The following is a 53,413-nucleotide window of genomic DNA, read 5'->3' as shown; positions in this document are numbered from 1 at the left end:
AGGTTGGTGCCGCGTTTCATGGCTTGGAACTCGAGCCAGCCCTGAAGCATGACGACGGGGCCCGGCTTGCCGTAGTAGCCGGTCCATCCGCCCAGACGCGCGCAGACCCAGGCGGCGCGTGCGAGCGATCCCTTTGGATGGGGGTTCTTCTGCCGGTCCGTCTTGCCTTCGAGGTCGGCGCAGCAGGCCTCGATCAGCGCAATGTCCTCGGGGTCGAACGCATCGCTCAGGGGCCGCAGAGGTCCCGGGCCGCCATCACGGGCGTGCACCAATTGCTGGATGCACACAGCCGCGATCAGCGTCGCGGTTATCAACCGATCACGAGGCGCCTTGTCTTCGATCTGGACATGCTCGATGTCGAAGCCCGCAGTCTTGAGGGTGCGGAACAGCTGTTCAATGGCCCAACGTTGCCGATAAAGGTCGACCGTCTCCCATGCTTCCGTCTCGCTGGCTACTGCGTGTGTCGTCAGAAGTCGCCAGTGGATCGGCGCCTCGCCAGCCGGCGCGCTGATCTCACGGACATCAATGACGTTTACGGCAACGCTCTCCGGCAAATTGGCGCGCAATCCATTCTTGGGGCGGGCAAGCCTCGCTGGCATGAAGCGCATTTCGAGCTGTGCAATACGCCGCTTGCGCCCCGGCTTGGCGGCCAACTCCAGTTCCGCACGTCCCATCACAGGGAGTGCGGCGGCTCGCGCAAACAGGGCATGACCATCGGCAAGCGCGCGGTCATGAGCCGCACGTACCAGCAGTTCAACGCGTTCGGGACGCAACGCAAACGCTTCAAAGATATCGCTCTCGCGATCGGCAATGACCGTGATCGAAGCCGCGCCGGCACACACCGACCCGGCTTGGTCCGCGCCTTCCAGCCACCGGAAGCTCTCTTTTTCTTCAATCGGTGCGGATCGCCGCACGGCCCGCCGGCCGCCCTCCCGCTTCAGGAAGCAACCATCGATCAGTCCAAGGATCGAACCATCCTGCGCATCCAGAGCCAATACGGCATGCAGATACTCACCTCCACCTCCCTCCGAGCGCAGCACAGTCGTGTCCTGGATCGCAAGGACGTGCCGTCCCATGCAGCGGTCCGCCGTCCGCCCGGCGGCCTCCGCCAGCATCTCTTCACAACTGAAGGCCTCATTACGCAAAAGCCGGGTCAGGCGAATCTCTCCCGCCCGACTGCCACCCAATCGACGCACCCGCAGCCTTCTGCCGCCCGACGCCACGAGGCGGTCCAAAAGAAAGGCCCCCCTTTTTCCAGGCGGCGGTCACCAAACCGCCCCAGTCCAAGCTCCATGCACTCCTCCTCTTCAGGAAGACCACATGGAATCAGCCATTTCTTCGCTCTTCAACTGCGATGTGTGAATATCGTAGCCTGGAGGGGGAGGGTCGATCGCGCGAAGCGCGGGCGGGGTGGGGTGATCCCTCCACTCGGGCACTGTTCGTCGTGGAGGGACTTTCACCCCCACCCCGTCTCACATTTCGCTGCGCTCAATGCGAGCCGACCCTCCCCCTCCAGGGGAGGGTGGCAGGCTAATCCTGCGCCTCGCTGAACGTTGCCCGGAACGGATGTCCCGGATACACGCCGACGATACGAAACTCGCGTGAGAAGAATTTCAGCTCCTCGATCGCAAATGCGAGACCCTTGTCATCAGGGTGGCCATCGACATCGGCATAGAACTGCGTGGCGAAGAAATTGCCGTCGACCATATAGCTTTCGAGCTTCGTCATGTTGACGCCGTTGGTGGCAAAGCCGCCGAGCGCCTTGTAGAGCGCCGCAGGCAGGTTGCGCACCCGGAAGACAAAAGTCGTGACCAGCGAGCCCGAGCCTTGCGCGGCCCACTTCGGCTCACGCGCCAGCACCACGAAGCGTGTGGTGTTGTGGGCTTCGTCCTCGATGTCCTCGGCGAGGATGTCGAGGCCGTAGATCTGCGCGGCGAGGCGCGAGGCGATCGCGGCGACGGTCTTGTCCTTGCGCTCGGAAATGTCGCGGGCGCTGCCGGCGGTGTCGGCGTGCACGATGGGCTTGATGCCGAGCTTGCGGATGATCCGCCGGCACTGGCCGAGCGCATGCACATGGCTCTCGACGGATTTGACGTCTTCGAGCCTGGTGCCCTTGATCGCCATCAGCTGATGCCGGACCGGCAAGAACCATTCGCCGATGATGAAGAGGCCGGAGGCCGGAAGCAGATGATGGATGTCGGCGACGCGGCCGGCGACCGAATTCTCGATCGGGATCATGCCGAGATCGGCCTCGCCCGAGGAAATCGCCGACAGCGCGTCCTCGAAGGTGGCGCAGGGCATCGGCTCGGCGTCGGGATAGGCTTCAACGATGGCGATATGGGAATTGGCGCCAGGTTCACCCTGGAATGCGATCTTCATCTTGCTCATGACGGGCCTTGTAGCAGCGGCTCAGGATTTGGAAAGGATGCCGCGGGCGGTCTCCAGATCCGCCGGCGTGTCGACCCCCCTGGGGACGGTGTCGACGATGGTGAAGTCGATCCGCATCCCGGCCTCCAGGGCCCGGAGCTGCTCGAGCTTCTCCTGCAATTCCAGCGGCGAGGGCGGCAGCGAAACGTAGCGCTCCAGAGCGGCGCGGCGATAGGCGTAGAGGCCGATATGGTGGTAACGCGGTCCGTCGCCGGTCGGCGCCGTCGCGCGGGTGAAATAAAGTGCGCGCATGCGCTTGCCGCCGAGCGAGGTTCCGATCGCCTTCACGACGCTCGGGGCGAGATCCTCCTCCTCGGTGTGGATCTGCGAGGCCAGCGTGGCGATGTCGACGGCAGGGTCTTCGAGCGGCGGCAGCACGTCGCGGATGTTGTCGACCGTGATGGTCGGGAAATCGCCCTGGAGATTGACCACGATCTCGGCCTTGCCATCGGGATCGAGCTTCTGCATGGCCTCGTGGATGCGGTCCGAGCCCGAGGGGTGGTCGGTGCGGGTCATCACCGCCTCGCCGCCATGGGCGGTCACGACCGAAGCAATCTCTGCCGTGTCGGTAGCCACCGCAACCCGGCCGATACCGGCGGCCTCGGCGCGCCGCATCACATGCACGATCATCGGCAGGCCCGCGATATCGGCGAGCGGCTTGCCGGGCAGGCGGGTGGCGGCCATGCGGGCCGGGATCAGCACCAGGATGCGGGGATCGATCATGGATTTAAGGGCCTGGAAACGGGACGTTTTCCGCGTCGAGAAATCGGGTGGGGACGGGCCGACAGAAGGGTCGCTTATACGGGTTGCCAGACCCCGGGCAAACCGATATCTCAATGGCAAAACTCGGGGAAACAATAAGGAACGGTTTTGATTCTCCCGAGGCTCGTCCTGGCGGCCGCCCGGCTGCCAATTCCTTCTTGCGGTGTGGGGCCTGGCCGGAAATGGACTCTTTCGAACTCAACAAGATTCTCGGGGCCGTGCTCGGCACCTGTCTCATTCTGCTGGTGACGAGCTTCACCGCTCAGGCTTTGTTCTCGCCCAAGACGCCGGAAAAGCCGGGCTTCGAGATCGCCGTGAAGGAAGAAGCCGGCGACAAGGGTGGCGCAGGCGCTGCCGCAGCTCCGGCCGAGCCGATCGAAAAGCTGCTCCAGACCGCCTCCGTCGAGAAGGGCGCTTCCGCCGCCAAGAAGTGCGGCGCCTGCCACACCTTCGAGAAGGGCGGCCCGAACCGCGTTGGTCCGAACCTCTACGGCATTGTTGGTCGCGCCCGAGCAACGGAAGCCGGTTTCAACTATTCGGCCGCCATCAAGGCAAAGGGGGGCGATTGGAGCGTCGACGAACTCAACAAGTTCATCACCAATCCGAAGGGCTATATCCCCGGTACGGCGATGGGCTTTGCCGGCATCCAGAAGGACAGCGAGCGTGCCGACGTCATCGCTTATCTGAACACCCTCTCCGACAGTCCGAAGCCGCTGCCGACGGCGGCGAAATAAGGCTCTCGAAATAAGGCTTCCGGGTTTCGATCTCGGATATGCGGCCAGGCTCCAAAGCCTGGCCGTTTCCATATCCGGGCCTCGCGGCGTTGTTATCGGGGCGTTTGGCCGCATCTGACGGCCACTTCGGTCATCCAAGATGAGGAAAAAGCAACATATTCCGTCGAAAGCTCGCCTATATTAGGCCCTTAAAGGGGTAACCTCCTTCGAGACCAAGGATGTTGATTTGGCCATTACCCGACGCGATCTTCTGCTCACCGGCGCGGCCGTTGCCGCGCTTCCCGTCCTCGGCTCTGCGGCGGGTGCTCCCGTCGTTGGCACGGCAGAGGCGCAATCGGCCGGTGAGCTGCCCTGGCGCCATGCGCTGTCCCTGTTCGGCGACGTCAAATATCCGGCCGACTTCAAGCGGTTTGACTACGTCAACCCGGACGCGCCCAAGGGCGGCATAGCGCGCCTGATCTCGATCGGCACTTTCGACAACTTCAATATCGCGGTCGCCGGCATCAAGGGCACGATCGCGCCAGCTGTCGGTGTCATCTACGAAACGTTGATGACCCGGGCGCAAGACGAGGTGGCGAGCGAGTACGGTGAACTGGCCGAGGCCGCCCAGCATCCGGAGGATTTTTCCTGGGTGGTCTATCGCCTGCGCAAGGAAGCCCGCTGGCATGACGGCAAGCCGGTGACGCCCGAGGACGTGATTTTCTCGCTCGAGACGTTCAAGCAGCAAAGCCCGATGTACGCGTCCTATTATCGCCACGTGACCAAGGCGGAGAAAGTCGGCGAGCGCGACGTTAAATTCAGCTTCGATGGGCCGGGCAACCGGGAGCTGCCGACCATCGTCGGCGAGTTGGCGGTGCTGCCGAAGCATTGGTGGGAAGGCACCGACGCGCAGGGCCGCAAGCGCGATGTGAGCGCGACCACGCTGGAGATTCCGCTCGGATCCGGGCCATATCGGATCAAGGAATTCGTGCCGGGGCGCTCGGTCAGGCTTGAACGGGTCAAGGATCACTGGGGCGCCGATCTCCCCAGCCGGATCGGCCAGAACAATTTCGACGAGCTGCGCTACGAATTCTTCCGCGACAACCAGGTCGCGCTGGAGGCCTTCAAGGCCGATCAAGCCGATTGGATCGCGGAAAACTCCGCCAAGCAGTGGGCGACGGCCTACAACTTCCCCGCGGTCGCCGAGAAGCGGGTGATCAAGGAAGAGTTTCCGATCAACGATTCTGGCCGCATGCAGGCCTTCGTGGTCAACACCAGGCGCGATCAGTTCAAGGATGCGCGGGTGCGACGAGCCTTCAACTACGCCTTCGACTTCGAGGAGATGAACAAGCAGCTCTTTTTCGGTCAGTACAAGCGCATCAACAGCTACTTCGAAGGGTCCGAACTCGCGGCGACGGGTTTGCCTGAGGGCGAGGAATTGCGGATCCTCGAAACGGTGAAGGACAAGGTACCGCCGGAAGTGTTCACGACGCCGTATCAGAATCCTGTCGGCGGCACTCCGGAAGCCGTGCGCGCCAATCTGCGTGAAGCGGCGAAGCTCCTGAAAGAAGCGGGCTTCGAGGTGAAGGATCACAAGCTGGTCGACGCCGCGGGGAAGGTTCTGACGGTCGAGATCCTGGTCCAGGAACCCTCGTCGGAGCGCATTGCGCTGTTCTTCAAGCCCTCGCTGGAGCGCATCGGTGTCAACACGTCGGTTCGCACGGTCGATGATGCGCAGTACCAGAACCGGCTGCGTAACTTCGACTTCGATATGATTATCGACCAATGGGGCGAGTCGCTTTCGCCCGGCAACGAGCAGCGTGAATTCTGGAGCTCGGCGACCGCCGACGTGCCCGGCGCACGCAACACCATCGGCATCAAGAACCCGGCCGTGGATGCCTTGATCGAGAAGATCATCTTCGCCAAAGACCGCAATGGTCTCGTCGCCGCGACGCGCGCGCTCGATCGCGTGCTGCTGTGGAATTTCTACGTGGTGCCTCAGTTTACCTATCCATTCTCGCGCTATGCCCGCTGGGACCGCTTCAGCCATGCCGAGCCCCTGCCGAAATATGGCCGGTCCGGCCTACCGACGCTCTGGTGGTACGACGCTGAGAAGGCGGCGCGAATCGGAAAACGCTCTTGAGGGAGCAATTGCGCATGACGCAGCTTTCACGCCGGCATGTGCTGGTCCTCGGTGTTGGCGGCGCGTTCAGCGCTGCGGCGCTGCCTGGTGTGGCGGCGTCCGAGGGGCCCGCTGAGGCCCACGGCATCTCGGCCTTCGGCGATCTCAAATATCCAGCCGATTTCCACCATTTCGACTACGTCAATCCCGATGCGCCGAAGGGCGGGGCGTTCTCACTGATTCCTTCGGTGCGTTCTTACAACCAGTCCTATTTCACGTTCTCCTCGCTCAACGCCTACATCCTGAAGGGCGAGGGCGCGCAGGGCATGGACATGACCTTCGCCCCGCTGATGGCGCGCGCCAATGACGAGCCCGACGCGATGTACGGGCTTGTCGCGAAATCGGTGCGAATCTCGCCGGACAAGCTGGCCTACACCTTCACGATCAGGCCCGAGGCTCGTTTCCACGACGGCTCGAAGCTCACCGCTGATGACGTCGCCTTCTCGCTCAACACGCTGAAGGAGAAGGGCCATCCGCTGATCGTCGTGCAGCTGCGCGATTTCGTGAAGGCCGAGGCGCTCGATGACGCCGCCGTGGTCGTCACCTTCGCGCCGAACCGCGCCCGCGACGTGCCGCTCTATGTCGCCAGCCTGCCGATCTTCTCGAAGGCGTATTACGCCACGCGGGCCTTCGACGAATCGACGCTCGATACGCCGCTCGGCTCCGGCCCCTACAAGGTCGGCAGGTTCGAGGTCAATCGCTACATCGAATACGACCGCGTCAAGGACTGGTGGGGTGCCGACCTGCCGGTGTGCCGCGGCAGCTACAATTTCGACACGGTGCGCTACGAATTCTATCGCGACCGCGACGTCGCCTTCGAAGGCTTCACCGGCAAGAACTATCTGTTCCGCGAAGAGCTCACCTCGCGCATCTGGGCCACGCGCTACGATTTCCCGGCGGTGAAGGACGGTCGCGTCAAGCAGGAGCAACTGCCGGACGAGACGCCGTCGGGCGCGCAGGGCTGGTTCATCAATCTGCGCCGCGACAAGTTCAAGGATCCGCGCGTGCGCGAAGCGCTGATCTATGCCTTCGATTTCGAGTGGACCAACAAGTCGATCATGTACGGCGCCTATGCGCGCACGCGCTCGCCGTTCCAGAATTCCGACATGATGGTCTCGGGCCCGCCCTCGCCTGAGGAGCTCGCATTGCTGGAGCCCTTCCGTGGCAAGGTGCCCGACGAGGTGTTCGGCCAGCCTTTCGTTCCGCCGGTGTCGGACGGCTCGGGACAGGACCGCGCCCTGCTGCGCAAGGCGAGCGAGCTGCTCAACGAGGCCGGCTACGTCATCAAGGACCGCAAGCGGGTTCTGCCCAATGGCGAGCCCTTCACGATCGAGTTCCTGAACGACGAGCCGTCGATCCAGCCGCATCATGGGCCTTACCTGAAGAACCTCGCGACGCTCGGCATCGACGCCACGTTCCGCCTGGTCGATGCCGTGCAGTACCGCGCGCGGCTCGAGGATTTCGATTTCGACATGACCATCGAACGCTTCTCGATGTCGGCGACGCCAGGCGATGCCATGCGGGCCTTCTTCTCCTCTCAGGCCGCCAAGACCAAGGGCTCGTACAATCTCGCCGGCATCTCCGATCCGATCATCGACGCCCTCATCGACAAGATCATCGCGGCCCAGACCAGAGCGGAACTGACCACGGCCTGCCGGGCGTTCGATCGCGTGTTCCGCGCCGGGCGCTATTGGGTGCCGCAATGGTATGCGAACTTCCATCGCGTCGCCTATTGGGACCAGTTCAGCCATCCCGCCACGCCGCCGAAATTTGCGCAAGGCGTCGGTGCACCCGAGAACTGGTGGTATGACCGCGCCAAGGCCGCCAAGCTCGAGCAGGCGAAATAGCCATGAGCGCCTACATCGCCCGCCGCATTCTCCTGATGTTTCCGACGCTGCTCGGAATCCTCTTCATCTCCTTCGTCGTCGTCCAGTTCGCGCCGGGCGGTCCGGTCGAGCGCGTGATCGCGCAGCTGTCGGGCGCCGACACCGGCGGCACCTCGCGCATCTCGGGCGGCGGCGATTTTGCGCAGCGTGCGCCGGGCCAGCTGGGCGCCGGTGGCGACGCCATCAATTCCAAATATCGCGGCGCGCAGGGGCTCGACCCCGATTTCATCAAGAAGCTGGAGAAGCAGTTCGGCTTCGACAAGCCGGCGCCGGAGCGCTTCGCGCTGATGGTGTGGAATTTCGCCCGCTTCGATTTCGGCAACAGCTATTTCCGCGATGTCAGCGTGCTCCAGCTGGTCAAGGAAAAGCTGCCGGTCTCGATCTCGCTCGGCATCTGGCTGACGCTGTTGACCTATTTGATCTCGATTCCGCTCGGCATCCGCAAGGCGATGAAGGACGGCACGCGCTTCGACACCTGGACCTCGACCGTGCTCGTGCTCGGCTATGCCATTCCGGGCTTCCTGTTCGCGATCCTCCTGATCATCCTGTTTGCCGGCGGCTCGTTCTTCAACTGGTTCCCGCTGCGCGGCCTGACGTCGGACGGCTGGTCGCAATTCCCCTGGTACTGGAAGATCATCGACTACTTCTGGCATTTGACGCTGCCGCTGATCGCTATGGGGCTCGGCGCATTCACCACCATGACGTTCCTGACCAAGAACTCGTTCCTCGACGAGATTCGCAAGCAATACGTCATGACGGCGCGCGCGAAGGGCTGCAGCGAGAACCGGGTGCTCTATGGCCACGTCTTCCGCAACGCGATGCTGATCGTCATCGCGGGTTTTCCCAGCACCTTCATTCACGCCTTCTTCTCGGGCTCGCTTCTGATCGAGACCATCTTCTCGCTGGACGGCCTCGGGCTGCTCAGTTTCGAGAGCGTCCTCAACCGCGACTATCCCGTGGTGTTCGGTACGCTTTTCATCTTTTCGCTGGTCGGCCTCGTGGTGAACCTGATCTCTGATCTGGCCTATATGTGGATCGATCCGCGGATCGATTTCGAGGCGCGGGAGGTCTGATGACGCTGACCGCTCCCACCCCGATCGAAACCACCGCGAAGTCGCCGCTCGGCGATGCCGGGCCGGTCACGCGCAAGCCGTTCGCGCCGTCGCCGCTCAACCGGCGGCGCTGGCAGAATTTCAGCGCGAACCGCCGCGGTTACTGGTCGTTGTGGATCTTCCTGTTTCTGTTCGTGGTGTCGCTGTTCGCCGAGCTGATCGCCAATGACCGGCCGTTCCTCGTCAAATATGACGGTCATCTCTACTGGCCCGCCTTCGTCACCTATTCGGAGACGACCTTTGGCGGCGACTTCGAGACCGCGGCGGACTATCGCGATCCTTATCTGCAGAAGCTGATCAAGGACAAGGGCGGCAGCATCGTCTGGCCGCTGATCCGCTACTCCTACGACACCCACAATCTCGACCTGCCGACGCCGGCACCGTCGGCACCGACCTGGATGCTGACGGAAGCGCAATGCAAGCCGGTGGTCGAGAAGAAAGGTCTGAAGAGCTGCCGCGACCTCGAATATAACTGGCTCGGCACCGACGATCAGGGCCGCGACGTGGTGGCGCGGTTGATCTATGGCTTCCGCATCTCGGTGCTTTTCGGTCTGTGCCTGACCATCGTCTCGTCCGTCGTTGGCATCGCGGCCGGCGCGGTGCAGGGCTATTTCGGCGGCTGGGTCGACCTGCTGTTCCAGCGTTTCATCGAGATTTGGACCGCGATCCCCTCGCTCTATCTGCTGCTCATTCTGTCGTCGGTGCTGGTGCCCGGCTTCTTCGTGCTGCTCGGCATCCTGCTGCTGTTCTCCTGGGTGTCGCTGGTTGGACTCGTGCGCGCGGAATTCCTGCGCGGACGCAATTTCGAGTACATCCAGGCGGCGCGGGCGCTCGGCGTATCGAACGGCGTCATCATGTTCAAGCATTTGCTGCCGAACGCGATGGTCGCGACCATGACGTTCCTGCCGTTCATCGTCTCCTCGTCGGTGATGACGCTGACGGCCCTCGACTTTCTGGGTTTTGGGCTGCCGCCCGGCTCGCCGTCGCTCGGTGAACTGCTGTCCCAGGGCAAATCCAACGTCCAGGCGCCCTGGCTCGGTTTCTCCGGCTTCTTCTCGGTCGCGATCATGCTGTCGCTGTTGATCTTCATCGGCGAGGCCGTGCGCGACGCCTTCGATCCGCGCAAGACGTTCAAGTGAGGGCGTGATGGACGCGATCAACCAGCCCCTGCTTGCCGTGCGTGATCTCTCGGTGGCTTTCCACCAGGGCGGCACCACCACGCTCGCGGTCGACAAGGTCTCGTTCCAGATCAAGCGCGGCGAGTGCGTCGCGCTGGTCGGCGAGTCCGGCTCCGGCAAGTCGGTCAGCGCGCTTTCGATCCTGAAGCTGCTGCCTTATCCGAACGCCTCGCACCCCTCGGGCAGCATCCGCTTCAAGGGACAGGAGCTGATCGACCGGTCGGAGCGGGAGATGCGGGAGATCCGCGGCAGCGACATCTCGATTATCTTCCAGGAGCCTATGACCTCGCTCAATCCGCTGCACACGATCGAGGCGCAGATCGGCGAGATCATCCAGCTGCACAAGCCGACCAGCAACGCGCAGTCGCGCAAGCGGACGCTTGAATTGCTGACCCAGGTCGGCATTTCCGAGCCGGAGACGCGGCTGAACAGCTACCCGCACCAGCTCTCCGGTGGCCAGCGCCAGCGCGTGATGATCGCGATGGCGCTCGCCAACGAGCCGGATTTGCTGATCGCGGACGAGCCGACCACGGCGCTCGACGTCACCGTGCAGGCGCAGATCCTGGCGCTGCTCGCCGAGATACGCTCGCGGCTCGGCATGAGCCTGCTCTTCATCACCCACGATCTCGGCATCGTGCGCCGCATTGCCGATACGGTCTGCGTCATGAAGGGCGGCAAGATCGTCGAGCAGGGGCCGGTCGAGCAGGTCTTCAAGACCCCGAAACATCCCTATACGCGCGATCTGCTGGCGGCCGAGCCGAAGCCGGATCCGGCGCCGCCGCAGCCGGATGCACCGTTGGTGATGTCGGCCGATGATCTGAAGGTCTGGTTTCCGATCAAGCGCGGTCTGCTGCGCAAGACCGTCGGTCACATCAAGGCGGTCGACGGCGTCAGCGTCGCCGTGCGCAAAGGCGAGACGCTCGGTGTCGTCGGCGAATCCGGCTCGGGCAAGACCACGCTCGGGCTGGCGCTGCTGCGCTTGATCTCCTCGAATGGCCGGATCGTGTTTCTGGGCAAGGACATCCAGGGTCTGCGTTTCAAGGAGATGCGCCCGTTCAGGCGCGACATGCAGATCGTGTTCCAGGATCCGTTCGGCTCGCTCTCACCGCGCATGTCGGTTTCCGACATCATCGCCGAGGGCCTCACTGTGCATCAGCCGAAACTCTCGCGCGACGAGCGCGAGGCGCGCGTCGTCAAGGCGCTCGAGGATGTCGGGCTGAAGCCGGATACGCGCTACCGCTATCCGCATGAATTCTCCGGCGGCCAGCGCCAGCGCATCAGCATCGCGCGCGCGGTGGTGCTGGAGCCCGATTTCGTCGTGCTGGACGAGCCGACCAGCGCGCTCGACATGCTGTTCCAGGCGCAGATGGTCGACCTGCTGCGCGAGCTCCAGCGCAAGCGCGACCTCACCTACATGTTCATCTCGCATGACCTGCGCGTCGTCGCCTCCCTCGCCAGCCATCTGATTGTGATGCGCGGCGGCAAGGTGGTCGAGGAAGGCCAGGCCGCCGAGTTGTTCAAGAATCCGAAAACGGATTACACGCGCGCGCTGTTTGCCGCCGCGTTCCGGCTGGAGACGGCAGGCGACCGTTCGGCCTGACCGGATGATCGCGATAGCCGCGAAAGCGAAAAGGCCGCCCGTGGGCGGCCTCTTGTCCTTCCGGTCGACCCGGCCTCTCGGCCTCAGTAGCGCGCGATCCCCGGACCGCCGAAGCGGTAGTTGATCCGGGCCGTGACCATGTCGACGTCTTGGCCGATGCTGTTGGTGCTGGCAGCGCCGCCGGGCGCGGCGGCAAAGCCGAGCGTCCTGCGATCCATGAAGATATGATCGTATTCGACGCCGAACGACCAGTTGGGCGTGAAGCCGTATTCGAAGCCTGCCCCCACGGTGGCGCCCCAGCGCGTATCAGTGGTGGAGTTGATCAGGGCGTTGGTCGCCGTGAAGGTGTGGAAGTAGCGGTTGTCGACCACCGCCGCGCCGCCCTTGGCGTAGAGCAGCACGTTGTTCCAGGCCCAGCCGACCTGTCCGGTGAACAGGCCGAATGCGCGCAGCCGCGAGTTGATCGTCAGGTCGCCCGGTGCGAGGACGAAGGCCGGCGAAGAGACGCGCGATCCGCGAAGATCGGCCCAGTCGCCTTGGGCTTCCAGGCCGAACACCCAGGCGGCCGATTGCCAGCGATAGCCGATCTGGCCGCCCGCGACGGCGCCGTCGGAATTGTGGCAGCCCTCGCCGGCGGTGAGCGGTACACCGGCCAAGCTCACGAAGTCCCAGCAATTGCGGGTGGTGCCGTAGCCGCCGTTGCCGCCGATATAAAAGCCGCTCCAGTCGTACACCGCGGCGACCGCGGGCGGCGGCGCCTTGACGTAGGGCCGAGCCGCCAGATCGGCAGCTTGGGCGCCCGTGGCAAGTCCGATTGTTGCGAACGCCGCAACGGCCAAATTCCGTGTCTTCATCAGGTCGTCCCCTCTGTCGCTAAAGTATGGTCTTGCACTAGACACGGTTCGCGCCCGCATGGCTGTCCCCGCAAAACCACGGGGCGGCGATGTCTTTGCAGCGGGGGTTCCGCGTATCGGCACGGCGCGAGGAAAAATAGTTCAACCTTTCCAACGACCGAGCCTCAGCTCAAGCTTCGGAATCGGGGAACCCTACTTGCGCTTGCGGCTCGGCAGTCTGGTTTTTCGCTGCTCGAAGGCGAGATAGGTATCGATGGTCGCGCGAATTTCCTCGGCCAGCTCAAGCCGTCGCTGCGGCGAATTGAGGCCGCGTTTGAGTTCCAAGACCCGGCTTGCGAGCTCATGGCAGAGTTTCTCCAGCGCTTGGCTCATTTGGCCTAATCCTCCTCAAAGAGGACAAACGGCGAAAGAGGTTCATCGGATCATTGCGAAACGCGGCCAAAATGGGCATCAGACCGGTTCGCCCGAGTTCCCAGCGACCGCGCGGCTCGATCTTCCGCAAGGCGGGCCGGACGTAGGAGGTCCGGTCATTCACCGGGCAACGGCTTGGCCATGACCACGCCTGGAGAACGCCAGCGCTGCAAGACGTGCGGCGCTCGTCGAGACCCGCCGCATCCTCGATCCCCAAACGCCATTACGGTCACAGTGCACTTAACTCCCGGCCCATGCGCGGTGGCCTCCATCGCTGTTCGAAGCCAATTTCGTGTCGCCGTAAATGAAGAAAAACGCGACTGCACCCTCCGCATGGCGGCCTGCATCATTCGTCCAGGATCGGCGAATCCGCGCCATATCTCGGACTCTACTAGTAGAGAATACGACTTCCGCTTCTGGCGGATGGGACACATCTTCGACGACGCGCCCTACAGCCGCTTGATTGCCACGATCTCGGCGCCGGCCGTCTTGATCCGCGCCATGTCCGGCACGATCACCGCCGTCACGTGATGTGCGTTGGCGTGAACCATGGGCCACGCGGGCGACTGGCTTCACTCGGTGCGCTTGAACAACTCCGTCTTGTTAGCACTGACGACGGTCAGTTCGGACGGTCTTGCCGCATCGCCACCCACGAATCGCAATCGCAGATTAATCGCTCTTGCGACGAATTCCCCAACTGCTGCCGGATATACCGGAAGCGGCTGCTGAGGCGCGAACTCGACGAGGGGCGGTGGCGACCTGATTCCGGCGCGACCGCGATCACGGCGGCGACGCTTTCGCTGCCACATCCTGTATGAACAGTCGCGGGGCAGTCTCGCGACGGCGGCAGGAGTTGAACAATGACATCGACTGGCAATGACGCGCAGGTCCGCCTCAACCAGCGCCGAGCTGATTGGATCAGCCGCCGCATTTCTTCCGCCGCGGACGAGCCGCAGTGGAGAGATACGAGACGAGCGCGCCCAAACAAATGGCAGTCAGGATTCGGGCAGAGACCCCACCTGGTTCGCTCGAGTCGAACGGATCAACAACGGCATTGATCCGGTCTGTGTGCAGGGCAATCGCATATGGTTGCATGATGCGGCGGCATCGGGCACTGGGCTCCCTCTCCCGCTTGCGGGAGCGGGTTGGGGAGAGGGTGTCTCCGCAACGGGACAATCCCCAAGAGGAAAGAACCCTCACCCGCCCCGCTCTGCGAGCGTGGCGGCCTCTCCCGCAAGCGGGAGAGGCGGAGCAAGCCAGCAGACAAACACAGTTAAATCCATATGCGATTGCCCTGGGTTTGTGTGGGCGAACCGGTCCGACCCACAGCACATGTCGGGGTGTGTTCACCCCTCTGGCAAAAGCACGCCCGCCATGCTCTGATACACCAACACTGCAATTGGGAGGCGGTCCGACCTCTGTGTAACTCCGGAACATTGCTGTGATTGAAAAGCGTGCCGAGGATCCCCAGCAGGTTATCGATGAACTGCAACGCAGGCTCGACGAATCGATCGCGCAGCAGGCCGCAACCGCCGACGTACTCAGGGTCATCAGCCGCTCGAACTTCGATCTGCAGACGGCTCTCGAAACGCTCATCACGTCCGCGGCGACATTGTGCGGCGCCAACAGGGGATCGATCTTCCTTCGTGAAGGCGACGTGTTTCCGCTGAAAGCGGCGTCCAGCACGACCCCTGAATTCCTTGCCTATTGGGCGGCAAACCCGCCAAGGGCAGGGCGCGGCTCGGCTACGTCACGCGTCATCGCTTCGGGCAAGATCGAATTGATCCCCGATGTCCAGGCGGATCCGGACGTGCAAATGCCGCCGAGCTCGCTGAACAGGATTCGTGCCGTCCTCGGCGTGCCCTTGCTCCGGGACGACAAGGTCGAAGGCGTGATGGTGTTGACGCGGCCCGAACCCGGCCCCTTCACCAAGGGTCAGATTGATCTGGTGCAGACGTTTGCCGATCAGGCGATGATTGCGATCGAGAACGCCCGGCTGTTCAATGAGGTGCAGACCAAGAGTCGCGATCTGCAGGAAGCGCTCCGATACCAGACGGGCAGTGCCAACATCCTCAACGTGATTGCCTCGTCGCCGACCGATGTCGAACCGGTGCTGAAGGCCATCGTCGAAAGCGCCTGCGAGCTTTGCGAGGCACGTGACGCCGTTGTCCTGCTGAAGGATGGCGACGACCTCTGCTTCAGTGCGCACCATGGCCCGATTCCGATCAAGACGGACAGATGGCCGATCGGCCGGGGTTGGGCTTCCGGCCGCGCCGTCGTTGACCGGGCAACCGTGCATGTGCACGACCTCGATGCCGAGCAGGACTTCGCCGACGGCCGCGAACTGTCGCGACGTGCGGGCTCGACCGCGGTCAGGAGCATTCTTGCCGCACCTTTGCTCCGGGAGGGCGAAAGCATCGGCGCCATCCTGCTGCGTCGTCAGGAAGTGCGTCCGTTCAACGACCAGCAGATCGCCATGCTGCAGACCTTTGCCGACCAGGCCGTGATCGCCATCGAGAATGCGCGGCTGTTCAACGAGTTGCAGGCCAGGACACGCGATCTTGCCGAGTCGCTTCAGCAGCAGACAGCGACGGCGGACGTGCTCAAGGTGATCAGCCGCTCGGCGTTCGATCTGCAGGGCGTCTTCGACACGCTGACCGCGTCAGCCGCGCAACTCTGCGAGGCGGATCACGGAGAAATTTTTCTCCGCGAGGGAGATACGTTCCACGCCCACGCCACCTCGGGCGCCGGGCCTGCCCTGCTCGATTTTCTCAGGGCGAACCCGCGGCGGCTCAGCGACAAGTCGACGGTGCCGCGCGTGGCCCGCACCGGGGCCGTTGTCCACATCCCGGACAGGCTGCTCGATCCGGACTACGAATTTGCCGGCGTCGACGGTGCGGTGGGCCAAATGTCGCGCGCCCTGCTCGGCGTGCCGCTGCTGCGAAATGGCAACGTCGACGGCGTTTTCGTCCTCGCGCGCCACGAGCCCAAGCCGTTCACGCAACGCCAGATCGAGCTTGTCGAAAGCTTCTCCGACCAGGCCGTGATCGCCATCGAGAATGTGCGATTGTTCAACGAAGTGCAGACGCGTACCAGGGAGCTCGCGGCCTCGCTCGACGATTTGCGAACCGCGCAGGATCGCCTGATCCAGACAGAAAAGCTCGCATCGCTCGGTCAGCTCACCGCCGGCATCGCCCACGAGATCAAGAACCCGCTCAACTTCGTCAACAACTTCTCCGCGCTCTCGGCCGAACTGGTCGACGAGATGACCGACATATTTGAAAATCCCGCACTCGACGAGGCCGGGAGGCGAAAGGAACTAGATGAAATTCGCGAGCTCCTGAAAAGCAATCTGGAAAAGGTCGTCCAACACGGCAAGCGCGCCGACTCCATCGTCAAGAACATGCTGCTGCATTCGCGCGAGGGCTCCGGCGAACAGCGGCCTGCAGACATCAATGCGCTTCTTGATGAGAGCCTCAATCTCGCCTATCACGGCGCTCGTGCGGAAAAGCCGGACTTCAGTATCACGCTAGAACGCGATTTCGATCCGGCTGCCGGTGCGATCGACGCCTTTCCTCAGGAAATGACCCGCGCGTTCATCAATTTGATTTCGAACGGGTTTTATGCGGCGAGCAAGCACAAAGCCGAGAATGGGGCCGATTTCGAGCCGGTGCTCACTGCGGCGACAAGAAATCTCGGCAGCCAGGTTGAGATACGGATACGCGACAACGGGACCGGTATTCTGCCCGAGGTAAAGGAAAAGATATTCAACCCGTTCTTCACGACCAAGCCCCCGGGCGAGGGTACCGGGCTTGGTCTTTCAATGAGTCACGACATCATCGTCAAACAACACGGCGGTCGAATCGACGTGGAGACGGAGCCTGGGCGGTTCACCGAGTTCAGGATCGTGTTACCGCGCGCGGGCCAGGCATAATTCGTAGGCGCATGATTCATGAAGCGGCGCGAGTTCATCACCGTTGTAAGCGCCGCTATCGCCATGCCACTCGCAGTCTACGCTCAGAACGGAACGGGCATTCCGAGGTAAATATGTCTTCCAACTTTATTTCAAAAGGCGCTGAAGGATACGACCAATTCATGGGGAGATGGAGCAAGCGTCTGGCCCCAGTGTTTTTAGAGTTCGCTGGCGCCGCGGACGGAGAACGCATTATAGATGTTGGCTGCGGGACCGGCAGTTTGACGTTCTTGATCCCGGATCGAGCAAATATCTCAACCATCGAGGCCATCGATTACGAAGAGCAATTTGTTGAGGCGCTGAGGCAGCGGAGCTCCGACCCTCGGATAACCGCAAGGCTCGGCGATGCTTGTGCATTACCTTTTGGTGAAAACCAATTTGATCGCGCTCTGTCTATGCTGGTCCTGCATTTTGTGTCTGACCCTCGTAAGGCGGTAGCTGAGATGTTTCGCGTGGTACGGCCGGGTGGTGTCGTCGCTGCCACGGTCTGGGACACTTTTGGCGGGATGCCCAGCCAGCGCATTTTCTGGGATACTATTGCCGCAATCGAGCCAAGCGCGGTGGCTCGGCGTTGCGCTGCTTTGGTCAGGCCGATGACATTCCCCGGCGAGATGATGGACGCATTTGCTGGTGCTGGCCTCCAACACGTTACCGAAGCGATGCTAACCATCCGAATGGAATTCGCGGAGTTCGATGATTACTGGCTGCCACTTATCAATGGCCAAGGCACATTGGCTGCATTCTTATCGACACTGCCAAACGGCATCCCAGAACAAGTGAAGGCTAGTGTTCGTCAAGCCTATCTGTGCGGTCAACCGGATGGCCCACGCAGCTTTGCGAGTGTGGCTTGGGCGGTCAAAGGTACTGTGCCAATGCAATAGCGGAAGAGGCTTGCACCAACCATCAGGCTGGTCCGCTGTTGCGTCCGACGCAGACATGGAACCACGACCGCTCAGATGCGCCTTCCGAGCGTAAAGCAGACGCGACGCATTTTCGAAGATGCACGCTACAACCGCTTGATCGCGACGACCTCGCTGCCGGCCGCCTTGATCCGTGCGATCGCCGGCTCGATCGGCTCGACCACGGTCGCCATGTGATGCGCGTTGGTGTGAACCATGGTGCTGCCGTCGCGCACGATGGCGACGTGGCCTCTCCAGAAGATCAGATCACCGCGCAGCAAGCTGTTCCGCTCATGCGGCTCGAGCGCGCGGCCGAGGCCGGCCTGCTGCATGTCACTGTCGCGCGGACAGCCGGTGCCTGACGACGTCAGCGAGACCTGGACGAGGCCCGAGCAGTCGATACCAAGGCTGCTCTTGCCGCCCCATAGATAGGGCGTGCCGACGAATCGCTCGGCGACCGCGACGAAATCTGGCTCGCGATGGTCGAGCGGCACGAGATGCGTCTTCGGCACGAACGTGCCCTCACGCGTGATGGCGAAACTGCCGTCCTCGCGCGTGATTGTGAGCTTCGATCCGAGCACCAGCGTGTCGGGGTGCGGCAGCTTGATCGAGGGCCCCGTGAAGGCGAGCGTGCGCAATGCGCCGACCCTGTGCGTCGGCGCGGCCGACGGCTTCATCAACGCAGCGTCGGGCAGCCAGCCGACATAGCCGTCGCTCCCGAGCTGACCCCAGGCCCAGCCCTCGCCGTTGCGATCGTAGACGGTGACGCGCTCGCCGCGCAGCGCTTCCGTCATCTGCATCGCGTTCGATGACGGTTGCTCGCGGACCGGTGCGATTGGCGCGATCACCTCGAATTCCTCACCCGCGACGAAGCGATCCGCTTGCACCTTGCCTTCGAGATATTTCGCGGCGAGGTCGCCGCGCGCCGGTGTCAGCCTTGGATCGTATTGGGGATCATGCATAGCGCTGGCTCAGCACCTTGTAGATGGCGCGGGCGGCCTGGCACTCGCCGCCCTCGGGTCGCGCCGGCTTGGCCGACGGGGTCCAGCCGTAAATATCCACGTGAAGCCAGCTCCTGGCCTGTTCGACGAAGCGTTGCAGGAACAGGGCGCAGGTGATCGAGCCGGCGAAGCCGCCTGATGGCGCGTTGGTGATGGTGGCCGTCTTGGAGTCCAGCCAACTATCGTAAGGCGGCCACAGCGGCATGCGCCACAAGGGATCGTTCTCCGTCACCGCGCAGCGCGCGACGTCGGCGGCAAGGGTCTCATCATTGGTGTAAAAGGGAGGTAAATCCGGCCCCAGCGCGACGCGTGCGGCGCCGGTCAGTGTGCCCAAATCAATCAGCAGGTCGGGCTTTTCCTCGTCGGCCAGTGCCAGCGCGTCGGCAAGGACCAGCCGGCCCTCCGCGTCGGTGTTGCCGATCTCGACCGTGATGCCCTTGCGGGAGGTGAAGATGTCGAGGGGGCGGAAGGCGTTGCCGGCGACCGCATTCTCCACCGCTGGAATCAGCACGCGCAGCCGGACTTTCAGCTTCGCATCCATCACCATGCGCGCCAGCGCCAGCACGTTGGCCGCGCCCCCCATGTCCTTTTTCATGATCAGCATGCCGCTCGACGGCTTCAGGTCGAGTCCGCCGGTGTCGAAGCAGACGCCCTTGCCGACCAGCGTCACCTTGGGATGGGCGAGGTCGCCCCAGCCGATGTCGATCAGCCGTGGCGCGCGATCCGAGGCCATGCCGACGGCGTGGATCAGCGGAAAGTTCTTTTCCAGCTCTTCGCCGATGGTGCAGGCGTAGCTCGCGCCGAATTCGGCCGCGAGGTCCTGTGCGGCGGCGGCCAGTTCCCCGGGCCCCATGTCGTTGGACGGCGTGTTGATGAGATCGCGCGCCAGCATCGCGGCGTCAGCCATGCGTTCGATCTCGGCGGCGTCGACGCCTTCAGGAGGCACCAGTCGGACGTTGGGCCTGTCGGCCTTGCGGTAGCGGTCGAAGCGATAGCACCCCAACGCGAAGGCCAGCGCCGCCAGCCGTGTATCCTGCGGTGCATTGGCAAAGCGATAGGTGCCCGGCGGCAGCAGGCCGGGCAGGGCGCCCGGCCGGAACGGATCGCGCGATCTGGCGCCGTCGTCGTCGAGGCCGAACAGCACTTGCGCGATCGCGCCGTCAGGCGCGGGCAGCGCGAGATAGCCGCCCGGCTTGGCGGTGAAGGCGCTGGCCACGGCGAACTGGCGTTGCGCCGGCGGCAGTGCCTCGCGCACGGCCTCCCAGCTCGATTTGGTGACGAAGGTGATCGGGATGGCGGTCGTGGACGTCTCGAAGACGGAAGGCATTGGCAAGTCCGCGAAGGTCATTCGGATGGAGGAGACTTCGCAGAGTTTTGCCGTGGCCGCAATCGGCTTTGCGGTCACCGTTCAGCGAGCCGCAGAGTGATCGCAATTGGGGACGGATCCCTGTGACGCATCCTTCGAGACGCCCGCCTTCGGCGGGCCCTCAGGATGAGGGTGGCGCGCGTGGCAGCAGTTCGAGCGAGCGCAGAGGCCATTCAGCCTCATCCTGAGGAGACCGCGGAAGCGGTCGTATCGAAGGACAAGGCGTGCGCGCGGGTCGCTCAAAAAACCCAGGCTGCTACTCGCAGGGAAGCAGCCATGCTAGGTTCCGGCAGCGGTTGCCCGATGCGCAGAGAACGCCGGCAACCGGAGACGATGCGTGCCGGGAGGAATTGCGATGGAATTTGTTTGGAGCGGGATCACATTCATCGGCCAGGCCATCGAGGCGGCCTTTGGCTATGTCGAGCATCACCACTGGGTCTTCGCGTTCCTCGCCGGCGGCTACGTCTTCTATCTTCACGACCGTTCGGTTCACGCGCGCTTCGATGCGCTCGACAAGCGCATCGATGAAATTCGCAAGCGCCTCGCCATCGAGTATTGACCGGGCCGGCAGACCCCCTTGTGGTTCGTGCGCGTATCCCCGCCGAGAACGGCCGTTCACGCATACGGGGCTTTACTAGCGTTTCGGTTGTGGCATTATTGACGGATATTTTCAGGTTGTGCTGCGCGCCTCTGCACGTATCGGGCGCAAAGCGGCTCAATCTCCGATGCCCATCCGGATTGGTTCCGGACCGATTCCTCGACGCAGACATTTTTATCACTCGTTTGGGCGACGCGGCATTCGCATTGAGCGGCGCAGTATGGATAGATCGTTTGTCATTGCGCACATATCCGACCTGCACCTGGACGGGTCAGGACGGCTGCTTGCGACGATCGAGGCTCTTGCCGGTGCCTTGCGCGAGCGGATGGCGGGCTTTGCGGATGTGCCCGACCGGATTCTTCTGATCACGGGTGACCTCGTGAACGACCCGACGCCGCAGGCCCTTGACGAAGCGCTCGCGGCGATCGCGTCCTTCCGTCGGACCGGATTGTTCACCGACATCCAGGCGGTCGCCGGCAATCACGATGTCAGGCGTCCGAGCCAGCGCGGCGGCCGGCACGATGCCTACGACTATCTGCATCTGCCGCGCACCTCGAAGAGCGTTTATTATCGTCAGGCCGGCCTTGATCTGGTGCTGCTCGACTCCAACAGGGCAAGCCTGACGCTCGCCAGCGGCGACATCGACGCGCGGACCTACCAGGCAACGGTCGGTCATTCGGCGCGATTGAGCGTCGAACTCGCGGGCAGCATGGGCTCGGCCGGGCGCGCCCACTATTCCGAGCCCGCGGAAAATCTGGTGCGCGTTCTTGCGCTTCACCATCATCCGCTGCCGCAGGCCACCGGCGAGGGTAAGCGGTTTCTCGGCGTGCCCGACGAGCCTCTGATGTATCTCGCCGCACCCGCGACCTTCCTCGAAGCGGCCACCTCGCTCAATGTCAGTCTGGTGCTGCACGGCCACCGGCATGTCGAGGGACTGTGCGGCTATTCGATCCCCAACCCGCGCGCAACCCGGAGCGGAGGCGAAGATTTCTGGCACACGGTCCATGTGCTGTGCTGTCCGTCCTCGACCGGGCAGGGCGGCGATGATGCCGGCTTCAACATCATCCATTTCGGCCCGTCATCCGAGGCCGGGCCATCGGGCCATAGGTTCACGATCGCCCGCTATTCGCGGCTGCGCAACCACGGCGATTTCAGAACGCTCGATTCGAATCTGCCGGATGGCCTCGTCAGGATTCCGGCGGGGCGGGACCTGTCCCGCGATCCCGCCATCCAGGTGGCGATCGAGATTGCCTCGTCCACATCGCTGAAGCGGGATCAGGTCCTGCGCATTGCAAGCCGGCTGCTGTCGCGCCGCGCCTTCTATCACGACGGCGGGCAGAGCTGGGCGGACGATCTCTACATCTATCTCGTCACCTCGCATGCCTGGGCCGATATCGAGGGCAAGTTCGCAAGGTCGGCGCCGAAGCGCGACGTTGCGGTGCTGGCCGCAGTCGCCGGCCTGCTTCGCCGGCTGATCGAACAATCCGCCGAGATGCTCGGCATCGACCGCATGACGCTCGACGAACTCCGCGGCGGCAGCCTGATCAGGCGTGACGACCTCGAACATCGATGGCCGACGCCGCCGCGCGACGCTGCCGATGTCGAAGGCAGGGCGCAGAGGCGGCTGCGATTGCTGCGGGACCTGAATGATCAGGTGGAGCTGCTGGGTCTCGAACTCGGCCTCGGCGGCGCACTGCCGCGGGACTTGCCGCAGGACTTGCCGCCGGTGTGAGGTGGCCTGCCGTGTTAACCGGCCATTAGGGTTAACAGTCTATTGCTGGCGCGTTCGGCTCGATCATCAGGCTCGAGAGTCAAAGCGTCATGCGTCAACGGTTTCGTCCTGTCCGGCTTCTCGCCTCCGCCTCGCTGATCGTGCTGGTGGCCGCGAGCCTCGGCGGCTGCGCGGCGGGGCCTAGATTCTCCGACGTGACCGGCTCGATCGGGTCCAAGGCAGAAGCCGCGCCGGCCGACCCGGCACGCGCGGCCGAAGTCTATGGCGAGCGCTATCGTGCCAATCCGAAGGATGCCGACGCGGCGCTGGCCTATGGCCAGGCCTTGCGCGCCAACGGCCAGCATTCCCAGGCCGCCGCCGTGCTCGAACAGGCGACCATCGCCAATCCCGGCAACAGGCAGCTGCTGGCCCAATATGGCCGCGCGCTCGCCGACGTCGGTAATTTCCAGCAGGCGTTCGACGTGCTGTCCAAGGCGCATTCGCCCGACAATCCGGACTGGCGCCTGCTCTCGGTGCAGGGCACCGCGCTCGACCAGATGGGCCGCCACGAAGAGGCGCGCAGCTATTATGCGAGTGCGCTGAAGATTGCGCCCGGCGATCCCGGCGTGCTGTCAAATCTCGGCCTGTCCTACATGCTCACGAAGGAGCTGCCGAAGGCCGAGGAAGTGCTGCGGCAGGCTTACGCTTCGCCGCATGCGAGCGCCCGCGTGCGGCAGAATCTCGCGTTGGTGGTCGGTCTCCAGGGCCGCTTCGCCGAAGCCGAGACCATCGTGAAGGCGGACCTTCCGCCCGACCAGGCCGCGGCCAATGTCGCGTATCTGAAGGATATGCTGAACCGCAATGTCGCCCCGCGCGGCGGACCGAAGCGCACGCCGGTCGCTTCCCTCAGCCAATCGGGCTGATCGCCGGCCGCTTGCGCCGCGGCGCGGATTTCCGCTGGTGCTTCAGATGGTTTCGACGTTCCACATCGCAGCGAGCCGGCCACTTCCGGCTACTGTGCATGGGGTTGTTTTTCGCGGTTTTTGTCGCGGGGGTGGATCGAGGCAGGCCTGATCCCGCCTCGCGTCAATGCAGCTCGGAGATCTTGATGCCGGTCGGCCCGAGAATCACGACGAACAGCACCGGCAGGAAGAACAGGATCATCGGCACCGTCAGCTTCGGCGGCAGCGCGGCGGCTTTCTTCTCGGCCTCGTTCATGCGCATGTCGCGGTTTTCCTGTGCCATGACGCGCAGGGATTGGCCGAGCGGGGTGCCATAGCGTTCGGCCTGCTGCAGCGCCAGACAGACCGATTTGACGCCTTCGAGGCCGGTGCGCCTGGCGAGGTTCTCGTACGCCACCTTGCGGTCCTGCAGATAGGACAGTTCGGCGGTGGTCAGCGTGAACTCCTCCGACAGCGCGATCGACTGGCCGACGATTTCGGTGGCGACCTTGCGGAACGCCATTTCCACCGACATGCCGGATTCGATACAGATCAGCAGCAGGTCGAGCGCATCGGGAAAGGCGCGCTTGATCGAGAGCTGGCGCTTGGAGATCGCGTTCTTCAGAAACAGCATCGGCGCCTGAAGGCCGAGATAGGCGGCGCCGACGCAGATGCCGATCTTGATCGGCATCGGACGGTCCATATGGGCGATCAGGAACACGTAGACGATCGAGCCGACGAACAGCACGAGCGGCGCCACCATGCGGGCGAACAGGAACGTGACGTAGGGCGCCTGACCGCGATAGCCCGCCATGATCAGCTTGTCGCGCGCAGCCTCCTGCGCCAGCCATTTGGTGAGGTTGAAGTCCTCGACGACCTTGGAGACGAGCTGCTTCGGCGTCTGGCGCAGCGAGACCTTCTCGCTCTTGTTGAGGCGATCGCGCTCGCGCTGCCGGATCCGCTCCCGCTCGCTCGCGACCGCCTTCATGCGCTTGGAGAGGCCTTCGCCGGCGAACATCGGACTGACCAGCGTATAGACGGTGGCGCTGGCGGCGATGGCCGCCAGCAGCATCGTCATGAAGTGGACGTCATGCAGTTTCGTAACGAGGAACTCGACCATGCATCACCGTCAGAAATCGAAATTGATCATCTTCTTCATCACCAGGATGCCGATCGACATCCAGACGACGCAGCCGACCAGCATCAGCTGGCCGGTGGGATGGGTCCACAGCAGCGAGATGTAGCCGGGCGTCGAGAGATAGACGAGGAACATCACGATCGGCGGCAGTGAGCCGATGATGCCGGCCGAGGCCTTGGCCTCCATCGACATCGCCTGGATCTTTTCCTTCATCTTCTTGCGATCGCGCAGCACTTTCGAAAGGTTGCCCAGCGCCTCGGACAGATTGCCGCCCGATTTCTGCTGGATCGACACCACGATGCCGAAGAAATTGGCCTCCGGCAGCGGCATGCGATCGTAGAGCCGCGAGCACGCCTCGCCGAGCGGCATGCCGATCGCCTGTGTTTCGATGATGGCCAGGAACTCGCTGCGCAGCGGCTCAGGCGCGTCGGCGGCGACGACCTTGATGGATTCGAACAGCGGCAGGCCGGCCTTGATGCCGCGGACAATGACGTCGACGGCGTCGGGCAGTGCTTTCAGGAATTGGTTCTCGCGCCGCTTCTTCAGGAAGCCGAGCGCCCAGCGCGGCAGGCCGAAGCCGCCGGCAAAGGCAAGACCGGCCGCGCCGAGCAGGCCGCCGCCGCCGAACAGGGCGCCGAAGAAGAACACGCCGGCCACGACGCCGGACACGATCCAGAATTTCTGTGTCGTCCAGTCGAGCCCGGCTTGCGACAGGCGAATGTTGAGCGGAACGCTTTTTTCCTGCGCCCGCCTCGCCTCGAGATCCTTGAGCGAGCTCTCGACCTGCTCGCGGCGCGAGCGCTGGCTCTTCTCGGCCTGCTTGGCCGCGGGCGCATCGGCGCGCGCGATCGAAGCGCGGCGGCCTTCGGCCTTCCGTTCGCCCGACAGCAACGGATAGACGAAGACCCAGGCGACGCCGCCGACGGCGGCGGTGGCGAGGAAGGAGAGGGCGAGGACCTGAGTGTTCATGATTGCGCCGACCTGCTCACGTCTTCGGTGCCTTTTCCGCGGCGTCGAGGGCCGCGGCAAGGCGTTTCTCTTCACCGTAATAGCGGGCGCGTTCCCAGAATTTCGGGCGACCGATGCCGGTCGAGCGGTGCTGGCCGATGATCTTGCCGTTGGCGTCCTCGCCGACCAGGTCGTAGAGGAAGATGTCCTGGGTGATGATGGTGTCGCCTTCCATGCCCATCACCTCGGTGATGTGGGTGATGCGGCGCGAACCGTCGCGCAGACGCGCGGCCTGGACGATGACGTCGATCGAGGCGCAGATCATCTCGCGGATGGTGCGGGAGGGCAGGGAGAAGCCGCCCATCGTGATCATGGATTCGCAGCGCGACAGCGCTTCGCGGGGATTGTTGGCGTGAAGCGTTCCCATCGAGCCGTCGTGGCCGGTGTTCATGGCCTGGAGGAGGTCGAAGGCCTCCGGGCCGCGGACTTCGCCGACGATGATGCGTTCGGGACGCATACGAAGACAGTTGCGCACCAGCTCGCGCATGGTGACCTGGCCTTCGCCTTCGATATTGGGCGGGCGCGTTTCGAGCCGCACCACGTGGGGCTGCTGCAGCTGGAGTTCGGCCGCGTCCTCGCAGGTGATGACGCGCTCGTCGTGCTCGATATAGTTGGTCAGGCAGTTGAGCAGCGTGGTCTTGCCCGAGCCGGTACCGCCGGAGATCAGCACGTTGCAGCGCACGCGTCCGATGATCTGCAGGATCTCAGCGCCCTCGGGCGAGATCGCGCCGAACTTGACCAGCTGATCGAGCGTCAGCTTGTCCTTCTTGAACTTACGAATGGTGAGCGCAGGGCCGTCGATCGCCAGCGGCGGCACGATGGCGTTGACGCGGGAGCCGTCGGCGAGGCGGGCGTCGCAGATCGGCGAGGATTCGTCGACGCGCCGGCCGACCTGGCTGACGATGCGCTGACAGATGTTGAGGAGCTGCTGGTTGTCGCGGAAGCGGATCCCGGTTCGCTGGATCTTGCCGCTGACTTCGATGAAGACCGTACCGGCGCCGTTCACCATGATGTCGGCGATGTCGTCGCGGGCAAGCAACGGCTCGAGCGGACCATAACCGAGCACGTCGTTGCAGATATCGTCGAGCAGCTCTTCCTGCTCGGCGATCGACATCACGATGTTCTTGATCGCGATGATCTCGTTGACGATGTCGCGGATTTCCTCGCGCGCGGACTCCGAATCGAGCTTGGCGAGCTGCGCGAGGTCGATGGCCTCGATCAGCGCGCCGAAGATGGTGGCCTTGACCTCGTAGTAGTTGTCCGAGCGACGGCTTTCCATCGCCGGCGGCGGCCGGGACGGCGCGAGCGGCGGCGAGGCGACGGCCGGCGGGGGCGGCGCGCGCGACACCGTCGGCGCCGGGGCCTGGACAGGCTCTGGCGACACGGCGCCGGGCTTGGGAGCCCGAAGGTCGGTGTCTGTTCCGCTACGCTTACCGAACACTTAACAACTCCATGCGGCGGCTTATTTTCCCCGCAACTTCTCAATCAGCGGTGAAAGCAAGGACGACTTTTGTTTCTTCGTCTCGCTGCGGCCGGTCAGGCGCTGGGCGATCTGGAGGAACATCTCGATCGATTTGTGATTGGCGGAGATCTCCGCGATCATCTGGCCGTTGTTGGCGGCCGCGCCGAAGATCTGGGGCTCGAACGGGATCGAGACGACCGGCTGGCTCTCGATCGCCTTGGCGAACTCGGTCGCCGCGATCTCCGGCCGCTTGGGAACGCCGACCTGGTTCAGGCAGTAGAGCGGCGGGCGGTCGTTCGGACGCCCGGCCTTCAAGAGGTCGAACAGGTTCTTGGTATTGCGCAGGTTGGCGAGATCGGGTGCGGCGACGATCAGGATGTCGTCGGCGCCGATCAAGGCGCGCTTGGTCCAACCCGACCATTGATGCGGGACGTCGAGCACGATGCAGGGCATGGTCGCGCGCAGCGTGTCGAACACCGCGTCGAAGGCGTCGGTGCCGAAATCATAGACCCGGTCGAGCGTTGCCGGCGCCGCCAGCAGGCTGAGATGGTCCGTGCATTTCGACAGCAAACGGTCAATGAAGGCGGTATCGACCCGGTCCGGAGAGAACACGGCGTCCGCGATGCCCTGCGGCGGGTCCTGGTTGTAGTCGAGCCCCGCAGTGCCGAAGGCCAGATCGAGATCGGCGACCACGGCGTCCATCGCGAGGTCCCGCGCGATCGCCCAGGCCACGTTGTGGGAAATGGTGGAGGCGCCGACGCCGCCCTTGGCGCCGACCACGGCAATGATGCGGCCGACCGCCTTGGCTTCCGGCGCCGAGAACAGGTTGCAGATCGAGCGCACGACGTCGATCGGGCCGACCGGCGCGAGCACGTAGTCGCTGACGCCGCGGCGCACCAGCTCGCGATAGAGCATGACGTCGTTGATGCGGCCGATCACGACCACGCGGGTGCCGGCGTCGCAAACGGTGGCGAGCTGGTCGAGCCCCGCGAGCAGATCGTTGCGCGCGTCGCTCTCGAGCACGATCACGTTGGGGGTGGGCGCAGACCGATAAGCCTCGATCGCTGCCGCCATGCCGCCCATCTGGATTTTCAGATGCGCCTTGCCGAGACGGCGATCCTCGCCGGCCGATTGCACGGCGGCGGCGGTCTCCACGGTTTCGCAGAAGGCCTGGACCGAGACACGCGGCGCGGGCGCAATATGCTCCTCGACCGGCGGCGATGCGGCCTCCGGCTGCTGTTCCTGAGTCTGACGCGCGTAGCTGATCATTTGCCGGTGTCGCTGAGTTTGGCCTTTTCGGCCTCGGGATAGGTGATCGCCGTCGGAGTCCCCTTGCGGTATTTCTCGAACTGGGTGATGCGCCGCGCCGTGTAGCCCGGAGTTTCAGCCCGCGGCTGCTCGAAGTCCGACGGATTGTCGATCATGGCCGCCATGTTGCGCTGGTAGGCGCAGCCGTAATTGTAATAGTCCTTGTTCTCGAACCAGCTCTTGTTCTTCATCGAGGGGCCGAGATCCTCCGGCCACAGGCCGCAGGGGCCCGCCACCGCGGCGATCTTCGAATAGGTCAGCCGGATCGGCGGCAGGAATCGCTTGTCTTCCGGCTGATAGGGACGCGCGATGATGCCGCGCGGGGGAACGCCAGCTGCCGCCAGCATTGCCTGAATCTCGCGCATGGATTCCGCCACCGGACGCGCATTGGGCGTTCCGGAGGGCACGTCGATGTGGATGGCGCCGGTGCCCTCGTGCATCCAGGCCGACGCGAGCCCCATCACGTCGGCGCGCTGGGCTGCGGTGAGGCCGCCACGGGCGTGTCCGACGAACACGACGATCGAGCGGTTCTGCTCCTCGATCGCAATCGGGTGACGTTGCTTGTAGTCGTCGGGAATGGACGCGGTGGTCACCTCGTCGTGCTGGCAGCCGCCGAGCGCGACTGCGATACCGACGAGCACGCCACTGAGGCCTGCGGCGCGGTGGCGGGTCTGGGGTCGTGTTGTGATCATGACTTAAGTCCCCGTTCCGCGTCAGTCGGTGATGAAGCCGTAGGTGCCACGGTAGTTTCTTGCCGGTTCGGTCCGGCCCGGCACGCCGTAGATGCGGTTGATGTTGCCGATCAGCTCGGCCTGCGGATCGGCAGGCGCGGCGAAGCCGTCATCCGGTCGCGACAGGTCCTTTGGCGCCGCTGCGCGAACGACATAAGGCGTGACGATCACGACCAGCTCGGTCGTGTTGTTGACGAAGTCGCGGCTGCGGAACAGCGTGCCGAGAATCGGCAGCTGCATCAGCCCGGGCAATCCGCTGATCGCCTGCTTGGTCTGTTGCTGGATCAGGCCGGCCATTGCCATCGCGCCGCCGGAGGGAATTTCGAGCGAGGTCTCGGCGCGCCGGGTCTTGATCGAGGGCACGGTCAGCGAGTTGACCGAGCTTGAGGTCACGGCCTGCGACAGCGTGATCGAATTGTCGTTGGAAAGCTCCGAGACCTCGGTCATCACCCGCAAGCTGATCTTGCCCTCGGTGAGCACCACGGGCGTGAAGTTGAGCGAGATGCCGAACTTCTTGAAGCTGATCTGGGTGGTACAGACATGGGTGGTGGGATCGCAGGCATAGCCTGCCGGCACCGGGAATTCACCGCCGGCGATGAAGGTCGCGGATTCACCCGAAATCGCGGTCAGGTTCGGCTCGGCCAGCGTGCGTACCACGCCCGCGGTCTCCATCGCGCGCAGGGTCGCCTGCACGGAAGGCGCCGCGCCGAACCTGGTGGTCAGATTGTTGCCGTCGACGAGGTTGCGGCCGTAGGCGTTGAACGGATTCGAGTTGGTGAAGCTTACCACCGAGGTGCCGTAGTTGAGGTTCGCCGAGAGGTCGATGCCGAGCTGCTTGACGATGTTGCGCGCGACTTCCGCGACCGTCACCTTCAGCATGACCTGGTCGCGGCCGCGGACCACGATCGAGTTCACCACCTTGTCGGCGCCGCCGGCAAGGCGTGCAGCGAGATCGTTGGCCTGCTGCGCTTCGATCGGGGTGGCCGCCGTTCCGGTCAGGACGACGCCGTCGCCGAGGCCGTCGATCTGGATGTCGGAATTGGGCAGGATCTGCTTCAGCGCGGCGCGAGCGCCGTTGAGATCACGCTTGACCGCAATGTCATAGGCGGCGATCTGCTGGCCGGCGGAATCGAAGAACACGATGTTGGTCTGGCCGACCGAGGCGCCGATGATGTAGGCGCGCTGCGACGAGCGGACCACCGCATTGGCGATCTTGGGATCCGCGACGAGCACGTCCTTGATGTCGCGCGGCAGGTCGATCACGATCGACTTGCCGACGCCGAGCGAGAGGAACCGCGCGTTCATCTGGCCGTCGGCCGCAGCCGGAGCCGCGGGACGATAGTCCGCGGCGATCACGGGCGTCAGCGCGGGATTCAGCGTCAGCGCGACGGCGGCCGAGAACGACAGGGCGCGAACCATCGAGGTTCGCAGCGTTGCCGGATTTGCCCTGCACTTCATATCGACTGTCCTCATCGTGCCTTCGTCGCCTGGGTCGGGACGCCGTAGCGAATGATCGAAATGCCGTCGCGCTTCTGCGCGGTCTCATCGAGCGTGATCTCGGTCGTCTTGCCGTCGGCAATGCTGCGCAACGCCAGTGAGAGCGTTCCGGCCTGGCGGGACGAGGCAAGCACCTGGGTCTGCGCAGAATTGAGTTCCAGCGTCACGGTCTTGCCGAGCACCGTATTCTGTCCATCCTTCTCCTTGGGAGCCTGGTCGATGGCGAGCACGCGGACATTGACCAGGATGACTTCGGTGCTGACGATGTCCGGCGCGCCGGCGCTCTGGTCGGGGTTCTTGAGGCGGCGCGTGAGCAGCACGTCGACGTGGTCGTTCGGCAGGATGAAGCCGCCGGCGCCGGTCTCCGGCGAGATTTCGGTCGAGATGGCGCGCATGCCGGTCGGCAGGATCGCAGCCATGAAGCCTGAGCCGTCGGCCTTCACCAGCTTCTGGTCGCGGATCGGTTCACCTTGGATGAAGGGGGCGCGCGCGATCGACCCGGTGACCTGGGTCGCGCCTTCGGGGCGCTCGCTGCGGCGGATGAAGGTGGAGCTTGCGGTCGCGGTCGGCCAGGTCTGCCACTGCACGTCGTCCGGCTTCACCGTCTGGCCGAGGCCGATGTCGTTCTTGGCGACCAGAACGTCGGTGGTGGGAAGCTGCGCGACCGGAGCCACTGGAGGCGGCGCAGAGTCCGAGCCGCTCGCCAGATACGCAGCGACGCCGCCGGCGCAGATGGCGGCCGTCAGGACGACTATGCGTGCCCTATTCATACGCTTCACTTTCCACAGAACGCTGCGACGCTGCCGCCGCCGTAATCGGCAGTTGACCAGCTATTCGTCAAAGCATGGTTAATGAGGCGTATCTAAATCGCCTTAACGCCGGGTTATCGCGGCGTTCAGCGCAGTGCGAGGTGAGCGAGGTCGATCGCCTTCACCCATTCGGTCTCGGGGTAGATCATCAACGCGCCAAGCGCGAGCGCAATGCCGTAGGGAATGCCCGTCTGCTTGTCGTGCAGCCGCGCCAGCCAAGCCTGACCCGCGAGCCCGTAAGGCAACGGCCATTGCCGGAACTGGAGCAGGAGCAGCGTCAGCGCGCCACCGAACAGCGACGCGTAAAGCAGGAAGTCCATCAACTGCGCGAAGCCGAACCAAAGCGCGACGGAAGCTGCGACCTTGGCGTCGCCGCCTCCCATCCAGCCCATCGCAAAGCAGGTGAAGGCCACGATGAGGATCAACGCGCCGGCGCCGACATGGCTCAGCACCTCGTAAGGTGCCATGCCACCGGCAACAGCAAGCATGAAGAAGCCCGCGACCAGCACCAGCGAGACGCGGTTCGAGATCGTCATCGTGAAGAGATCGCTCGCGGCTGCGAAAGCCATCAGGGCCGGGAAGAGCAGAAGGCGCGCTAGGTCGAGGATCATGGGCTGCGTCTTGGGCCAGGATAAATTGCCGGATGGAGGCGTCGGCGCATGCTACAGCGCAGTGCTAAACAAACCGACAACGGTTGCAGCAGTCGCGGAGCCGGGCTCACCACAGACTGGCGATGCGCATTGCGAGCGTGGCCATGGCCAGCAGCAGCGCAAGGCAGACCCAATAAGTCGACGCGTCGTTGCGCGCCGTGTCCGCCTCGTTCGCCGCAACCGCGGCATCGGTGCTGTGCCTACGCAACGCCACTGGAACTCGCACGATCCAAAAAAACAAAGGCCCCGGAGGTCCGGGGCTTTTGCCGTCGTTTGTCGTCCGGCTTACTTCAGCGAGGAGCTGATCGAGCCGAACTTGGTGTTCAGCGTGGTGCCGAGGTTGTTGACGACGGTGATGATGGCCAGCGCGATGCCGGCGGCGATCAGACCGTATTCGATAGCGGTGGCGCCGGATTCATCCTTGGCGAAACGCGCAATCAGGTTCTTCATGAACTAAACTCCATCTGGGTGTGGTCGCCTCGTTCGGCGCTGTATTGACGTTACGACCATGTGTGCCGAGCTCTTTCGGTAGAGTTAATTCAATCGGTCAAACCCGCGTCCTGCGCGAAGCTTTTGGCCAAAGTGAATTTCGCCTTAAGGGTGTTGTCGCAATTCGTTCGAGTTGCGAACGCGGCGTCAACTTCACCCTCCCTTAAATCTAGCGGAGTAGGGGTTAAGTCAGATCAGCAGCCTGAAAGAGACGACGATGATGTCGAGCCTGCCCATGCAAGTTGCCCTGATGCTCGGCGAGACCATCGAGAAGGTGATACCGGTCACTTTCGCGCTCGCGGTAATCTTCACGGTGCTCGAACATTTCTGGGCCTGCAACCCCGGTCCGGCGTGGTGGCGCAAGCGCGAGATCATCACCGACATCTGCTACTGGTTCTTCGTTCCCGTGTTCGCCCGCACGATGCGGATCGGACTCCTGATCGTCACTGCCGGCTTCTTCTTCAACATCCATGATGCCGACGAACTGATCGCCTTCTACGACAACGGCCATGGCCCGCTCGCGCAGCTGCCGCTCTGGGTGCAGGGCATGCTGTTCCTGGTCGCCGCCGACTTCATGCTGTACTGGCTGCACCGCCTGTTCCACGGCGGCGAGTTCTGGAAATACCACGCGATCCATCACTCTTCGGAGGAGATCAGCTGGATCTCGGCGGCCCGTTTCCATCCGGTCAATCTGATGATCGGCACGATCAGCGTCGACGTCGTGCTGTTGATGGCCGGCATTTCGCCGAACGTCATGATCTGGGTCGGCCCGTTCACGACTTTCCATTCGGCATTCGTGCACGCCAACCTGAACTGGACCTTCGGTCCTTTCAGATATGTGCTGGCAACGCCCGTGTTCCACCGTTGGCACCACACGCCGCTCGAAGAGGGTGGCAACACCAATTTCGCCGGCACTTTCCCGATCTGGGACGTGTTGTTCGGGACCTTCCGCATGCCGATGGGTGAGCTGCCGCAGGATTTCGGCAAGGACGAAGCGGCCATGCCGAAGGAGATCGCCGGCCAGCTTGCTTATCCGTTCCGGCACTAGGCGGGTGATAAAACGCCAGTCCGTTAGAACAATAGTGGGCGAATTTGCGGAACGTTCACGAATTACAGGCAGGTTAACCGCGTCGGGCGCCGGCTCCGCTTCCTGATCGATTCTGCCGGTTTGTGACGTCCCGGGGTAAAAGTATGCGTAAAGAGTTCCTGCGCCGTCATGCGCGCATCTGTCTGCTGGCCACCGTCGCTGCGCTGGCCTCGCCTGCGATTGGCCTTGCCGAGCCCACGGTCGATACCATCGCGGTCAATGTCGACCAGGCCAAGCTGGTGCGGCTGCCTGGCAAGGTGGCGACGATCGTTGTCGGCAATCCGCTGATCGCCGACGTCACGCTTCAACCGGGCGGGATGATCGTTGTGACGGGCAAAGGCTACGGCGCTACCAACTTCATTGCGCTCGATCGCGGCGGCGAGATCCTGGTCGATCGGCAGATCCAGGTCGAGGGTCCGAGCGACCGCCTCGTCACCGTCTATCGCGGGATCGAGCGCGAGTCCTATAGCTGTATGCCGGTCTGCCAGCGCCGGGTCACGCTCGGCGACAGCGACACCTACTTCACCACCACGATGAACCAGGCTGGTGCGCTGAACAGCAATGCCAGCGGCACCGCCGGCGCCGGCGCCAAGACGAATTAGCGTCAAGATAAACTGGCGAAGACAAACCAGCGCGAAGACGAACCAGCGCGGCAATGTCATCGGGAGCGGCTGCCGAGCGGGACTCTGGGCCGCGCCGGAGCCGCAAAGTGTCCGTGCGCGGCGTGGTTAACCCGATCTTAACGATCCGGTCCGGCCGGAGCGGACGGCCTGAAACACTTAAACAATCAGTTTCCGGTACTGATCGGGGCAGATGATCGCTGCCGCTGGGGAATTTGACGCGATGCCATCGCCCGCACCTTCGAGGTTCACGCTCAAGACCGCCCTGAGCCGGTTTCGCGGCAATCGGCGCGGATCCGCGGCGGTCGAGTTTGCGCTGGTCGCGCCGGTCTTCTTTGCGTTGTTGTTTGCCATCATCGAGACGGCGATCATATTCTTCGCGAGCCAGGTGCTCGAGACCGTCACGCAGGACTCCGCGCGCGTGGTGCTGACCGGCCAGGCGCAGTCGGGTTCGGTGGGGTCCTGCGCAGTGGGCGGCGTGGCCACGGCCTGCACGCAGGCGACGTTCAAGACCTATGTCTGTAGCCAGATTCCGGCGTTGTTCGACTGCAACAGCCTCTATGTCGATGTCGAGAGCTACTCGTCTTTTTCGTCGGTCACGCTGTCGAGCCACATCGATGCGGCCGGCAATTTCGACACCAATATGCTCTACAGCCCGGGCAATGCCGGCGACATCGTGGTGGTGCGGTTGTTCTATCAGTGGCCGCTGTTCGTGACCGGGCTCGGCTACAACGTCTCCAACCTTGCGGGCCACAAGCGGCTGCTCGTGGCGACGGCTGCTTTCAAGAACGAGCCTTATTGAGATCGACGGATCGGGCAGAACGATGCAGGCGATTACGAAATTCTGGCGGACGAGCCGTCTCACCGCGCACGAATTCCTGGCAGACGGAACAGCACTCGCGGCCACCGAGTTCGCGGTGGTCGTGCCGCTGATGCTGGTGATGTTCTTCGGTACGGTCGAATTCTCGTCGGCCGTGGCGATCGATCGCAAGGTGACGCTGATGGCGCGAACGCTGTCGGACCTCACCTCGCAGTCGACCTCGGTCGCCGACAGCGACATGACAAATTTCTTTGCGGCCTCGACCGGCATCTTGACGCCCTATGACGCCACGCCGGTATCCTCGACGATCAGCGAGCTTTATGTGGATTCGACGCAGACGGCGCACGTCCAGTGGAGCAAAGGATCGGCGCCGCGGACCCAGAAGTCGGTGGTCACGATTCCCACGACGCTCGCGATCGCCGGCACCTATCTGATCTTCAGCGAAGTCAGCTACATCTACACGCCGTCGGTCGGCTATGCGCTCAAGGGTTCAATCACGCTGAGCGATGTGGCTTACACCCGCCCTCGGCAGTCGACTTGCGTCTATTACAGCCCGGCGACGGCCTGCACCAACTACTGAGCGCATCCGCCCCGCGGACATGAAAAAGGCCGTGCATCCTGCACGGCCTTTTCCGTTGTTTAGTGCCTTGGCGCTGATGCTTGCGCGCGCTCGGCGGAGCGCGACGTCGATATCAGCCTGCGTCGCGAAGGTTGTCGGCAGCCGACTTGCCGGACCGGCGGTCGGCGACGATCTCGTAGGAGACCTTCTGGCCTTCGCGCAGCGAGCCGAGGCCGGCACGCTCGACAGCGCTGATGTGAACGAACACGTCCTTGCCGCCATCGTCGGGCTGGATGAAGCCGTAGCCCTTGGTCGCGTTAAACCACTTTACGGTTCCCATGCTCATGGGGGTAGTCCCTTCTCGCATACAATGTCAGTGCCCGCTCGCGCAGGCCGGTTAGATCGAATTTTTGGAAGGGTCGTCAGCGTGTCTGAACCGGCTGTACCGGTGGATGCTAATGTCGTCCGGCCGAAAATCGATGTGTTCATTTTATTGGAATTAAGGCGCCAAAACAATGCTGACGTGCACGATTTTTTGATCCGCCGTGATGCCACGGCGGATCAGCATACAGTCAGCATTTTAGTGCCGCGCCTTAGGCGCGGGCAGGCGAATTAACGGCGACGGAATTGGCCGCCGCGCTGCGGGCCGCCTCGTGGCGGTCCACCGGCGGTCGCGGGACGTTCGTCCTTGTGGCGGAAAATCAGTCGGCCCTTTTCGAGGTCATAGGGCGACATCTCAACCGTCACGCGGTCGCCCGCCAGCGTCTTGATGCGGTTCTTCTTCATCTTGCCGGCGGTGTAGGCGACGATCTCGTGACCGGCGTCGAGCTGCACGCGGTAGCGCGCGTCGGGGAGGATTTCGGTGACCAGTCCTTCGAACTGGATCAGCTCTTCCTTAGCCATGAATTTCTCCAGGTCGTGGACGGCTAGTGCGAATAGGGTTTGCGGGTCGGTTGGCCCATCGGCCGACTCTCGCGGCGTAAAAAGGCCACGCCTTGTATCCCATCAGACGCTCCGGCGCTATGCGTGGAACGCTGTTCTGAACGGTCGTTTTGCGAGGAATGCACCTTCCCGCCGGAGCGAGGGCGACGAGGTCCCTTCGAGGTCTTCGGGCTGTTGCCGGGCCTTCCCTCATGCCGTCCGTCAGCGCGCCGGCCTTCACCGGGCCGTCCTTCGCCCTGCTTTCCGGCGCTGTGGTGGCGTCCGTCCGAATGCCGCTCGTCGCTGCGCCGTCCGTCCCCGTGGCGTCCCTCTCCATGCCTTGCGCCTTGCGGACGCTGGCCCGGGCGACCGCCCGGCCGGCCCTGCCGTTGTTGCGGCGGAGGCGCGCCGGCGTCGCGGCGGCCGGCATCGGTGCGGAGGTCTTCGCGCGGCAGCGCGACCTTGATCAGCCGCTCGATGTCGCGGAGATAGCTGAGTTCCTCGCCGCCTGCGACCAGCGAGATCGCGGTGCCTTCGGCGCCGGCGCGCGCGGTGCGGCCGATGCGGTGCACGTAGGTCTCGGGCACGTTGGGCAGGTCGTAGTTGATGACGTGGGTGATGCCGTCGACGTCGATGCCGCGGGCGGCGATGTCGGTGGCGACCAGGGTACGGATTTCCCCGGAGCGGAACTGAGCGAGCGTGCGCTCGCGATGGTTCTGCGACTTGTTGCCGTGGATGGCGCTGGCGGGGACGCCGGCCCTCTCGAGCGTCTTCACCACCTTGTCGGCGCCGTGCTTGGTGCGGGTGAAGACCAGCGCGCGGTTGATCGGCTCCTCCTTCAGCAGCTTGGTCAGGAAGTTGGCTTTGGCCGAGAAATCGACCTGGATGATGCGCTGGTTGATGCGCTCGGCGGTCGAGGAGACCGGGGTCACCGCGACGCGGGCGGGATCACGCAGCATGGAATCGGCGAGCTCGGCGATGTCCTTCGGCATGGTGGCGGAGAAGAACAGTGTCTGCCGCTTGATCGGCAGCTTGGCGACGATTTTGCGGATGTCGTTGATGAAGCCCATGTCCAGCATGCGGTCAGCCTCGTCGAGCACGAGGAACTCGACGCTGCCAAGCTTCAGCCCGTTGCTCTGCACGAGATCGAGCAGGCGGCCGGGGGTCGCAACCAGCACATCGACCCCAGGCATCAGAGCGCGGACCTGGCGGCCCATCGGCACGCCGCCAATGGCGAGCGTCGAGGCCAGGCGGATGTGGCGGCCATAGGCGTTGAAGCTGTCGAGGATCTGCCCCGAAAGCTCGCGGGTCGGCGACAGCACCAGCACGCGGGCCGTCTTGGGCTGCGGCTTGATGCGGTTCTCGAGCAGGCGGTGAAGGATCGGCAGTGCGAAGGCGGCGGTCTTGCCGGTGCCGGTCTGGGCGATGCCGACGACGTCGCGGCCGGTCAGCGCCGTGGGGATCGTCTGGGCCTGGATGGGAGTGGGGGTGACGTAATTCTCTTCGGCGAGAGCACGTGCGATGGGTTCGGCGAGGCCGAAGTCCTGAAACGAAGTCAAAAGATGGGTTCTTTCCATGTCAAATGCCGGCGCCCGGCGCAATCAGCGGGGCGCGTGCATAAGGGTGTCGAGAAGACACCTGCGTGTTTGGGGTGTCGGATGGCTTGGGAGATGTGGGGCAAGCCAGAGGCCCGTTAGGGCTTAAGAACACGCGGCTCGCAACGATCGCTCGATTCGCGAGCGATCTCCTCCTTCATATGGAACATCGGCGCGGCGCTTTCAAGGCAGGCGTTCGACCGGCGTCGATTGCAGTGCAAAAATCGTTATGCCGGATTTTTAGCCAGCCGCGACGATTTGCTCAAAAAATAAACTGATTGCCGCGTGAGCATACATTTTATTCGCCCAAGAATTAAGCAGTCAGACTGCGGCGAAATTTTGATTGCGCGAGAATTACCTTGATTGACCAATCACTTGGCGGGTGCCCAGGCCATGGCATGGTTCTTGCGATTCCGTTAATCGCAGGCGGCCGTGGGGCCGTTTCGCAGCGTCTTTTCACGTCTGCGTCAGGGAGATGATACATCCATGCTTAACAAATCGACTCACGATATAGCGGCGTCATTTAGCCGCCGTGGCGTTCTCGCCGCGACCGCCGGACTGATGCTCGGTCTGGCTTCCATTTCCGGCGCGAAGGCTGCTGACGACACCATCAAGGTCGGCGTGCTTCACTCTCTGTCGGGCACCATGGCGATCAGCGAAACCACGCTGAAGGACACCATCCTCTTCCTGATCGACGAGCAGAACAAGAAGGGCGGCGTGCTCGGCAAGAAGCTCGAAGCCGTCGTCGTCGACCCCGCATCGAATTGGCCGCTGTTCGCCGAAAAGGCGCGCGAGCTGATCACCAAGGACAAGGTCTCGGTCGTGTTCGGCTGCTGGACCTCGGTGTCCCGCAAGTCGGTGCTCCCGGTGTTCAAGGAGCTCAACAACATCCTGTTCTACCCCGTGCAGTATGAGGGTGAAGAGTCCGAGCGCAACGTGTTCTACACCGGCGCGGCGCCGAACCAGCAGGCGATCCCGGCCGTCGATTATCTGATGAAAGACGAGAAAGTGAAGCGCTGGGTGCTCGCCGGCACCGACTACGTCTATCCGCGCACCACCAACAAGATCCTGGAAGCCTATCTGAAGTCCAAGGGTGTCGCCCAGGAAGACATCATGATCAACTACACGCCGTTCGGTCACTCCGACTGGCAGACGATCGTGGCCGATATCAAGAAGTTCGGCTCGGCCGGCAAGAAGACGGCGGTGGTCTCGACCATCAACGGCGACGCCAACGTCCCCTTCTACAAGGAACTCGGCAACCAGGGCATCAAGGCGAAGGACATCCCGGTGGTCGCGTTCTCGGTGGGTGAGGAAGAACTCGCCGGCCTCGATACCAAGCCGCTGGTCGGCCATCTCGCCGCATGGAACTACTTCGAGTCGATCAAGACCCCGGCGAACGAGAAGTTCATCAAGGACTGGCAGGCCTACACCAAGAACCCGAAGCGTACGACCAACGACCCGATGGAAGCCCACGTGATCGGCTTCAACATGTGGGTGAAGGCCGTCGAGAAGGTGAAGTCGACCGATCCGGACAAGGTGATCGACGCGCTTCCCGGCATCGAAGCACCGAACCTGACCGGTGGCGTGTCGAAGATGCTGCCGAACCACCACATCACCAAGCCGGTGTTCATCGGAGAGATCAAGGCGAACGGTCAGTTCGACGTGGTCTGGAAGACCCCGGGTCTCGTCGCTGGCGACGCCTGGTCGAAGGAGCTTGATGGCTCCAAGGACCTGATCGGCGACTGGGTCGGCAAGAAGTGCGGCAACTTCAACACCAAGACCAACAAGTGCCTCGGCTCCGGCTCCTGATCCGGATCTGACATTGATTGTACGACGGGAGAGGGCGGCTATTCCGCCGCCTTCTCCCCACTTCTGCCGGGGTGATCCACAGTGCCAACCAAATTGTCCGCTCGTTTTGGTACCTTTGTCCTCTCGCTATTTCTGATCGCGTTCGCGTTGCCGGCCTTCGCCGGTCCGTTTGAAGATGCGGTCGCCAAATTCGCCAACGATGATTATTCCGATACGGAAGAAGCGATTGGTGTGGTCGCAAGCAGCGGCAACAAGCTTGCTTTTCCGATCATCAGCGCACTCCAGGACGGTCGCCTCATGGCCGATCCTGACAGCAAGAAGGTTTACGTCACCGGTACCGACGGCAAGTCGATCGATGCCGCAACCGGTGAGGCCGTGGCCAGCGTGCCCGACAGCGCCAGCGCGGTCCGCCTCAACAATCGCCTGCGCCGCAGCGTCGACGCCGCGCTCGGCGGCCTGACGCTGCAGTCGCCTGACCTTGCGACGCGCCTCCAGGCCGCGCAATCCGTCTTCAAGTCGCACGAGGAGACTTTGCTCGAGCCAGTCGAAAGCGCGCTTGCCAAGGAAAGCAACAAGGCGGTCAAGACGGCGCTGGGTGAAGCGCGCGCGGCCATCCTGCTGTTCAAGTCCGACGCCACCGAAGTGCAGAAGCTCGAGGCCGTGGCCACCATCAAGGCGCGCGGCGATCAGGATGCGCTGGCGCTGCTCTCTGACCTGGGCTCCGACCAGCCGGCCTCCGTCGCGAAGGCCGCGACGAGCGCGATCGGCTCGATCCAGGGCTCGCTGGCGATCTGGTCTTCGGTGCAGAACGCCTGGTATGGCCTGTCGCTGGGTTCGGTGCTGCTGCTCGCCGCGATCGGGCTTGCCATCACCTTCGGCGTCATGGGCGTCATCAACATGGCCCATGGTGAGATGGTGATGATAGGCGCCTACACCACCTTCGTGGTGCAGGAGGTGATCCGCACCCGCTATCCCGCTTTGTTCGAATATTCGCTGCTGATCGCCGTGCCGCTCGCATTCCTCGTCGCCGGCGGCATCGGCGTGCTGATCGAGCGCAGTATCATCCGCTTCCTCTATGGCCGGCCGCTGGAGACGCTGCTCGCGACCTGGGGCCTGTCGCTGGTGCTGCAGCAGGCGGTGCGCACCATGTTCGGGCCGACCAACCGCGAGGTCGGCAACCCCTCCTGGATGAGCGGCGCGTTCGAGCTCGGCCAGATCACCATCACCTATAACCGGCTCTGGATCCTCGTTTTCACGCTCGCCGTGTTTCTGATCCTGCTCGCGATGCTGCGCTACACCGCGCTTGGCCTCGAGATGCGCGCGGTGACGCAGAACCGGCGCATGGCGGCATCGATGGGCATCGCCACCTCGCGCGTTGACGCGCTGACCTTCGGGCTCGGCTCGGGCATTGCCGGCATCGCCGGCGTGGCGCTGTCGCAGATCGACAATGTAAGTCCCAATCTCGGCCAGAGCTACATCATCGACAGCTTCATGGTCGTGGTGTTCGGCGGGGTCGGCAATCTCTGGGGTACGCTGGTCGGCGCCTTCACGCTCGGCATCGCCAACAAGTTCCTCGAGCCGGTCGCTGGCGCCGTGCTCGGCAAGATCGCGATCCTGGTCCTGATCATCCTGTTCATTCAAAAGCGGCCGCGCGGCCTGTTCGCGCTCAAGGGCCGTGCGGTGGAAGCATGACGTCTCACATGCTGACGCGATCGCTCGACCGCGGCGCGGCCATGTTCCTGATGGTCGTCGCGGCCTGCGGCATCCTCATCCCGCTCTCCAACCTCCTGCTGCCGGCGGGTTCGGTGCTGCAGGTGCCGACCTATCTGGTCGCGCTCTGGGGCAAGTATGTCTGCTACGCCATCCTGGCGCTGTCGATCGACCTGATCTGGGGCTACTGCGGCATCCTCTCGCTCGGCCACGGCGCCTTCTTCGCGCTCGGCGGCTACGCCATGGGCATGTATTTGATGCGCCAGATCGGCACGCGCGGTGTCTACGGCAATCCAATCCTGCCCGACTTCATGGTGTTCCTGAACTACTCGAAGCTGCCCTGGACCTGGTACGGCTTCGACATGTTCTGGTTCGCCGCGCTGATGGTCTTGCTGGTGCCCGGCCTGCTCGCGTTCTGCTTCGGCTGGCTCGCCTTCCGTTCGCGCGTCACCGGCGTGTATCTGTCGATCATCACGCAGGCCATGACCTATGCGCTGCTGCTGGCTTTCTTCCGCAACGATTTCGGCTTTGGCGGTAACAACGGCCTGACCGACTTCAAGGACATCCTGGGCTTCAATGTGCAGGCCGAGGGCACGCGTGCCGCGCTGTTTGCGCTGAGCTGCCTGGCGCTGATCGTCGCCTTCCTGATCTGCCGCTCCGTCGTGTCTTCCAAGCTCGGCAAAGTGCTGATAGCGATCCGCGATGCGGAATCGCGCAGCCGCTTCCTCGGCTACCGCGTCGAATCCTACAAGCTGTTCGTGTTCACGCTGTCGGCGTGCATGGCCGGCGTCGCCGGCGCGCTCTATGTGCCACAAGTCGGTATCATCAATCCGGGCGAATTTGCGCCGGGCAATTCGATCGAGGCGGTGATCTGGGTCGCGGTCGGCGGCCGCGGCACGCTGGTCGGTGCCGCGCTCGGCGCCATCGTGGTCAATTACGCCAAGACGTTCTTCACATCAGGCGTGCTGGCGCCGTACTGGTTGTTCATGCTGGGTGCGCTGTTCATCCTGGTGACGCTGCTGCTGCCGAAGGGCATCGTCGGAGCCTTCAACGCCTGGCGGGAGTCGGCGAGAGAGAGGCGCCCGGCTGCGGCGGCCGCGAGCGCGGCGGCCGAAGACGGCATCACCGAACCCGACATGGCGGAGGAGCGGTCATGAACGTCATGGATAACCGCGCCACCTCCGCGATGCTCTATCTCGACGGCGTGCACGTCTCGTTCGACGGTTTCCACGCCATCAACAATCTGTCGCTGACGCTCGCGCCCGGCGAGATGCGCGCCATCATCGGCCCGAACGGCGCCGGCAAGACCACGATGATGGATATCATCACCGGCAAGACCAAGCCTGACCTCGGCACGGTGTTGTTCGACGGCGTGACCGATCTGACGCGGCTGGATGAGACCCGCATCGCCGAGCTCGGCATCGGTCGCAAATTCCAGAAGCCGACGGTGTTCGAGAGCCAGACCGTGCAGGACAACCTCCTGCTCGCGCTAAATGTCGATCACAGCGTCAAGGGCACGCTGTTCTGGCGCGGCAGCAAGCCGGAATCGGAGCGCATCGACAAGGTGCTGGAGACGATCCGCCTCACCGATGCCCGCAACCGGCTCGCCGGCAGCCTCAGCCACGGCCAGAAGCAATGGCTCGAGATCGGCATGCTGCTGGCGCAGGACCCGAAGCTGCTGCTGGTCGACGAGCCCGTCGCCGGAATGACCGACGTCGAGACGCACCTCACCGCCGAGCTGCTGAAGGAGATCAACAAGACCCACACCGTGATGGTGGTCGAGCACGACATGACGTTCGTGCGCGAACTCGGGGTCAAGGTCACCTGCCTGCATGAAGGCACCGTGCTCGCCGAGGGAACCATCGACCAGGTCTCGTCCAACGAGCGGGTCATCGAAGTCTATCTGGGTAGATAGCGAATGGCGAATAGGGAATGGCCAACGGACTGGCCGTTTCTTCTACTCGCCATTCGCTACTCGCTATTCGCCCGCAAAGGTGTTTCTGATGCTCGAAGTTAAAGACATCAATTTGTTCTACGGCGCGGCGCAGGCGCTGCGCGGCGTGTCGATCGCGGCCGAGCCTGGCAAGGTGACCTGCGTGCTCGGACGTAACGGCGTCGGCAAGACGTCGCTGCTGCGGGCCATGGTCGGGCAATATCCGATCTCGTCAGGCGCGATCCTGTTCGACGGCAGCGACATTACCGGCCTGAAGCCGTATGAGCGGGCGCGCAAGGGGATCGGCTTTGTGCCGCAGGGCCGCGAGATCTTTCCGCTGCTGACGGTCGAGGAGAACCTCAAGACCGGCTTCGGCCCGCTGAAGCGCCAGGACAAAAACATTCCCGACGACGTGTTCTCGCTGTTTCCGGTGCTGCAATCCATGCTCGGCCGGCGCGGCGGCGATCTTTCCGGCGGCCAGCAGCAGCAACTCGCGATCGGTCGCGCGCTGGTCATGCGGCCGAAACTGCTGCTGCTCGACGAGCCGACGGAGGGCATCCAGCCTTCGATCATCAAGGACATCGGCCGCGCCATCTCTTACTTGCGCAATCTCGGCAATATCGCCATCGTGCTCGTCGAACAATATCTCGACTTTGCCTGCGAACTCGGCGACAGTTTCGCGGTGATGGATCGCGGCGCGGTGAAGTTCACCTGCGATCGCTCCACGCTCGATCCGGCCGAAATCAGCCGCCAGATGGCGCTGTAGGCCGGGAAATCCTGCCGCGACCGGCTGGGGAGACGGATGCGCAGCGACACTTTGGCATCAGCTTCTGTATTCGAGGCCAACCGCGCCCGTGGCGCCGTGCGCTTCGACGTGCATGTCCGCGACGGCGTGACGCGGCGGGGCGCTCTGCATGAATCCGGCTCGCTCCGCGTGCGGTTTCCCTCGCCGGAAGATGAGGGCCTGTCCGGCGTGTTCGTCAACACGGCCGGCGGCGTTGCCGGCGGTGACCGGTTCGACATCGAGATCGCGGCCGCAGATCGCTCGCGCTTGACGGTGACCACCGCGGCCGCCGAAAAGGTCTATCGCGCCCCCAGGGCGGCGGCGCAACTCAACATTTCCTTGAAGGCTGGCGCTGACGCGCATCTCGGCTGGCTGCCCCAGGAGACGATCCTGTTCGATCGCGCCCGGGTCCATCGCCGCTTCGACATCGAGCTCGATGAGACCGCCTCACTGCTGCTTTGTGAAATTGTCGTGTTCGGCCGCACCGCCATGGGCGAGCGGATGGAGCAGGGCGAATTCGTCGACCGCTGGCGGCTGCGCCGCGGCGGCAGGCTGGTGTTCGCCGAGACCATCAGGCTTGACGGCAATATCGGTGCGAAACTCGCGCGATCGGCGGTTGCGAAGGGCGCCGCCGCGATCGGCACAGCGCTGATCGCGCCGGGCGACGAGGCATTGGTCGAGCGCATCCGCGAGGCGTCGGAGTCTTTCGCCGGCGAGGTCGGAATCTCCGCCTGGAATGGCTTTGCAATGGCGCGGTTCTGTGCCCAAGATGCGGCGCGGTTGCGTGCCGACATGATGGCCGTGCTGGCCCGCACCGGCGCGGCGCTGCCCCGGCTGTGGCTGAATTGACGGCCGGCTGAAATTGAAGTGTTGAACGGAAGAGATTCTGCATGAACCTGTCTCCCCGCGAAAAGGACAAGCTTCTGATCTCGATGGCGGCGATCGTGGCCCGCCGCCGGCTCGACCGCGGCGTCAAGCTCAATCATCCCGAGGCGATCGCGATCATCTCCGATTTCATCCTCGAAGGCGCGCGCGATGGCCGCACCGTCGCCGAGCTGATGCAATCAGGCGCGCAGGTGCTTACCCGCGACCAGGTGATGCCCGGCATTCCCGAGATGATCCACGACATCCAGGTCGAGGCGACGTTCCCTGACGGCACCAAGCTCGTCACCGTGCACGAACCGATCCGATAGGAGCGAGAGCATGATCCCCGGCGAACTCTTCATCCAGGACGGCGAGATCGAGCTCAATGCCGGCCGCAAGACCGTGACGCTGACGGTCGCCAACACCGGCGACCGCCCGATCCAGGTCGGCTCGCACTATCATTTCTTCGAGACCAACCCGGCGCTGAAGTTCGACCGCAAGAAAGCCCGCGGCATGCGCCTCAACATCGCCGCCGGCACCGCCGTCCGCTTCGAACCCGGCCAGACCCGCGACGTCCAGCTCGTCGCCCTCGCCGGCAAGAAGACCATCTACGGCTTCCGCGGCGACGTGATGGGGAAGCTGTGATTCATGCTGGCCGACGTCCGCCTCATCTCCGAAGCCGCTGAGCTGGCCGCGCGCCGGCACAATGGCATGGCGCGGAAAGGGCGGGGGAACGAGCCTTACATCAACCATCTCGCAGAGGTGGCGAGCCTGCTCGCCACTGCGACCGAAGGCGCCGACGCCGAGCTGGTCGCGGCCGGCTGGTTGCACGACACCATTGAAGACACCGAGACCACGCGTGAAGAACTCGCGCAGAAATTTTCGGATCGCGTGGCGTCGCTCGTCGTGGAATGCACAGACGATATGAGCCTGCCGAAGGCCGAGCGGCGGCGGCTTCAGGTGATCGATGCGCCGAAGAAGTCCGCGGGCGCAAAGCTGATCAAGATCGCTGATAAGATCAGCAATATCGGCGCGCGCATCCATTCGGAGCCGAGCGCAGAAGAGCGCGACGACCTCACCGACTATACCGGCTGGGCCGAGCAGGTCGTCGCCGGCTGCCGCGGCGGCAACTCCTGGCTCGACACGACATTCGACGACATGGTGCGAAAGGCGAGGGCCTCGCTGTGAGCACTGAACTGGAATTCAAACGCAAACGGGGCTTGTGATGTCCGTCAAGATGAAGCGTTCCGTCTATGCCGACATGTTCGGCCCGACCACCGGTGACAAGGTGCGGCTGGCCGACACCGATCTGATCATCGAGGTCGAGAAGGATTTCACCACCTATGGCGAGGAAGTGAAGTTCGGCGGCGGCAAGGTGATCCGCGACGGCATGGGGCAGTCGCAAGTCACCAACAAGCAGGGCGCTGCCGACACCGTCATCACCAATGCGCTGATCGTCGACCATTGGGGTATCGTGAAGGCCGACGTCGCCATCAAGGACGGCATGATCGCAGGCATAGGCAAGGCCGGCAATCCCGACATCCAGCCGGGCGTGACGATCATCATCGGGCCCGGCACCGACGTGATCGCGGGCGAGGGCAAGATTCTCACCGCCGGCGGCTTCGACAGCCATATCCATTTCATCTGCCCGCAGCAGATCGAGCATGCGCTGATGTCCGGCGTCACCTCGATGCTGGGTGGCGGCACTGGTCCCTCGCACGGTACATTCGCCACCACCTGCACGCCCGGTCCCTGGCACATCGCCCGCATGATCCAGTCGTTCGACGCCTTCCCGGTCAATCTCGGCATCTCCGGCAAGGGCAACGCCTCGCGGCCCGCGCCGCTGGTCGAGATGATCAAGGCCGGCGCCTGCGCGCTCAAGCTGCATGAAGATTGGGGCACGACGCCGGCCGCGATCGACAATTGCCTGTCGGTGGCCGATGACCACGACATCCAGGTGATGCTGCATTCCGACACGCTGAACGAATCCGGTTTCGTCGAGGACACCATCAAGGCGTTCAAGGGCCGCACCATCCATGCCTTCCACACCGAAGGCGCCGGCGGCGGTCACGCGCCTGATATCATCAAGGTGGCAGGTCTCAAGAACGTGCTGCCGTCCTCGACCAACCCGACGCGCCCCTTCACCCGCAATACCATCGACGAGCATCTCGACATGCTGATGGTGTGCCACCACCTCGATCCTTCCATCGCGGAGGATCTGGCGTTTGCCGAAAGCCGCATCCGCAAGGAAACCATCGCCGCCGAAGACATCCTTCACGATCTCGGCGCGCTCTCGATGATGTCCTCGGACTCGCAGGCGATGGGTCGTCTCGGCGAGGTCATCATCCGAACCTGGCAGACCGCCGACAAGATGAAGAAGCAGCGCGGGTCATTGCCGCAGGACAAGGGCAAGGACAACGACAATTTCCGCGTCAAGCGCTACATCGCCAAGTACACGATCAACCCGGCGATCGCGCATGGCGTGTCGGAGCTGATCGGCTCGGTGGAGAAGGGCAAGCTGGCTGATCTCGTGCTGTGGTCGCCGGCCTTCTTCGGCGTGAAGCCGGATTGCATCGTCAAGGGCGGCACTATCGTCGCCGCGCCCATGGGGGATCCCAACGCCTCGATCCCGACGCCGCAGCCGGTGCACTACCAGCCGATGTTCGGTGCCTTCGGCAAGGCGCGCACGGCGTCCTCGGTGGTCTTCACCTCGAAGGCTGCCGTCACTGGAGGCCTCGCACGAAAGCTCGGCATCGAGAAGAAGCTCTATGCGGTCCAGAACACCCGCAGCAAGATCTCGAAGAAGAGCATGATCCACAACGACGCCACGCCCAATATCGAGGTCGATCCCGAGACATACGAAGTGCGGGCCGACGGCGAGCTGCTCACCTGCCCGCCCGCCGAGGTGCTGCCGATGGCGCAGCGATATTTCATGTACTGAAATAGCGCCTCAACGCATGTCCCAAAAAGGCATGGTTCCTTCGCATGTCTCACGGCCTGTCCGGGGTCGGCTTTTCCGGTTTTGCGTTCGATGCCGGCTGGTCTAATGTCCCGCCCGGTATCTAGCCCTTCAAAAAGAAAAGCCGGGAGGATTTCTCGTGATCTACGTCGTTGCCACTTTGACCATCAAGCCCGAAACCCGTGCCGAGTTCATTGCAGCCGCCACCGCCTGCATCAAGGAGACGCGGAAGGAGCCCGGCAATATTGCCTACGATCTGCACGAGAGCGTCACCGATCCCGCCAAGATGGTGTTCGTCGAGCAGTGGGAGAACATGGAAGCGTTGGGGCCGCATCGGACGCAGGAACACATGAAGACGTTCGGCCGCGTTGCGGTGAAGTGCTTCACGGCGCCGCCCAAGATCGAATACATCACGCCTGAGAAGGTCGAGACGAGGTAACAGCGCATGATCCGGGCGACGCAGGTCAAGGGACAGCACCGCTTCACGGAAGCGCCGGCAGATACGGTCGTGCTCGATTTCGATGATCGGCACCGCCGCCGCATGGCGATGACGGGGACGCGAGGCCTCGAATTCCTGCTCGACCTGGAGAACGCCGTTGCGCTGCGCGGTGGCGATGCGCTGGTGCTGGAAGACGGCCGGCTGGTCGAAGTGGTTGCGGCGCCCGAGCCGTTGCTCGAAATCCGCGGCCATGATCCGCACCATCTCATCCGCGTCGGCTGGCATCTTGGCAATCGCCATCTGCCGACGCAGATCATGGCCAAGGGCCTGCGCATCCGCCGCGATCACGTCATCGAGGCGATGGTGAAGGGTCTGGGTGCGAAGGTGGTGGAGATCGAGGCGCCGTTCGATCCCGAAGGCGGCGCCTACGCCGAAGCCAGCCACGCGCACGGACATGATGACCATGCGCATCACGATCATGGCCCCCGTCACCACGATCATCACCATCATGATCACGCCGCGCATGACCATGGGCATGATCACCACCATCACGACGACGAGCATTGCGACCATCCCGACCACCACCACGGCCACAAGCATGCTCATGACCACAAATGAGCCGGTCGCCGGCGACCTCGCCGAACGTGAGGCCGCGGCGCTGTATCGGCTGATGACGTGGCTGTCTCCGGCGTTTCCCGTCGGCGGCTTTTCCTATTCCAGCGGCATCGAGTGGGCCGTCGAAGCCGGAGACATTACCGACATCGCCACGCTCGCCGATTGGCTCGACGCCATGCTGGGCGAAGGCTCGGGCTTTTGCGATGCGACCTTCCTGGTTCAGGCCTATCGCGCTGCCGAGGCGGGCGAAGATGCAGCCTTGAGCGATGTTGCGGAGCTTGCCGCAGCTTTCGTGCCCTCGCGCGAGCGGCAGCTCGAGACGACTTCGCAGGGGCGCGCCTTCATCGATATCAGCCGCGCGGCGTGGGATGCGGACGGACTGGATGCCATGGTCGCGGCATGCCGCACTTCAATGGTCTATCCTGTCGCGGTCGGCGTCGTCGCCGCGATGCACGGCGTGCCGCTGGCGCCGACGCTGCACGCCTTTCTGCATGCGCTCGTCTCGAACTGGATTTCGGCGGCCAGCCGGCTCATTCCGCTCGGCCAGACCGACAGCCAGCGCGTGCTGGTGAAGCTGGAAGCCGCTGTCGCCGCAACCGCTCACCGGGCGCTGAATGCGACACTGGACGACCTCGGCAGCGCGACCTTCCGCGCCGATCTCGCCGGCCTGCGGCACGAGACGCAATATACGCGGTTGTTTCGGTCATGAACGCGTTGTGTTGCACTCCGCCGTCGTCCTGGCGAAAGCCAAAACCCATAACCCCAACTGTGTGTGGTTATGCATCCGTGGGGCCTCGGCTTATTGCGACAACAGAGTTCGGTGGCAATGGGTCCTGGCTTTCGCCAGGACGACGATAGGAAACAATCTCAATGGCAACTTCTCACGGCCCCTTGCGTGTCGGCGTCGGCGGTCCCGTCGGATCGGGCAAGACCGCGCTGATGGACCTGCTCTGCAAGACCATGCGCGAGCGTTACGACATCGCCGCAATCACCAACGACATTTACACCAAATGGGATGCGGAATTCCTGGTGCGTTCCGGCTCGCTGACGCCGGACCGGATCGCCGGCGTCGAGACCGGCGGCTGCCCGCACACCGCGATCCGCGAGGACGCCTCGATGAATCTGGCTGCAGTCGCTGACATGCGTGCCAAATTCCCCGGGCTCGATCTCGTCCTGATCGAATCCGGTGGCGACAATCTCGCTGCCACTTTTTCCCCGGAGCTTGCCGATCTCACCATCTACGTCATCGACGTTGCCGCCGGCGACAAGATCCCGTCCAAGGGCGGTCCGGGCATCACCCGCTCCGACCTTCTGGTCATCAACAAGATCGACCTCGCGCCCCATGTTGGTGCGTCCCTTGAGAAGATGGATACGGATGCCAAACGCATGCGCGGCGGGCGTCCCTTTGTCATGACCAACCTGAAGAAGAGCGAAGGGCTCGACCGCATCGTCGGCTTCATCGAGACCAAGGGTGGACTGAAACGAGCGGGTTGAAGCGGGCCGGCTGACGGGCCGCGGCGACGTGGCGCGGTCCAATTCCGCCGTTAACGCCTGAGGCGGAACTCGGCCAGCGGAACAAATTTCCGACACGGCAATTGTCTACCTCCGGTGCCCGGAGAGAAGCCGCTGTTGGCCGAACGATAGGCCGGGCGGATTAAGCTTTTTGGGCGACCCAAGTTGCGTCGAGATGCCTCCTCCTTCATTATCCAGCCACTGGGCTCACCCTGTTTCGGCACATGGCCGTTTGAGCGGCGTTGATATGCTCTGTGTTTATTGCCGACCTGCCGCTTTCGCCTGAGTAGTCGCGTGGTCCGGCTGGGTTTCATCATCGGTTTTATCGCCCTGCTCGGAGCCTTGCTCTCGGGGCTTGCGGCCTATCGTGTCCACGACCAGGAACTGGCGCTGGACCGGATCGCGCTGGCGCGCGCAATCGACGTTCATGCGAGCCTGGTCCAGGACAGGTCGACCGAGCGCGAGCTGCTGGCGCGTGTCGCCTCAGGCCTGTTCCGCGCGCCATCGGTGTTGAAGCCCAATATGCTGGAGCCACTGCGCTCGGCGATCTACGCCTTCAAGACCGATTTCGTCGTCGCCGGTTGGGTCGCCCGATTGCAACCGTCCGAACTCGCGGCCGCACAGACGGCGATCAAGGCCGCCGGCTTTGCCAAGCCCGAGATCCGCGACTACAACGACAAGCCGGTCGACCCTGCAAGCCTGACCCAGCCGATCGACGTATTGATGGACCTCGAGCCGCGCAGCGACGAGACCATGGCGCTGCCGGGCCGCAGCTACGATAACGATCCCGTTCGCAGCGCGATGCTGGCGCGGGCCAGGATCGAGAAGCGGTCCGTCGCCTCCGACCCGGTACCGCTGTTGCGCGGAAACGGGCCGATCGGTGTCATCGTCGCAGCCCCCGTCATTCCCGAAGGTGCCACCGAGCCGGTCGGATTCATCACGTTTTCCTATGAGCTCGCCTCGTTGATGTTGACCAACGACGATCTGTCGTTGTTCTCGGTCGCGCTCAAGGACCCTCGCAAAGACAACAGCGAACTCGTCGCCAACGATCAGGGCGTCGTGTCCACCCGCATCACGCCGCCGGAAGGGCCGTCGCCGTCTGCGACGCGCACCATCAGCTTCGGCGGGCGCGATTGGCAGCTCGGCTATTACGCCAAGACCAATTCGGCACGACGGGCCGAGCAGACCGCGATCATCGTGGCGGCGATCGGCTTCGCCATCACCGCGATGGTGTGCGGCCTGTTCGGCTATGTCGCCTACAACAATTTGCGGCTCAGCCGCGAGATCCAGGTGCGGATCGGCTTCGAGCGGCGGCTGACGGCTGTCATCGACGAGCTGAATCATCGCGTGAAGAACATCCTCGCGGTGATCCAGTCGATCGTGACGCGCACGCTGCGGCATGGTTCGGATATCGACAGTGCCCGCGAGCTGTTGATCGGTCGCATCCACGCCATGTCCAACGTGGTGTCGCTGCTCAGCGAGAGCCAGTGGCAGGGCGTCAAGCTGAAGGGCCTGTTCGAGGCGCGCGCGATTCCGCATGCCGATCGCATTGCCGTCAGCGGCCCGGATATCGCCGTCAGCGCGCGCGCCGCCCAGAGCCTGTCGCTGCTGTTTTTCGAGCTTGCCTCGCATTCGGACGAAGGCCTGTCGCTGGTCGGCAAGCATCCGCACATTACTGCGAACTGGACGGTGACCGGCGAGGAGCCTGACACCGTGTTTCAATTCCGCTGGGAGGAGTTCAACACCAGCCAGGCGACGCGCCGGCCGGATTCGGATTTCGGCCTGATCCTGCTGGACCGCGTGGCGCCCGAAGCGCTCGGCGGCACCGCCAAGCGCTATTTCACCGATGTCTCCTATGTCTACGAACTCACCGCGCCGATGGAGACGGTCGTTGACATGACCGAGCGTGACCGCACCGAAAAGATCTCCGCGCCGGTGCGACCCGCCAAATAGCTTCAAGTCGTCAGCGGACTTGACGCCGGGGCCTCAGGTCGAGCGCGCAGCGATGGCCGTCATCTCGAGTTTGACGTTGGGTCCGAGATCGGCCACGCCGACGGCGGTACGCGCCGGCAGATGAGCTTCTGCAAAGTGCGCCTTCCAGGCTGCGTTGAACGCAGCCTTCTCGCCCAGATCCGTCATGAAGATGGTCACCTGCAGGACGTTGGCGAGGTCAGATCCGAGAGTCTCCAACAGGCGCGACAATTGGCCCAGGACGTCGTTGGCCTGGCCCGACATGTCCAGGCTCGTGTCCTCGGGGACGATCCCGCCGATGTAAAGCACGCCGGCATGCTCGACCACTTCGTGGAGCAGCCCTTCGTAAGGCAAGATGCGCTTGATCATGGTGAGGACGATGCTCCTGTCGTAAGAGGCGTGAGATCTTGTCGCGTCCGGTACCGGACCTAAAGCGCGATGAGATTGGGTTGAATCGTCATCGCGCTTTAGGTTGTTGTTTGAGCATGATCTTTTCGGAAAACCGCTGC

51 protein-coding genes are annotated in these 53,413 nt (G+C 63.5%); 30 read left to right on the top strand and 21 right to left on the bottom strand.

Annotated features, from left to right (window positions below):
- The 3 genes from JQ621_RS33360 to JQ621_RS33350 form a co-directional block, all read right to left on the bottom strand.
- On the bottom strand, positions 1 to 1,235 hold a 1,235-nt coding region (locus JQ621_RS33360), incomplete at its 3' end, for an IS4 family transposase (protein ID WP_249125728.1).
- Positions 1,236 to 1,530: 295 nt separating this feature from the next.
- Entirely contained in the window at positions 1,531 to 2,388 is an 858-nt protein-coding gene (locus tag JQ621_RS33355; protein ID WP_212241289.1) for a prephenate dehydratase, read from the bottom strand.
- Between the two features lie 21 nt (positions 2,389 to 2,409).
- Entirely contained in the window at positions 2,410 to 3,150 is a 741-nt protein-coding gene (locus tag JQ621_RS33350) for a 3-deoxy-manno-octulosonate cytidylyltransferase (RefSeq protein ID WP_212241288.1), read from the bottom strand.
- A 221-nt stretch (positions 3,151 to 3,371) separates the two neighbouring features.
- Here JQ621_RS33350 and JQ621_RS33345 point away from each other — a divergent pair, with 221 nt between their 5' ends.
- The 6 genes from JQ621_RS33345 to JQ621_RS33320 all read left to right on the top strand — a co-directional run bounded on the left by JQ621_RS33345 (position 3,372) and on the right by JQ621_RS33320 (position 11,860).
- A complete protein-coding gene (locus JQ621_RS33345) occupies positions 3,372 to 3,923 on the top strand; it encodes a c-type cytochrome (RefSeq protein WP_212241286.1) in 552 nt (183 codons plus the stop codon).
- Between the two features lie 226 nt (positions 3,924 to 4,149).
- On the top strand, positions 4,150 to 6,045 hold the full coding sequence (locus tag JQ621_RS33340) for an ABC transporter substrate-binding protein (protein WP_212241285.1): 1,896 nt from the start codon (positions 4,150 to 4,152) through the stop codon (positions 6,043 to 6,045).
- 14 nt (positions 6,046 to 6,059) lie between these two features.
- Positions 6,060 to 7,931, top strand: a complete 1,872-nt coding sequence (locus tag JQ621_RS33335) for an extracellular solute-binding protein (RefSeq protein ID WP_212241284.1) — start codon at positions 6,060 to 6,062, stop codon at positions 7,929 to 7,931.
- A gap of 2 nt (positions 7,932 to 7,933) precedes the next feature.
- Complete coding sequence (locus JQ621_RS33330; RefSeq protein WP_212241283.1) at positions 7,934 to 9,043, top strand: microcin C ABC transporter permease YejB; 1,110 nt, start codon at positions 7,934 to 7,936, stop codon at positions 9,041 to 9,043.
- The gene (locus JQ621_RS33325) at positions 9,043 to 10,221 is read left to right on the top strand and encodes an ABC transporter permease (RefSeq protein ID WP_212241282.1); all 1,179 of its coding nucleotides are present in this window, start codon (positions 9,043 to 9,045) and stop codon (positions 10,219 to 10,221) included. Before JQ621_RS33330 ends, JQ621_RS33325 begins: the two co-directional genes overlap by 1 nt.
- Before the next feature lie 7 nt (positions 10,222 to 10,228).
- Positions 10,229 to 11,860 carry an ABC transporter ATP-binding protein gene (locus JQ621_RS33320; protein WP_212241281.1) on the top strand — a complete coding sequence of 544 codons (1,632 nt, stop codon included), beginning with the start codon at positions 10,229 to 10,231 and terminating at the stop codon, positions 11,858 to 11,860.
- A gap of 83 nt (positions 11,861 to 11,943) precedes the next feature.
- Here the strand turns inward: JQ621_RS33320 and JQ621_RS33315 are convergent, their stop codons facing one another.
- Complete coding sequence (locus tag JQ621_RS33315; protein ID WP_212241280.1) at positions 11,944 to 12,714, bottom strand: outer membrane protein; 771 nt, start codon at positions 12,712 to 12,714, stop codon at positions 11,944 to 11,946.
- Between the two features lie 192 nt (positions 12,715 to 12,906).
- On the bottom strand, positions 12,907 to 13,086 hold the full coding sequence (locus JQ621_RS33310; RefSeq protein WP_212241278.1) for a hypothetical protein: 180 nt from the start codon (positions 13,084 to 13,086) through the stop codon (positions 12,907 to 12,909).
- A gap of 1,480 nt (positions 13,087 to 14,566) precedes the next feature.
- Here JQ621_RS33310 and JQ621_RS33300 point away from each other — a divergent pair.
- Positions 14,567 to 17,059 carry a GAF domain-containing protein gene (locus tag JQ621_RS33300; RefSeq protein ID WP_312015472.1) on the top strand — a complete coding sequence of 831 codons (2,493 nt, stop codon included), beginning with the start codon at positions 14,567 to 14,569 and terminating at the stop codon, positions 17,057 to 17,059.
- A 113-nt stretch (positions 17,060 to 17,172) separates the two neighbouring features.
- Complete coding sequence (locus JQ621_RS33295) at positions 17,173 to 17,979, top strand: class I SAM-dependent methyltransferase (RefSeq protein ID WP_212241275.1); 807 nt, start codon at positions 17,173 to 17,175, stop codon at positions 17,977 to 17,979.
- 125 nt (positions 17,980 to 18,104) lie between these two features.
- On the opposite strand, the gene JQ621_RS33290 is transcribed toward JQ621_RS33295, so the two are convergent.
- Complete coding sequence (locus tag JQ621_RS33290) at positions 18,105 to 18,959, bottom strand: C40 family peptidase (RefSeq protein ID WP_212241274.1); 855 nt, start codon at positions 18,957 to 18,959, stop codon at positions 18,105 to 18,107.
- Complete coding sequence (locus tag JQ621_RS33285) at positions 18,952 to 20,325, bottom strand: leucyl aminopeptidase family protein (protein WP_212241273.1); 1,374 nt, start codon at positions 20,323 to 20,325, stop codon at positions 18,952 to 18,954. Before JQ621_RS33285 ends, JQ621_RS33290 begins: the two co-directional genes overlap by 8 nt.
- A 394-nt stretch (positions 20,326 to 20,719) precedes the next feature.
- On the opposite strand from JQ621_RS33285, the gene JQ621_RS33280 reads away from it, so the two are divergent.
- The 3 genes from JQ621_RS33280 to JQ621_RS33270 all read left to right on the top strand — a co-directional run bounded on the left by JQ621_RS33280 (position 20,720) and on the right by JQ621_RS33270 (position 23,596).
- On the top strand, positions 20,720 to 20,923 hold the full coding sequence (locus JQ621_RS33280) for a hypothetical protein (RefSeq protein ID WP_212241272.1): 204 nt from the start codon (positions 20,720 to 20,722) through the stop codon (positions 20,921 to 20,923).
- A gap of 259 nt (positions 20,924 to 21,182) precedes the next feature.
- A complete protein-coding gene (locus tag JQ621_RS33275; RefSeq protein ID WP_212241271.1) occupies positions 21,183 to 22,694 on the top strand; it encodes a metallophosphoesterase family protein in 1,512 nt (503 codons plus the stop codon).
- A gap of 89 nt (positions 22,695 to 22,783) precedes the next feature.
- Positions 22,784 to 23,596, top strand: a complete 813-nt coding sequence (locus tag JQ621_RS33270) for a tetratricopeptide repeat protein (protein WP_212241270.1) — start codon at positions 22,784 to 22,786, stop codon at positions 23,594 to 23,596.
- Positions 23,597 to 23,759: 163 nt separating this feature from the next.
- Here the strand turns inward: JQ621_RS33270 and JQ621_RS33265 are convergent, their stop codons facing one another.
- From JQ621_RS33265 to JQ621_RS33220, 10 genes are all read right to left on the bottom strand, one after another.
- Complete coding sequence (locus JQ621_RS33265) at positions 23,760 to 24,734, bottom strand: type II secretion system F family protein (RefSeq protein WP_212241269.1); 975 nt, start codon at positions 24,732 to 24,734, stop codon at positions 23,760 to 23,762.
- A 9-nt stretch (positions 24,735 to 24,743) separates the two neighbouring features.
- A complete protein-coding gene (locus JQ621_RS33260) occupies positions 24,744 to 25,721 on the bottom strand; it encodes a type II secretion system F family protein (protein ID WP_212241267.1) in 978 nt (325 codons plus the stop codon).
- A 16-nt stretch (positions 25,722 to 25,737) separates the two neighbouring features.
- The gene (locus tag JQ621_RS33255; protein WP_212241266.1) at positions 25,738 to 27,201 is read right to left on the bottom strand and encodes a CpaF family protein; all 1,464 of its coding nucleotides are present in this window, start codon (positions 27,199 to 27,201) and stop codon (positions 25,738 to 25,740) included.
- A 21-nt stretch (positions 27,202 to 27,222) separates the two neighbouring features.
- Positions 27,223 to 28,491, bottom strand: a complete 1,269-nt coding sequence (locus JQ621_RS33250; RefSeq protein ID WP_212241265.1) for an AAA family ATPase — start codon at positions 28,489 to 28,491, stop codon at positions 27,223 to 27,225.
- Positions 28,488 to 29,222, bottom strand: coding sequence for a CpaD family pilus assembly protein (locus JQ621_RS33245; RefSeq protein WP_212241264.1), 735 nt, complete (start codon positions 29,220 to 29,222; stop codon positions 28,488 to 28,490). The genes JQ621_RS33250 and JQ621_RS33245 overlap by 4 nt, the downstream gene beginning before the upstream one ends.
- Positions 29,223 to 29,243: 21 nt before the next feature.
- Positions 29,244 to 30,719 carry a type II and III secretion system protein family protein gene (locus JQ621_RS33240; RefSeq protein WP_212241263.1) on the bottom strand — a complete coding sequence of 492 codons (1,476 nt, stop codon included), beginning with the start codon at positions 30,717 to 30,719 and terminating at the stop codon, positions 29,244 to 29,246.
- Between the two features lie 11 nt (positions 30,720 to 30,730).
- Complete coding sequence (cpaB, locus tag JQ621_RS33235; protein WP_212241262.1) at positions 30,731 to 31,528, bottom strand: Flp pilus assembly protein CpaB; 798 nt, start codon at positions 31,526 to 31,528, stop codon at positions 30,731 to 30,733.
- A gap of 125 nt (positions 31,529 to 31,653) precedes the next feature.
- Positions 31,654 to 32,178 (bottom strand): A24 family peptidase, encoded by a 525-nt coding sequence (locus JQ621_RS33230; RefSeq protein ID WP_212241261.1) that lies wholly within the window; start codon positions 32,176 to 32,178, stop codon positions 31,654 to 31,656.
- 106 nt (positions 32,179 to 32,284) lie between these two features.
- Positions 32,285 to 32,431, bottom strand: a complete 147-nt coding sequence (locus JQ621_RS33225; RefSeq protein ID WP_212241260.1) for a hypothetical protein — start codon at positions 32,429 to 32,431, stop codon at positions 32,285 to 32,287.
- 71 nt (positions 32,432 to 32,502) lie between these two features.
- Positions 32,503 to 32,667 (bottom strand): Flp family type IVb pilin, encoded by a 165-nt coding sequence (locus JQ621_RS33220; protein WP_079851750.1) that lies wholly within the window; start codon positions 32,665 to 32,667, stop codon positions 32,503 to 32,505.
- Positions 32,668 to 32,926: 259 nt separating this feature from the next.
- On the opposite strand from JQ621_RS33220, the gene JQ621_RS33215 reads away from it, so the two are divergent.
- The 4 genes from JQ621_RS33215 to JQ621_RS33200 all read left to right on the top strand — a co-directional run bounded on the left by JQ621_RS33215 (position 32,927) and on the right by JQ621_RS33200 (position 35,813).
- The gene (locus JQ621_RS33215) at positions 32,927 to 33,754 is read left to right on the top strand and encodes a sterol desaturase family protein (RefSeq protein WP_212241292.1); all 828 of its coding nucleotides are present in this window, start codon (positions 32,927 to 32,929) and stop codon (positions 33,752 to 33,754) included.
- Between the two features lie 143 nt (positions 33,755 to 33,897).
- A complete protein-coding gene (locus JQ621_RS33210; protein ID WP_212241259.1) occupies positions 33,898 to 34,395 on the top strand; it encodes a pilus assembly protein N-terminal domain-containing protein in 498 nt (165 codons plus the stop codon).
- A gap of 241 nt (positions 34,396 to 34,636) precedes the next feature.
- Entirely contained in the window at positions 34,637 to 35,215 is a 579-nt protein-coding gene (locus JQ621_RS33205) for a TadE/TadG family type IV pilus assembly protein (protein WP_212241257.1), read from the top strand.
- A gap of 22 nt (positions 35,216 to 35,237) precedes the next feature.
- Complete coding sequence (locus JQ621_RS33200) at positions 35,238 to 35,813, top strand: TadE family protein (RefSeq protein ID WP_212241255.1); 576 nt, start codon at positions 35,238 to 35,240, stop codon at positions 35,811 to 35,813.
- 112 nt (positions 35,814 to 35,925) lie between these two features.
- On the opposite strand, the gene JQ621_RS33195 is transcribed toward JQ621_RS33200, so the two are convergent.
- From JQ621_RS33195 to JQ621_RS33185, 3 genes are all read right to left on the bottom strand, one after another.
- A complete protein-coding gene (locus tag JQ621_RS33195) occupies positions 35,926 to 36,138 on the bottom strand; it encodes a cold-shock protein (protein WP_057759442.1) in 213 nt (70 codons plus the stop codon).
- A 266-nt stretch (positions 36,139 to 36,404) separates the two neighbouring features.
- Entirely contained in the window at positions 36,405 to 36,695 is a 291-nt protein-coding gene (gene infA / locus JQ621_RS33190) for a translation initiation factor IF-1 (protein ID WP_008546913.1), read from the bottom strand.
- Between the two features lie 23 nt (positions 36,696 to 36,718).
- The gene (locus JQ621_RS33185; RefSeq protein WP_212241254.1) at positions 36,719 to 38,290 is read right to left on the bottom strand and encodes a DEAD/DEAH box helicase; all 1,572 of its coding nucleotides are present in this window, start codon (positions 38,288 to 38,290) and stop codon (positions 36,719 to 36,721) included.
- Between the two features lie 504 nt (positions 38,291 to 38,794).
- On the opposite strand from JQ621_RS33185, the gene urtA reads away from it, so the two are divergent.
- The 15 genes from urtA (at position 38,795) to JQ621_RS33110 (ending at position 52,886) form a co-directional block, all read left to right on the top strand.
- Positions 38,795 to 40,117 carry an urea ABC transporter substrate-binding protein gene (gene urtA / locus JQ621_RS33180; protein ID WP_212241253.1) on the top strand — a complete coding sequence of 441 codons (1,323 nt, stop codon included), beginning with the start codon at positions 38,795 to 38,797 and terminating at the stop codon, positions 40,115 to 40,117.
- Positions 40,118 to 40,198: 81 nt separating this feature from the next.
- Positions 40,199 to 41,809 carry an urea ABC transporter permease subunit UrtB gene (gene urtB / locus JQ621_RS33175; protein ID WP_212241252.1) on the top strand — a complete coding sequence of 537 codons (1,611 nt, stop codon included), beginning with the start codon at positions 40,199 to 40,201 and terminating at the stop codon, positions 41,807 to 41,809.
- Positions 41,806 to 42,984, top strand: coding sequence for an urea ABC transporter permease subunit UrtC (urtC, locus tag JQ621_RS33170; RefSeq protein ID WP_212241251.1), 1,179 nt, complete (start codon positions 41,806 to 41,808; stop codon positions 42,982 to 42,984). Before urtB ends, urtC begins: the two co-directional genes overlap by 4 nt.
- Complete coding sequence (urtD, locus tag JQ621_RS33165; protein WP_212241250.1) at positions 42,981 to 43,742, top strand: urea ABC transporter ATP-binding protein UrtD; 762 nt, start codon at positions 42,981 to 42,983, stop codon at positions 43,740 to 43,742. The genes urtC and urtD overlap by 4 nt, the downstream gene beginning before the upstream one ends.
- Positions 43,743 to 43,830: 88 nt before the next feature.
- Positions 43,831 to 44,526, top strand: a complete 696-nt coding sequence (gene urtE / locus JQ621_RS33160) for an urea ABC transporter ATP-binding subunit UrtE (protein WP_212241249.1) — start codon at positions 43,831 to 43,833, stop codon at positions 44,524 to 44,526.
- 36 nt (positions 44,527 to 44,562) lie between these two features.
- Positions 44,563 to 45,393, top strand: a complete 831-nt coding sequence (locus JQ621_RS33155; RefSeq protein WP_212241247.1) for an urease accessory protein UreD — start codon at positions 44,563 to 44,565, stop codon at positions 45,391 to 45,393.
- A 41-nt stretch (positions 45,394 to 45,434) separates the two neighbouring features.
- On the top strand, positions 45,435 to 45,737 hold the full coding sequence (locus tag JQ621_RS33150) for an urease subunit gamma (protein ID WP_007605424.1): 303 nt from the start codon (positions 45,435 to 45,437) through the stop codon (positions 45,735 to 45,737).
- 10 nt (positions 45,738 to 45,747) lie between these two features.
- Positions 45,748 to 46,053 carry an urease subunit beta gene (locus tag JQ621_RS33145; protein WP_212241245.1) on the top strand — a complete coding sequence of 102 codons (306 nt, stop codon included), beginning with the start codon at positions 45,748 to 45,750 and terminating at the stop codon, positions 46,051 to 46,053.
- A 3-nt stretch (positions 46,054 to 46,056) separates the two neighbouring features.
- A complete protein-coding gene (locus tag JQ621_RS33140; protein ID WP_212241244.1) occupies positions 46,057 to 46,596 on the top strand; it encodes an HD domain-containing protein in 540 nt (179 codons plus the stop codon).
- Positions 46,597 to 46,633: 37 nt separating this feature from the next.
- Complete coding sequence (gene ureC / locus JQ621_RS33135) at positions 46,634 to 48,349, top strand: urease subunit alpha (RefSeq protein ID WP_212241242.1); 1,716 nt, start codon at positions 46,634 to 46,636, stop codon at positions 48,347 to 48,349.
- Positions 48,350 to 48,506: 157 nt separating this feature from the next.
- Positions 48,507 to 48,806 carry a putative quinol monooxygenase gene (locus tag JQ621_RS33130; protein WP_212241241.1) on the top strand — a complete coding sequence of 100 codons (300 nt, stop codon included), beginning with the start codon at positions 48,507 to 48,509 and terminating at the stop codon, positions 48,804 to 48,806.
- Positions 48,807 to 48,812: 6 nt separating this feature from the next.
- Positions 48,813 to 49,424: an urease accessory protein UreE gene (locus tag JQ621_RS33125; RefSeq protein ID WP_212241240.1), complete on the top strand. Its 612-nt coding sequence runs from the start codon at positions 48,813 to 48,815 to the stop codon at positions 49,422 to 49,424.
- Positions 49,405 to 50,130 carry an urease accessory protein UreF gene (locus JQ621_RS33120; protein ID WP_212241291.1) on the top strand — a complete coding sequence of 242 codons (726 nt, stop codon included), beginning with the start codon at positions 49,405 to 49,407 and terminating at the stop codon, positions 50,128 to 50,130. The genes JQ621_RS33125 and JQ621_RS33120 overlap by 20 nt, the downstream gene beginning before the upstream one ends.
- A gap of 161 nt (positions 50,131 to 50,291) precedes the next feature.
- Positions 50,292 to 50,915, top strand: coding sequence for an urease accessory protein UreG (ureG, locus tag JQ621_RS33115; RefSeq protein WP_212241239.1), 624 nt, complete (start codon positions 50,292 to 50,294; stop codon positions 50,913 to 50,915).
- A 312-nt stretch (positions 50,916 to 51,227) separates the two neighbouring features.
- On the top strand, positions 51,228 to 52,886 hold the full coding sequence (locus JQ621_RS33110) for a CHASE domain-containing protein (RefSeq protein ID WP_212241238.1): 1,659 nt from the start codon (positions 51,228 to 51,230) through the stop codon (positions 52,884 to 52,886).
- 33 nt (positions 52,887 to 52,919) lie between these two features.
- Here the strand turns inward: JQ621_RS33110 and JQ621_RS33105 are convergent, their stop codons facing one another.
- On the bottom strand, positions 52,920 to 53,273 hold the full coding sequence (locus JQ621_RS33105; RefSeq protein ID WP_212241290.1) for a RidA family protein: 354 nt from the start codon (positions 53,271 to 53,273) through the stop codon (positions 52,920 to 52,922).
- Positions 53,274 to 53,413 lie beyond the last annotated feature (140 nt).

This window comes from Bradyrhizobium manausense, assembly GCF_018129685.1.
Lineage (GTDB): Bacteria > Pseudomonadota > Alphaproteobacteria > Rhizobiales > Xanthobacteraceae > Bradyrhizobium > Bradyrhizobium manausense_D.
The sequence above is the reverse complement of the archived record's forward strand: the minus strand, read 5'-3'. Positions and strand labels throughout refer to the sequence as shown.

Excerpts from the sequence above, each read along its gene's own strand:
- JQ621_RS33355 (WP_212241289.1), bottom strand. The coding sequence starts at position 2,388 with ATGAGCAAGATGAAGATCGCATTCCAGGGTGAACCTGGCGCCAATTCC.
- JQ621_RS33350 (WP_212241288.1), bottom strand. The coding sequence starts at position 3,150 with ATGATCGATCCCCGCATCCTGGTGCTGATCCCGGCCCGCATGGCCGCC.
- JQ621_RS33345 (WP_212241286.1), top strand. The coding sequence starts at position 3,372 with ATGGACTCTTTCGAACTCAACAAGATTCTCGGGGCCGTGCTCGGCACC.
- JQ621_RS33335 (WP_212241284.1), top strand. The coding sequence starts at position 6,060 with ATGACGCAGCTTTCACGCCGGCATGTGCTGGTCCTCGGTGTTGGCGGC.
- JQ621_RS33330 (WP_212241283.1), top strand. The coding sequence starts at position 7,934 with ATGAGCGCCTACATCGCCCGCCGCATTCTCCTGATGTTTCCGACGCTG.
- JQ621_RS33325 (WP_212241282.1), top strand. The coding sequence starts at position 9,043 with ATGACGCTGACCGCTCCCACCCCGATCGAAACCACCGCGAAGTCGCCG.
- JQ621_RS33320 (WP_212241281.1), top strand. The coding sequence starts at position 10,229 with ATGGACGCGATCAACCAGCCCCTGCTTGCCGTGCGTGATCTCTCGGTG.
- JQ621_RS33315 (WP_212241280.1), bottom strand. The coding sequence starts at position 12,714 with ATGAAGACACGGAATTTGGCCGTTGCGGCGTTCGCAACAATCGGACTT.
- JQ621_RS33310 (WP_212241278.1), bottom strand. The coding sequence starts at position 13,086 with ATGAGCCAAGCGCTGGAGAAACTCTGCCATGAGCTCGCAAGCCGGGTC.
- JQ621_RS33295 (WP_212241275.1), top strand. The coding sequence starts at position 17,173 with ATGTCTTCCAACTTTATTTCAAAAGGCGCTGAAGGATACGACCAATTC.
- JQ621_RS33290 (WP_212241274.1), bottom strand. The coding sequence starts at position 18,959 with ATGCATGATCCCCAATACGATCCAAGGCTGACACCGGCGCGCGGCGAC.
- JQ621_RS33285 (WP_212241273.1), bottom strand. The coding sequence starts at position 20,325 with ATGCCTTCCGTCTTCGAGACGTCCACGACCGCCATCCCGATCACCTTC.
- JQ621_RS33280 (WP_212241272.1), top strand. The coding sequence starts at position 20,720 with ATGGAATTTGTTTGGAGCGGGATCACATTCATCGGCCAGGCCATCGAG.
- JQ621_RS33275 (WP_212241271.1), top strand. The coding sequence starts at position 21,183 with ATGGATAGATCGTTTGTCATTGCGCACATATCCGACCTGCACCTGGAC.
- JQ621_RS33270 (WP_212241270.1), top strand. The coding sequence starts at position 22,784 with ATGCGTCAACGGTTTCGTCCTGTCCGGCTTCTCGCCTCCGCCTCGCTG.
- JQ621_RS33265 (WP_212241269.1), bottom strand. The coding sequence starts at position 24,734 with ATGGTCGAGTTCCTCGTTACGAAACTGCATGACGTCCACTTCATGACG.
- JQ621_RS33260 (WP_212241267.1), bottom strand. The coding sequence starts at position 25,721 with ATGAACACTCAGGTCCTCGCCCTCTCCTTCCTCGCCACCGCCGCCGTC.
- JQ621_RS33250 (WP_212241265.1), bottom strand. The coding sequence starts at position 28,491 with ATGATCAGCTACGCGCGTCAGACTCAGGAACAGCAGCCGGAGGCCGCA.
- JQ621_RS33245 (WP_212241264.1), bottom strand. The coding sequence starts at position 29,222 with ATGATCACAACACGACCCCAGACCCGCCACCGCGCCGCAGGCCTCAGT.
- JQ621_RS33240 (WP_212241263.1), bottom strand. The coding sequence starts at position 30,719 with ATGAAGTGCAGGGCAAATCCGGCAACGCTGCGAACCTCGATGGTTCGC.
- cpaB (WP_212241262.1), bottom strand. The coding sequence starts at position 31,528 with ATGAATAGGGCACGCATAGTCGTCCTGACGGCCGCCATCTGCGCCGGC.
- JQ621_RS33230 (WP_212241261.1), bottom strand. The coding sequence starts at position 32,178 with ATGATCCTCGACCTAGCGCGCCTTCTGCTCTTCCCGGCCCTGATGGCT.
- JQ621_RS33220 (WP_079851750.1), bottom strand. The coding sequence starts at position 32,667 with ATGAAGAACCTGATTGCGCGTTTCGCCAAGGATGAATCCGGCGCCACC.
- JQ621_RS33215 (WP_212241292.1), top strand. The coding sequence starts at position 32,927 with ATGTCGAGCCTGCCCATGCAAGTTGCCCTGATGCTCGGCGAGACCATC.
- JQ621_RS33210 (WP_212241259.1), top strand. The coding sequence starts at position 33,898 with ATGCGTAAAGAGTTCCTGCGCCGTCATGCGCGCATCTGTCTGCTGGCC.
- JQ621_RS33205 (WP_212241257.1), top strand. The coding sequence starts at position 34,637 with ATGCCATCGCCCGCACCTTCGAGGTTCACGCTCAAGACCGCCCTGAGC.
- JQ621_RS33200 (WP_212241255.1), top strand. The coding sequence starts at position 35,238 with ATGCAGGCGATTACGAAATTCTGGCGGACGAGCCGTCTCACCGCGCAC.
- JQ621_RS33195 (WP_057759442.1), bottom strand. The coding sequence starts at position 36,138 with ATGAGCATGGGAACCGTAAAGTGGTTTAACGCGACCAAGGGCTACGGC.
- infA (WP_008546913.1), bottom strand. The coding sequence starts at position 36,695 with ATGGCTAAGGAAGAGCTGATCCAGTTCGAAGGACTGGTCACCGAAATC.
- JQ621_RS33185 (WP_212241254.1), bottom strand. The coding sequence starts at position 38,290 with ATGGAAAGAACCCATCTTTTGACTTCGTTTCAGGACTTCGGCCTCGCC.
- urtA (WP_212241253.1), top strand. The coding sequence starts at position 38,795 with ATGCTTAACAAATCGACTCACGATATAGCGGCGTCATTTAGCCGCCGT.
- urtC (WP_212241251.1), top strand. The coding sequence starts at position 41,806 with ATGACGTCTCACATGCTGACGCGATCGCTCGACCGCGGCGCGGCCATG.
- urtD (WP_212241250.1), top strand. The coding sequence starts at position 42,981 with ATGAACGTCATGGATAACCGCGCCACCTCCGCGATGCTCTATCTCGAC.
- urtE (WP_212241249.1), top strand. The coding sequence starts at position 43,831 with ATGCTCGAAGTTAAAGACATCAATTTGTTCTACGGCGCGGCGCAGGCG.
- JQ621_RS33155 (WP_212241247.1), top strand. The coding sequence starts at position 44,563 with ATGCGCAGCGACACTTTGGCATCAGCTTCTGTATTCGAGGCCAACCGC.
- JQ621_RS33150 (WP_007605424.1), top strand. The coding sequence starts at position 45,435 with ATGAACCTGTCTCCCCGCGAAAAGGACAAGCTTCTGATCTCGATGGCG.
- JQ621_RS33145 (WP_212241245.1), top strand. The coding sequence starts at position 45,748 with ATGATCCCCGGCGAACTCTTCATCCAGGACGGCGAGATCGAGCTCAAT.
- JQ621_RS33140 (WP_212241244.1), top strand. The coding sequence starts at position 46,057 with ATGCTGGCCGACGTCCGCCTCATCTCCGAAGCCGCTGAGCTGGCCGCG.
- ureC (WP_212241242.1), top strand. The coding sequence starts at position 46,634 with ATGTCCGTCAAGATGAAGCGTTCCGTCTATGCCGACATGTTCGGCCCG.
- JQ621_RS33125 (WP_212241240.1), top strand. The coding sequence starts at position 48,813 with ATGATCCGGGCGACGCAGGTCAAGGGACAGCACCGCTTCACGGAAGCG.
- JQ621_RS33120 (WP_212241291.1), top strand. The coding sequence starts at position 49,405 with ATGCTCATGACCACAAATGAGCCGGTCGCCGGCGACCTCGCCGAACGT.
- ureG (WP_212241239.1), top strand. The coding sequence starts at position 50,292 with ATGGCAACTTCTCACGGCCCCTTGCGTGTCGGCGTCGGCGGTCCCGTC.
- JQ621_RS33105 (WP_212241290.1), bottom strand. The coding sequence starts at position 53,273 with ATGATCAAGCGCATCTTGCCTTACGAAGGGCTGCTCCACGAAGTGGTC.